The organism is Azospira sp. MPR-E4, assembly GCF_058809645.1.
Genome location: NZ_JBXAST010000008.1, coordinates 1 through 54,044 on the forward strand (window position 1 = coordinate 1; position 54,044 = coordinate 54,044).

Below are 54,044 nucleotides of genomic sequence, written 5' to 3' on the forward strand. Positions count from 1 at the left end.
TCTGCGCTTCGCTATCCGCGAAGGCGGCCGTACCGTCGGCGCCGGTGTGGTTGCCAAGATCATCGAGTAATTTTTACATTCGGGGCGGGCTTTCACCCGCCCCATCGCTCTTTGGGAAATATCATGCAAAACCAGAAAATCCGTATCCGTCTGAAGGCCTTTGACTACCGCCTGATCGACCAATCCGCTCAGGAAATCGTTGAAACCGCCAAGCGTACCGGTGCTGTGGTTCGTGGCCCCGTGCCCCTGCCCACCCGCATCCAGCGTTACGACGTGCTGCGTTCCCCGCACGTGAACAAGACTTCCCGCGATCAGTTCGAGATCCGGACCCATCTGCGCCTGATGGACATCATCGATCCGACCGACAAGACTGTTGATGCTCTGATGAAGCTCGACCTGCCGGCTGGTGTTGACGTCGAAATCAAGTTGCAATAAGCGACTGGTTGCGTATATAATCCACCGCTTTTCCGCGGGCGACTCCGTTTGGTGTCGCCCATTTTGACTTACTTGTCGGCCAATCGCAGCCGGCATTTGGAGAATAACCATGAGTCTAGGCCTTGTTGGGCGCAAGGTCGGCATGACGCGCGTGTTCACTGATGACGGTGCTACCGTCCCGGTGACTGTGCTGGACGTGTCGAACAACCGTGTGTCCCAGATCAAAACGCCTGAAACCGACGGCTATGCCGCCGTTCAGGTGACTTTCGGCAAGCGTCGTGCCTCCCGCGTCAACAAGTCTCTGGCTGGTCATCTGGCCAAGGCTGGTGTTGAAGCTGGGCACGTGCTCAAAGAATTCCCCGTGACCGCTGAGCAGCTCGCTGGCCTGAAGGCTGGCGATCAGATCGCTGTCACAATCTTCGCTGTTGGCCAGAAGGTCGATATCACCGGCACCTCCCAGGGTAAGGGTTTTGCCGGCGCTATCAAGCGTCACAACTTCAGCTCCAACCGCGCCAGCCACGGTAACTCCGTGTCTCACAATGCTCCTGGCTCCATCGGTATGGCGCAGGATCCGGGTCGCGTGTTCCCGGGTAAGCGCATGGCCGGTCACCTGGGTGCTGTGAAGAGCACTGTGCAGTGCCTGGAAGTGGTTCGGGTCGACGTCGAGCGCCAGCTGCTGCTGGTGAAAGGCGCTGTTCCCGGCTCCAAGGGCTCCGACGTCATTGTGCGTCCGGCAGTCAAGGCTTAAGGGGGCGTGATGGAACTGAAAGTTATCAACGAAAACGGTCAGGAAGCTGCCAAGCTGCAGGCTTCCGATGCCCTGTTCGGCCGCGAGTACAACGAAGCGCTGGTGCACCAGGTGGTTGTTGCCTATCAGGCCAATGCCCGTAGCGCCAACCGCAAGCAGAAGGATCGCTCCGAAGTCCGGCACACCACCACCAAGCCCTGGCGCCAGAAGGGTACCGGTCGCGCACGTTCCGGTAGCAATGGCAGCCCGCTGTGGCGCGGAGGCGGTCGCATTTTCCCGAATTCCCCTGAGGAGAACTTCTCCCAGAAGGTGAACAAGAAAATGTACCGCGCTGGTCTGGCTTCCATTCTTTCCCAGCTGGTCCGTGATGACCGTCTGGCCGTGGTGGAAAACCTCTCTGTCGAGGCGCCCAAGACCAAGCTGTTCGCCCAGAAGATCAAGGGCATGGGCTACGAGTCCGTGCTGGTGATTACCGATTCCCTGGATGAGAACGTCTTCCTGGCTTCCCGCAACCTGCCCAATGTGCTGGTTCTGGACGTTAGCGAAGCCGATCCCGTGTCCCTGGTGCGCTTCCCCAAGGTCCTCGTGACCAAGGGTGCTGTGGCCAAGTTTGAGGAGCTGCTGGGATGAGCCAAGAACGTCTGCTGCAGGTGCTGCTGGCGCCGCAAATCTCCGAAAAGGCGACTTTCATCGCCGACAAGAACGAGCAGGTGGTTTTCAAGGTTGCCTCCGACGCAACCAAGCCGGAAATCAAGGCTGCTGTTGAGCTGCTCTTCAAGGTGCAGGTCGAGTCCGTTCAGGTGGCCAACGTCAAGGGCAAGGAAAAGCGCTTCGGTCGTTTCATCGGCCGCCGCAAGAGCTGGAAGAAGGCTTACGTCAGCCTGAAGCCGGGCCAGGAAATCAATTTCGCGGCCGGGGAGTAAGAACATGGCATTGATCAAAGTTAAACCGACTTCCGCCGGCCGCCGTGCCGTCGTGAAGGTCGTCAACCCCGATCTGTACAAGGGTAAGCCGTTCGCCGGCCTGCTCGAGAAGCAGACCCGCGGTTCCGGTCGTAACAACAACGGTCGCATCACCGTTCGCCACAAGGGCGGCGGTCATAAGCAGCACTACCGTGTTGTCGACTTCAAGCGCAACAAGGACGGCATTCCGGCCAAGGTCGAGCGCCTCGAGTACGATCCCAATCGTTCCGCCAACGTGGCTCTGCTGTGCTACGCCGACGGTGAGCGCCGTTACATCATTGCCCCCAAGGGCATGGTGGTCGGCCAGCAAGTGATCTCCGGCTCCGAAGCTCCGATCAAGTCCGGCAACGCCCTGCCGATTCGCAACATTCCGGTGGGTAGCACCATTCACTGCGTGGAAATGCTGCCCGGCAAGGGTGCTCAGCTGGCTCGCGCCGCTGGTACTTCCGTGCAACTGCTGGCTCGTGAAGGCTCTTACGCTCAGCTGCGTCTGCGCTCCGGTGAAATCCGCCGTGTGCACGTCGAATGCCGTGCCACCATCGGTGAAGTCGGTAACGAAGAGCACTCCCTGCGTTCCATCGGTAAGGCCGGTGCCATGCGCTGGCGCGGTGTTCGTCCGACCGTTCGTGGCGTGGTCATGAACCCGGTTGATCACCCCCACGGTGGTGGTGAAGGCCGTACCGCAGCTGGTATGCATCCGGTTAGTCCTTGGGGTACCAAGACCAAGGGTTATCGTACCCGTCGTAACAAGCGCACGAACTCCATGATCGTGCAGCGTCGTCACAAGCGTTAAGGGGTAGAGATCTATGGGACGTTCTGTAAAAAAGGGCCCGTTCGTCGATGCCCACCTGCTGAAGAAAGTCGACGCCGCTCGTGCTGGCAACGACAAGCGGCCGATCAAGACCTGGTCTCGCCGCTCCACCGTGCTGCCGGATTTCGTCGGTCTGACCATTGCCGTGCATAACGGCAAGCAACATATTCCGGTGTATGTCACCGAAAACATGGTCGGCCACAAGCTCGGCGAATTCTCCCTGACCCGTACTTTCAAGGGTCATACCGCCGGCAAGAAGGCGAAGAAGTAAAGGAGTGCAAATGGAAACTCGTGCTATTTTGCGCGGCGTCCGCCTCTCCGCCCAGAAGGGTCGCCTCGTGGCTGACCTGGTTCGCGGTAAGCCGGTGGGCCAGGCGCTCAACATCCTGGGCTTTGCTCCCCAAAAGGGCGCAAAGATCGTTAAGAAGGTTCTGGAGTCTGCCATCGCCAACGCCGAGCATAATGACGGCGCCGATATCGACGAACTGAAGGTCAAGACCATTCACGTCGAGCAGGGTACGTCTCTGAAGCGCTTCACCGCTCGGGCGAAGGGTCGTGGCAATCGCATCATCAAGCAGACCTGCCACATTTTCGTGACCGTCGGGAACTGAGGAAGAGTTATGGGACAGAAGATTAATCCTACCGGGTTCCGCCTCAGCGTGAACCGTAACTGGGCTTCCCGCTGGTACGCGAACAGTCAGAACTTCGCCACCATGCTGAACGAAGACATCCGGGTCCGTGACTACCTCAAGAAGAAGCTGGCACATGCGTCCGTCGGCCGCGTTCTCATCGAGCGCCCCGCCAAGAACGCCCGCGTCACCATCTTCTCCGCCCGTCCGGGCGTGGTTATCGGCAAGAAGGGCGAAGAGATCGACAACCTGCGCGCCGAACTGCAGCGCATCATGGGTGTGCCGGTCCACGTCAGCATCGAAGAAATCCGCAAGCCGGAACTCGATGCCCAGCTGATCGGCGACTCCATCGCCCAGCAGCTGGAAAAGCGGATCATGTTCCGTCGTGCCATGAAGCGTGCCATGCAGAACGCCATGCGTCTGGGTGCCCAGGGCATCAAGATCATGAGCTCCGGCCGTCTGAACGGTGCTGAAATCGCCCGTACCGAATGGTACCGCGAAGGTCGTGTGCCCCTGCACACCCTGCGCGCCGACATCGACTACGCTACCTCCGAAGCCCGCACCACCTACGGCATCATCGGTATCAAGGTCTGGGTGTTCAAGGGTGAAATGTCCGCCAACGGCCAGCCCGCTGTCGTGGCTCCGGAAGCCGGTGCCGACGAGCAGCGCAAGCCCCGTCGCTCCGCCAAGCCTGGCGAAGGTGCCGACAAGCCCAAGACCACTCGTACTGTGAAGGCCAAGGCTGAAGGTGAGGCCAAGGCTGCGGAGGGCGACAAGGCCCCCGCCAAGCGCGTAAGAAAGGCAGGTAACAACGATGCTGCAGCCTAATCGCAGAAAATACCGCAAGGAGCAGAAGGGCCGTAACACCGGTCTGGCTACCCGCGGTGCCAAGGTTAGCTTTGGTGAATTCGGTCTCAAGGCCATCGCCCGCGGGCGTCTGACTTCCCGTCAGATCGAAGCTGCGCGTCGTGCCATGACCCGTCACATCAAGCGGGGCGGCCGTATCTGGATCCGCGTGTTCCCGGATAAGCCCATTTCCAAGAAGCCTGCCGAAGTCCGTATGGGTAACGGTAAGGGTAATCCGGAATACTACGTGGCTGAAATTCAGCCGGGTAAGGTTCTGTACGAGATGGACGGTGTGGATGAGGCTCTGGCTCGCGAGGCGTTCGCCCTTGCTGCTGCCAAGATCCCCTTCGCTGTCACCTTCGTGACCCGTCAGTTGGGGTAATCCATGAAAGCCAATGAGTTGAAAGCGAAGAGCGTCGAAGAGCTGAACACGGAGCTGGTTGAGCTCCTGAAGGCCCAGTTCAGCCTGCGCATGCAGGCTGCGACGCAGCAGCTGGCCAATACCAGCCAGCTGAACAAGGTGCGCAAGGATATTGCGCGTGTTCGTACCTTTATGCGTGAAAAGGCGGTACAGCAATGAGCGAGACCACCAGCATCAAGCGTACCCTGATCGGTCGCGTGGTCAGCGACAAGATGGAAAAGACCGTCACCGTCCTGATCGAACGTCGCGTGAAGCACCCGGTTTACGGCAAGATCGTGACCAAGTCCAAGAAATATCACGCGCACAACGAAAACAACGAAGCCAAGGCTGGCGACCTGGTGGAGATCGAGGAAACCCGTCCTCTGTCCCGCACCAAGGCCTGGCGCGTTACCAAGCTGCTGGAAAAGGCAACCATCATCTAATGATGGGCAAGCCCGAAAGGGCTTGCGCGTTTTCTCAGGAGCGTGTACTATCCCGCTTCTTCGAGGTGCCCGGTGTCAGCCGGGCTCCTTTGTTTTAGTTCCTCCCCCCTTCGGGGTCCAAGACTGCCTGCGATCCGTTGCGGGAAAAGTTGGAGTTAATAATGATTCAGATGCAGACGATTCTGGACGTCGCCGATAATACCGGTGCGCGTTCGGTGATGTGTATCAAGGTCCTGGGCGGCTCCAAGCGTCGCTATGCGGCCGTTGGTGACATCATCAAGGTGTCCATCAAGGACGCCGCTCCCCGTGGTCGCGTGAAAAAGGGTGATGTGTATAACGCCGTGGTGGTTCGTACCGCCAAGGGCGTGCGTCGTCCCGATGGCTCGCTGATCAAGTTCGACAACAACGCGGCGGTGCTCCTCAATGCCAAGCTGGAGCCCATTGGTACCCGTATCTTCGGGCCGGTTACGCGCGAATTGCGTACCGAGCGCTTCATGAAGATCGTGTCCCTGGCGCCCGAAGTGCTGTAAGGAGCGGTGATGGAAAAGATTCGCAAGGGTGACGAGGTTGTCGTCATCGCCGGCAAAGACAAGGGCAAGCGCGGTACCGTTGCTCGCCGTGTCGATGCCGAGCATGTGGTGGTCGAGGGTGTGAACCGTGCCAAGAAGCACGTCAAGCCCAATCCCATCAAGGGCGTGGTTGGTGGCATCGTCGACAAGGACATGCCCATTCACATCTCTAACGTCGCGCTGTTCAATGCTGCGACCCAGAAGGCTGACCGCGTTGGCTTCAAGATTCTTGAAGACGGCAAGAAAGTGCGCGTGTTCAAGTCCAATGGCGAAACCCTGGACGCTTAAGGAATAGTCATGGCGCGTTTTTTCGACTACTACAAAGCTAGCGTGGTGCCTGAGCTGACCAAGCAGTTCGGCTACAAGTCCGTTATGGAAGTGCCGCGCATCACCAAGATCACCCTGAACATGGGTGTCGGCGAAGCTGTTCAGGATAAGAAGATCCTGGAAAATGCCGTCGGCGACATGCAGAAGATCGCTGGTCAGAAGCCCGTTGTCACCAAGTCCCGCAAGTCCATCGCTGGCTTCAAGATTCGTGACGGCTACCCCATCGGTTGCATGGTCACCCTGCGTGGCCCCCGCATGTTCGAGTTCCTGGATCGCCTGATCACCGTTTCCCTGCCCCGCGTGCGTGACTTCCGCGGCGTGGCTGGCAAGGGCTTCGACGGCCGTGGCAACTACAACATGGGTGTGAAAGAGCAGATCATTTTCCCCGAAATCGAGTACGACAAGATCGATGCTCTGCGCGGGATGAATATCAGCATTACCACCACCGCGAAGAGCGACGAGGAAGCCAAGGCCCTCCTGTCTGCCTTCAAGTTCCCCTTCAAGAATTGAGGCGATAATGGCAAAACTGTCACTCATCAATCGCGAAGAGAAGCGTCGCGCGCTCGTGGAAAAGTACGCTGCCAAGCGTGCTGCCCTGCAGGCCGTTATCGACAATCAGAGCCTTTCTGACGCCGAGCGCTTCGAGGCTCGTCTGAAGCTGCAGGCACTGCCGCGCAATTCCAGCCCCGCCCGTCTGCGCAATCGTTGCCAAGTAACCGGTCGTCCGCGCGGTGTTTTCCGCAAGTTCGGCCTGTGCCGCAACAAGCTCCGTGAAGCCGCCTTCAAGGGCGAGATTCCCGGTATGACCAAGGCCAGCTGGTAAGCAGGAGGAATAAAGATGGCTATGAGCGATCCGATCGCGGACATGCTGACCCGCATCCGCAACGCCCAGCAGGCCGAGAAGGCATCCGTAACGATGCCCTGCTCCAAGCTGAAAGTGGCGATTGCCGACGTCCTTAAGGGCGAAGGTTATATTGATGATTTCGCCGTGCGCGAAATCGAAGGCAAGGCTTCTCTGGAGATTGCCCTGAAGTACTACGCCGGCCGCCCGGTTATTGAGCGCATCGAGCGCGTCTCCCGGCCTGGTCTGCGTGTTTACAAGGGCAGCCAGGATATTCCGCGTGTTATGAATGGCCTGGGCGTGGCAATTGTGTCCACCCCCAAGGGCGTCATGACCGACCGCAAGGCACGCACCCAGAACGTGGGTGGCGAAGTCCTCTGCATCGTTGCGTAAGGGGGAACCATGTCCCGTGTAGGTAAGAATCCGATTTCGCTGCCCAAGGGTGTGGAAGTTGCTCTGGGTGAAGAGATCTCCGTCAAGGGCCCCCTTGGCGTGCTGAAGCTGAAGGCCAACCCGGCTGTGGTCGTGAAGGTCGAGGGCGAGCAACTGGTTTGCTCCCCGGTGGAAGGCGTTGAAGGTGCTGGTGCTCTGTGGGGCACCATGCGTGCCAATCTGAACAATATGGTGACCGGTGTTACCAAGGGTTTTGAGCGCAAGCTGACGCTGGTCGGCGTGGGTTACCGTGCTCAGGCCCAGGGCGACACCCTGAACCTGACCCTCGGCTTTTCCCATCCGGTGGCCCACAAGATGCCTGCTGGCGTCAAGGTGGAGACTCCGAGCCAGACTGAAATCCTCATCAAGGGTGTGGACAAGCAGGCGGTGGGGCAGGTAGCGGCTGAAGTTCGCGCTTATCGTAAGCCTGAACCCTATAAGGGCAAGGGCGTGCGGTATGCCGACGAAGTGGTCGCGCTCAAGGAAACCAAGAAGAAGTAAGGTGGCGAAATGATTGACAAAAAACAGTCGCGCTTGCGTCGTGCCCGTAAAACCCGGGCCAAAATCGCCGAGCTGAAGGCCGTCCGTCTGTGCGTGTTCCGCACCAACAGCCACATCTATGCTCAAGTTATTTCTCCCTGCGGGTCCAAGGTTCTGGCTGCTGCCTCTTCCCTGGAACCTGAAGTGCGCAAGGATCTGCCGAATGGCGGCAATGTGAATGCTGCTGCCACCATCGGTAAGCTCATCGCCGAGCGCGCCAAGAAGGCGGGCATCGAGCAGGTCGCTTTCGACCGTGCCGGCTTCCAGTACCACGGTCGTGTCAAGGCCCTGGCTGAAGCCGCACGCGAAAACGGTCTGAAGTTCTGATCGGCCTGAAGGAAAGTTCGAGGTTAATTATGGCAAAACCGCAAACCAAGAAGCCCCAGCAGGCAGACGAGCGCGACGACGGTCTGCGCGAAAAAATGATCTCCATCAACCGCGTCACCAAGGTGGTGAAGGGCGGCCGGATTCTGGGCTTCGCCGCCCTGACCGTGGTGGGTGATGGCGACGGCGGCGTTGGCATGGGCAAGGGCAAGTCCCGCGAAGTGCCCGTTGCCGTGCAAAAGGCAATGGACGAAGCCCGTCGCAAGATGGAAAAAGTCAGCCTGAAGAACGGCACCCTGCAGCACGCCGTTGTTGGTAAGCATGGTTCCTCCACCGTTCTGATGATGCCCGCTGCCGACGGTACCGGCATCATCGCCGGCGGTGCCATGCGCGCCGTGTTCGAAGTGATGGGTGTGACCAACGTCGTGGCCAAGGCTCACGGCTCCACCAATCCTTACAACATCGTCCGTGCCACTCTGAACGGCCTGCTGGCGATGAACACTCCGGCGGAAATTGCTGCCAAGCGCGGCAAGTCCGTTGAAGACATCCTGGGGTAAGAAATGGCTGAGAAGACTATCAAGGTTACGCTCGTCAAGAGCCTGATCGGCACCAAGCAGGACCACCGCGCCACCGTGCGCGGCCTGGGCCTGCGCCGGCTGAACTCCTCTTCCGTGCTGCAGGATACGCCTGCTGTGCGCGGCATGATCAACAAGGTTTCGTACCTGCTGAAGTGCGAGGGCTAACATGCAACTGAATACCATCAAGCCCGCAGAAGGCGCCAAGCACGCCAAGAAGCGTGTCGGTCGCGGTATCGGCTCCGGCCTGGGCAAGACCTGTGGCCGTGGCCACAAGGGTCAGAAGTCCCGTTCCGGCGGCTTCCACAAGGTTGGTTTCGAAGGCGGTCAAATGCCTCTGCACCGCCGTCTGCCGAAGCGCGGTTTCGTCTCCCTGACGAATGCCCGCAACGTGGAAGTTCGTCTGTCCGAGATCCAGGGTCTGCCCGTCGACGAGATCGATCTGCTGGTACTGAAGCAGGCCGGTCTGGTGGCTGGCAATGCACTGTCCGCCAAGGTCATCCTGTCCGGTGAGATCAGCCGCAAGGTTGCGCTCAAGGGCGTGGGTGCCACCAAGGGTGCCAAGGCCGCCATCGAGGCTGCCGGCGGCTCCGTGGCTGAGTAATCGTTTCTAACGTAGCGCGAGGAAGTTCGGTTTTGGCGACCAATAACGTAGTCAGCAAAGGCGGCAAGTTCGGCGATCTGAAACGCCGTCTGTGGTTCCTGCTTGGTGCCCTGGTCGTTTATCGCATCGGCGCCCACATCCCGGTTCCCGGGATCGACGCCAATGTGCTGGCCGAACTCTTCCAAAGCCAGCAGGGCGGCATCCTGGGCATGTTCAACATGTTCTCCGGTGGCGCCCTGTCTCGCTTTACCATTTTCGCCCTTGGCATCATGCCCTACATCTCCGCCTCCATCATCATGCAGTTGATGGCGGTGGCCAGCCCTCAGCTCGAGGCGCTGAAGAAGGAAGGTGAAGCCGGGCGGCGCAAGATTACCCAATACACCCGCTATGGCACAGTGGCGCTCGCCCTGTTTCAGGGGTTGGGCATCGCAATTGCCCTTGAGGCACAGCCCGGGCTGGTCCTGGAGCCTGGCTTCCTGTTCCGCCTGACGACCGTGGCCACCCTGCTGACGGGCACCATGTTCCTGATGTGGCTGGGCGAACAGATTACCGAACGTGGTCTGGGCAACGGTATTTCCATCATCATCTTTGCCGGTATCGCTGCGGGTCTGCCCAACGCCATCGGCGGCCTGCTGGAGCTGGTTCGTACCGGTGCCATGCATCCGCTGACCGCAATCGTGATTTCGATTCTGGTGTTCTTCGTCACCGCCTTTGTGGTGTTCGTCGAGCGGGGCCAGCGCAAGATTCTGGTCAACTATGCCAAGCGCCAGGTTGGCAACAAGGTTTATGGCGGTCAGAGCTCCCATCTGCCGCTGAAGCTGAACATGGCTGGTGTCATTCCCCCCATCTTCGCTTCCTCGATCATTCTTTTCCCGGCGACCGTTGCCGGCTGGTTCGGTTCCGGCGAATCCATGCGCTGGCTGAAGGACTTTGCCGCCACCCTGTCGCCTGGCCAGCCGATCTACGTGATGCTCTACGCCGCCGCGATCGTCTTCTTCTGCTTCTTCTACACCGCCCTGGTTTTCAACTCCAAGGAAACCGCGGACAACCTGAAGAAGAGCGGGGCCTTCGTGCCCGGGATTCGTCCTGGCGAGCAGACTGCCCGCTACATTGACAAGATTCTCATGCGCCTGACCCTGGTTGGCGCCGGCTACATCACCCTAGTGTGTCTGCTGCCCGAGTTTCTGATTTTGAAGTGGAACGTGCCGTTCTATTTCGGTGGTACTTCCTTGCTGATTATCGTGGTCGTGACCATGGATTTCATGTCCCAGGTCCAGGCCTATGTCATGTCCCATCAATACGAAAGCCTGCTCAAGAAAGCTAACTTCAAGGGCGGTGGCTTCCCGGCAATGAAGTAGGCCGGCTCCAGACAGACCAGAGCTAGGATGGCGAAGGAAGATCTGATTGAAATGCAGGGGGAGGTGGTAGAAAACCTTCCCAATGCGACGTTCAGAGTGAAGCTGGAAAACGGCCACATGGTCCTCGGCTTCATATCCGGCAAGATGCGGATGCATTACATCCGTATCCTGCCAGGCGACAAGGTGACGGTGCAGTTGACGCCCTATGATTTATCCCGGGCCCGCATCGTTTTCCGCGCCAAATAAGGTTTCAAGAATCTCTACGCTAAGAAGTAATCGGGTTAATGGCTGGCTGCGCCAAGCGCCCTGAATCAAGGAGCTAAAAATGAAAGTGCTGGCATCGGTAAAAAAGATTTGCCGCAACTGCAAGATCATTCGTCGCAATGGCATTGTGCGCGTGATTTGCACTGATCCGCGCCATAAGCAGCGCCAGGGCTAATTGCAACCGGCGAAAGCTGGTGTTGCGTCGATATTCGGGTTGAATCGAAGTACGATTCATCGGTATAATTGTAGGTTTCGCTTTTCCGGGGTGACTTAATGGCCCGTATCGCTGGGGTAAATATTCCCAACCACAAACACGCTGAGATCGCGTTGACCGCGATTTTCGGCGTTGGTCGCACCCGCGCACAGAAGATCTGTGACGCAGCGGGTGTCGTTCGTTCGACCAAGGTGAAGGACCTGTCCGACGCCGAGATGGAACGCCTGCGTGATGAAGTTGGTAAGTTCACTGTCGAGGGTGACCTCCGCCGTGAAGTGACCATGAGCATCAAGCGTCTGATGGACCTTGGCTGCTATCGTGGCCTGCGTCACCGCAAGGGTCTGCCCGTGCGTGGTCAGCGTACCCGCACCAACGCGCGTACCCGCAAGGGCCCGCGCAAGGCTGTCCAAAAGGGCAAATAAGAGGATAGGAAATGGCTAAGACTGCTGCCAAAGTACGTAAAAAGGTCAAGAAGAACGTGGCCGAGGGCATTGCCCATATTCACGCCTCGTTCAACAACACCATCATCACCATCACCGACCGTCAAGGTAATGCCCTGTCTTGGGCAACCTCCGGTGGTGCTGGCTTCAAGGGCTCTCGCAAGTCCACTCCGTTTGCCGCTCAGGTGGCAGCCGAGGCTGCCGGCAAGGCTGCTCAAGAGTGTGGCGTGAAGAATCTGGAAGTGCGCATCAAGGGACCCGGCCCCGGCCGCGAATCCGCCGTGCGCGCCCTGAACGCCCTGGGTATGAAGATCACCGCAATCTCCGACGTGACGCCTGTGCCGCATAACGGCTGCCGTCCGCCGAAGAAGCGTCGCATTTAAGGAGTGACTCGTGGCTCGTAACCTCGATCCGAAATGCCGTCAGTGCCGCCGCGAAGGCGAAAAGCTCTTCCTCAAAGGCGAGAAGTGCTACACCGACAAGTGCTCTGTTGAGCGCCGTGCCTACGCCCCCGGTCAGCATGGTCAGAAGTCTGGCCAGCGCCTGTCCGACTACGGCGTGCATCTGCGTGAAAAGCAGAAGATCCGTCGCATCTACGGCGTGCTGGAAGGCCAATTCCGTAGCGTGTACAAAGAAGCCGACCGTCGTAAGGGCGTGACCGGCGAAAACCTGCTGCAGCTGCTGGAGTCCCGTCTGGATTCCGTGGCCTATCGCATGGGCTTCGGCGCTTCCCGCTCCGAATCCCGCCAGATCGTCCGTCACAACGGCGTGCTGGTGAATGGCAAGCGTGTGAACATCCCCTCCTACCAAGTTCGCCCCGGCGACGTGGTGGAGCTGACCGAGCGCTCCCGTGGTTCCCTGCGTGTGAAGGCTGCCCTGGCGGCTGCCGAATCCCGCGGCTTCCCCGAGTGGCTGGATGTGGACGCGAAGAATGGCAAGGGCACCTTCAAGGCTGCTCCGATCCGTTCCGAACTGCCTTCCACCATCAACGAAAGCCTGGTCATCGAACTTTATTCGAAGTAATGCCAGGCAGGCTGACTGAACAGGCAAAGGACAGCACATGCAAAGCACTGGACTTCTGAAACCGCGCATCATTGATGTGCAGAGCCTGTCGCCGGTACAGGCCCGGGTTGTGATGGAGCCGTTTGAACGCGGCTACGGTCACACCCTGGGCAATGCCCTGCGGCGTATTCTGCTTTCCTCGATGCCCGGCTACGCGCCGACCGACGTGAGCATCGACGGCGTCCTGCACGAGTACTCGACCATCGATGGCGTGCAGGAAGATGTCGTTGATATCCTTCTGAATCTGAAGGGTATCGTTTTCAAGCTCCACGGTCGCGACGAAGTCGTGCTGAAGCTCAGTAAGGATGGCGAGGGCATTGTCCGCGCCTCCGATATTGAGACCACCCACGACGTCGAGATCATCAACCCCGATCACGTGATCGCCCACATCTCCTCCGGCGGCAAGCTGTCCATGGAGATCAAGGTGGAAAAGGGCCGCGGCTATGTCCCCGGTACCATGCGCAATCTGGGTGATACCAAGAATATCGGCCAACTGGTGCTGGATGCTTCTTTCAGCCCGGTCCGTCGTGTCAGCTATCTGGTTGAAAGCGCTCGCGTCGAGCAGCGTACCGACCTGGACAAGCTGGTCATGGACATCGAGACCAACGGTGTTATCGAGCCCGAGGAAGCGATCCGCACTGCGGCCCGCATCCTGATGGAGCAACTGTCTGTGTTCGCCGACCTGGAAGGCACTGCCCCCATGGTCGAGGCCCAGAAGCCGGTGCAGGTGGATCCGATCCTGCTGCGCCCGGTGGATGACCTGGAACTGACGGTGCGCTCCGCCAACTGCCTCAAGGCCGAGAACATCTATTACATCGGTGATCTGATTCAGCGGACCGAGAACGAGCTGCTGAAGACCCCGAACCTGGGTCGCAAGTCGCTGAATGAAATCAAGGAAGTGTTGGCCGCCCGCGGCCTGACTCTGGGCATGAAGCTGGAAAACTGGCCGCCCGCGGGTCTGGAAAAAGTCTAACGCGGCCCGAACGAGAGAGGATTAGAAAATGCGTCACCGTAACGGTCTTCGCAAGCTGAACCGGACCAGCGCCCACCGTCTGGCCATGCTGCGCAACATGAGCAATTCCCTGCTCAAGCACGAAGTGATCAAGACCACCCTGCCCAAGGCCAAGGAACTGCGCCGCGTGGTGGAACCGATCATCACCCTGGGCAAGAAGCCCAGCCTGGCTAACCGCCGTCTGGCCTTCGACCGCCTGCGCGACCGCGATATGGTCGTCAAGGTCTTCGACGTGCTGGGTCCCCGGTTTGCCACCCGCAACGGCGGCTACCTGCGCATCCTGAAGTGCGGCTTCCGTCAGGGCGACAACGCCCCGATGGCTCTGGTCGAACTGCTGGATCGCCCGGAAGGCGAAGCTGTGGAAGTTGCCGAGGAAGCTGCAGCCTAAGGCTGAAGTCTCCCACGAAAAAAGCCAGGCGCTTGCCTGGCTTTTTTTTCGTCCTGCGTTTGCCGCAGGGCCGACACTTTTGCCTCCGTGTTGCGTCAGCAATCCAGGAGCAAAACGGAAATGTCGTCCTGGGCAGGGCTGCCGGCCAGGTGCTCGGCCAATGCCTGTTGCAGGGCGGTTAGCCGTTGTTCGGGGGGCACGCCCCGCAGGATTTCGCGCAAGCCGGCGTGGCCAAGTTGGGCACCGTTCTTCCCCTCTGCTTCCTTAAAGCCGTCGGAATAGAGCATCAGCTGATGCCCTGGTGTGCACGGGAAGGTATCAATGCTTGCCTCAAACTCATCTGTGCCGAGGATGCCGAATGGCAGGTGGCGGGAGGCGAAGGTCCGGACGACTTCCCCGTCGCCGTCCAACAACAACGATTCCGGCATGCCTCCACACCAGGCCTGGCCGGTGCCGGTGGCTGGATCAAGGAGAACCACGTTGGCCGCCACAAAGTGGCCGGTGGGCAGGGATGCCTTCAGGTGCCGGTTCATCTCCCCTACCATGCTTTCCAGGGGCAGGCCCCGATTCGCCATGCCATAGAAGACGGTGAGGAGGGGCAGGGTGCTGATGGCCGCCGTCAGGCCATGGCCCGTCGCATCTGCCAGCAGGGCTACCAGAGAACCATCCGGGGTGCGGGTGGCGGCAACCACGTCGCCGCTGAAGTTCTTGGCGGCGCTGAGCCAGTAGCGCACATGGCTATCCTGCAGTCCCGGGCGCAGCATCTGCTTGTCCAGCAGGCGGGCGGCCAACTGGTTTTCCTCTTCTGCTTGATCGTAGTACTGCTGCAGGGCCGCCGCATTCTCCATCAGCTTCATTTCGGCATTCTTGCGTTCGGTCACGTCCCGCAGCAGGCCGATGAAAATGCGCTGGGAACCGTCGCGGATTTCCGTGACCGCCAGCTCGGCGGGGAAGACAGTGCCGTCCTTGCGCAGGGCGGGGCGTTCGCGCCCGTAACCGAAGACATTGGGCGGACCGCCTTCCACGTAGGCCCGCATGTAGTCGTTGTGGCGCGAGTGATAGGGCTCGGGCATCAGCACATTGACGTTCTGGCCCCGCAGTTCCTCCGGGCGCCAGCCGAGAATCCGTTCGGTGGCCTGGTTGCAGGAGAGGATGCGGCCGTGGACGTCGATGGTGACGATGGCATCGAGGACGTTGTCGGAAATGGCCTTCAACTGCCGATAGGACTCCCGCGCCTGGCGTTGCAGGTCCAGGGCCTTGTGCATGGAGCGGATGCGGGCATCGAGCAGGGCAAAATCCAGGGGCTTGGCGAGGAAGTCGTCGCCGCCAGCCTCCAGGCCCGCCACCAGATTCTCGCGCCGGTCGAGGGCCGAGAGGAAAATGATGGGCACCCAGCGATCCAGCTTTTCTGCCCGGATACGCCGTGCCACCTCCATGCCGTCGAGGACAGGCATCATGATGTCGAGCAGCAGCAGGTCGGGCTGGTGGCGGTGGAACAGATCCAGGGCCTGCTGGCCGTCCTCGGCTGCGATCACCTGGTGTCCTTGGCGCCCCAGCAGGGCCAGCAGAATCTGGCGGATGCTGGGGGAGTCGTCGGCCACCAGAATGCGCAGGGGCGGGCTCTTGCGCGTCACGGGAGCGTCTCGCCGATGGTGGCCAGAACCACGTTGCCCTTGCCCTGGTACTGCAGGTCCTGGAAGCTGCCCAGGCGGGCCATGGCAATGCCGCGGCCGTTGGGGTCGAAGGCCCGGGCCGGATCGAAATCCAGGTAGCGGTTCCAGTCGAAACCCTCGCCCTGGTCGGTGATGCAGATGCGGATGGTGCTCCCGTCCCGTTCGAAAGTGACATCCACCCGCTTGCCTGCATTCTCGGGCAATTGCAGGCGGCGGCTGATTTCCTCCTGCCAGCGGTCACTGCGTTTCAGGGAGGATTTCTCCTCATAGGAAATGCCCAGGTTGCCGTGCTCGATGGCATTGACCAGCAACTCGGACAGTCCGAGGACGGCCCCTTCCGGTTCGGGACAGGCCTGGGCCAGGAAGACGGCCAGGCAGCCGACTTCGTCCAGGGTAGACAGGCTGAAACGGGCCGACTCCATCAGGCGCAGGGCATTGGTGTGCTCGCGCAGGCGCTGTTGCAGATCGCGGCGGGTGTTGCCGTCGGTGAGAGCGGCACGCACGATGGAGAGCAGGGAGTCCCTCTCATAGGGCTTGGTCAGGTAGTACAGGGCGCCGGCCAGCAGTCCTTCCCGCACCTGTTCTGGGGCGGAGGCGGCAGTCTGCATGATGACCGGAATGGGTTTGAGTTCCGGGTCGGCCTTGATGCGCTTGAGCAACTCGACGCCGTCGATGCCGGGCATCATGCGGTCGAGCAGCACCAGATCCACGTCCGGATGCTGCCTCAGCATGGCCCAGGCCACCTCGCCGTTCTCCGCCATGCTCAGGCGGTAGCCCTGACCGTCGAAATACTCGGACAGGATTTCCAGGTTGAGGGGCTCGTCGTCCACTATCAGCAGGTGATGGGTCATGCTCTATCCTCGATGGAGGGGCTGGCTTCCGGGGTCGGCAGGGTCACGGCGAGGCAGGTGCCGGGGCCGTCGTTGCCTCTGGCCACAATGGTACCGCGATGGGCCAGGGCGATTTCGCGACATATTGCCAGCCCGAGGCCGGTGCCGCCGGCGCCGGTCTTGGTTTTGCTGCTCTGGGCGAACTTGTCGAAGACCAGTTCCCGTTCGTCCACCGGAATGCCGACCCCTTCGTCGCGTACCGTCATCTCCACGGCGCTGCGACTGCCCCGGTCGCCGCTGCGGCGGCCCGAAGAGAGCGTGGTGGGGGCAAAGCCCACCTGGATGACGCCGCCAACGGGGGAGAACTTGATGGCGTTGGAGAGCAGGTTGCGGATCAGCTGGCCGAAGCGCAGGGGGTCGCAGTAAACCTCTGCCGGCCCCCGTTCGTCGAGCACCAGATGCAGGCTCTTCTCCTGCAGCAGGGACTCCATTTCGCCGGCGGCCTCCCGGATAAGGGGGCGCAGATTCACCGGCCTCGGCTCGAAAGACATCTTGCCCGCCTCCAGCTTGGACAGGTCGAGCAGGTCGTTCACCAGGGCCAGAAGCCGCTCCCCGCTTTCCCGGATGCGCTGGAAATAGTGGTTGAGCTTTTCCGCCCCCGGAATGCTGCCGGCCCGACTCAGGCCCAGGCCGGCAAAGCTGAGGATGGCGTGCATCGGGGTGCGCAGTTCATGGGACATGTTGGCGAGGAACTCGGACTTGGTGTGGTTGGCATACTCCGCCGCCTCCTTGGCCACCAGCAGGTCGGCGCTGCGCTCGCTGACCAGCTCCTGCAGATGGTCCCGGTGTCGGCGCAACTCGGCCTCCGCCGTCTTCAGGGCGGTAATGTCCACGGCCACGCCGAGGAAGCCGGTGACGTTGTGGGCTTCATCGTAGACGGCCGTCACCACCAGGCTCACCGTCAGGTGGCTGCCGTCCTGGCGTACATAGGTCCACTCGCGCCGCTCCGCTCCGGTGAGGCGGGCCCGGGTGACGAAGACCTCGAAGCCCTGGATCTTCCAGCCGAACTCCCGGCTCAGTTCGGCAGCCCTGGCCTCCACCTCCTCCGGCAGGTGCAGGATGGCGGGGGTGGCCTGGCCGACCATGGCCGCAGCGTTGTAGCCGAGCATTTTCTCCGCCCCCCGGTTGAAGACCGTGATCAGACCTTCGGTGTCGGTGGTGATGATGGAGACTTCGGTGGCCGAGTCGAACACCGACTTCATGCGGGCGTTGGCCTGCAGCAGGGCCTGCTGGGTGCGGCGCACCTCGGAGACGTTGCGCACCACCATCAGGTAGCCGCCTTCGCCGATGGCCGTGATGCGGGCCTCGTACTCGCCGATTTCGCCGTCGTGGCGGGGCAGCTGGTACTCCATGATCTGCAGCCGCACGCCGGCATCGATCCGGTCGCAGCACTGCTCCAGCTGCATTACCAGGGAGGCCGGCAGGATGTCCCGGGGATGGCGGCCGAGGAAGCTGTGGGGCGGCACGAACAGCTCGCCTTCGTTGGGGGCGTGGTAGTGGCGGAAGCAGCGGTCCCGGTCCAGCTCGAACATGAGGTCGGGCAGGGCGGCGAAGACGCCGGTGAGGCGGCTGTTGGCCTCTGCCCATTCGTGGCTGAGGCGGCGGGCCAGCTGTTCGGCAAAGCTGCGCCGGCTGCCCAGACGCAGGGTCAGGAGGGCCAGCAGCATGCTGATGGCGGTGCCGGAAAAAAGCAGGATGCGGGAACTGGGCAGCTCGGGGCCCTGCTCCGGCGGGTCCTGGCTTTCCAGGTGCAGCTGCCAGGAACGGCCGCCGAAGTAGAAGCTGCGCTCCTCGGACAGGGGATTGCTGGGGCCGCTGCCGCTGGCACCGTAGAGGTGCTTGGTCTGGCTGCTGCCGCCACTGTCGTCGCTGATGCGGATATTGAGTTGGGCGCTGCCGCTGAGGCTGAGGCTGTCGACGAATTCATCCACCCGGAACAGGGTGAAGACATAGCCCTGCAGTGCCTGCCGCCGCTGCTCCTGGATGGTCGGCACGCCGTTGGTGCTGTACAGGGGGGCGACCATGAGCAGGCTGGGGGAAGCATGTTCCGGGTCCGCCATCAGGCGGATGGGGCCGGACATGGCCACTACGCCCATGTCCCGGGCGGCCTGCAGTACCTCCCGGCGGGTCGGCTCGGAGGCTACGTCGAAGCCGAAGGCGCTGCGCAGGGGCGCCTCCGGCGCCATGAAGGCTACCGGGTAGTATTCATCCCGGGGTCCGGGGGGGCGCACCGAGAAACCGGTGACGCCTTCCCGCTCCCGCATGCGCTGGGTGAAGGCCGGCAAGTCGGCTGCCGCCACCCGGGGCAGGTAGCCCAGCACCAGCATGCCCGGCACCTTGCGCGACAGTTCCAGCTGTTCGCTGAACTGGTGCCAGGCCTGGCGGGAGGGATTGGGAGTGGCGTGGAGGAAGCCGGAGCCGCCGCGCAGCACCTGGGCGTAGTCGTTGAGCCGTTCCTCCATCGCCGCGGAGACCCGGGAGGCTTCCCGGGAGAAGGCGGCGCTGGCCTGCTGCTGTTCCATGTGGCGCAGCTGCTGCCAGCTGAACAGGGTCATGGCCATGGGCACCACCAGCACCACCAGGGCGGTGAGCCGCGGCGGCAGGGGCTGGCGCCGCAGCCGGCGGCGGGCGCGGGAGGGCAGGCTGGGGTGGGCGGATCTGGACATGGTCAGGCGGCCGCCGTCATCGCCGCCGGTGCCGGCACGGTACGGTGCATCAGGCCGGCTCCAGGCTGGGGGTGTCGTCTGCCAGGGCGTCGCCCAGTTCTTCCTGCTGCTGCAGGGCCCACATCTGGGCGTAGGCGCCGCCGGCGGCCAGCAGCTCGGCATGGCGGCCCCGTTCGACGATGCGGCCGGCCTCCAGCACCAGGATTTCGTCCGCCTCCATCACGGTGGACAGGCGGTGGGCGATGATGAGGGTGGTGCGGCCCCGGGCCGCCAGCTCCAGCTGGGCCTGGATGGCCTTCTCGGTCTTGGAGTCCAGGGCCGAGGTGGCCTCGTCGAAAATGAGGATGGGCGGGTTCTTCAGCAGGGCCCGGGCGATGGCCACCCGCTGCTTCTCACCGCCGGAAAGCTTGAGGCCCCGTTCGCCCACCCGGCTTTCCCACTTCTCCGGCAGGGATTCGACGAAGGCTTCCAGCTGGGCGGCCCGGGCGGCGGCAATGGCTTCCTCCCGGGTGGCGCCGGGGCGGCCGTACTGGATGTTGTAGATGAGGGTGTCGTTGAACAGCACCGTGTCCTGGGGAACGATGCCGATGGCGCTGCGCAGGCTGTCCTGGGTCATCTGGCGCAGGTCCAGGCCGTTGATGCGGATGGCGCCGCCGCTGACGTCGTAGAAGCGGTAGAGCAGGCGCGACAGGGTGGACTTGCCGGCGCCGGAGTGGCCCACCACCGCCAGGGTGTGGCCCGAGGGAATGGTGAAGGAGAGGTCGTGCAGGATCGGGCGGGCCGCATCGTAGGCGAAATCCACCGCCTCGAAGCGCACCTCCGCTGGGCCCGGGGGCAGGGCGATGGCGTCCGGCGCGTCGGCCACTTCCCGGTTTTCGCCCAGCAGCTTGAACATGCGCTCGATGTCGGTGAGAGCCTGGCGGATTTCCCGGTACACCACGCCGAGGAAGTTGAGGGGCATGTACAGCTGGATGAGGAAGGCATTGACCAGCACCAGGTCGCCGATGGTCATGGTGCCGGCCACCACGCCGGCGGTGGCGCGCCACATCATCAGGGTGACGCCGGCGGCGATGATGGCCTGCTGCCCCAGATTGAGGAAGGAGAGGGTGACCTGGCTGCGGGTGGCGGCATCCTCCCACTGCTGCATCTGGCTGTCGTAGCGCCTGGCCTCGTAATCCTCGTTGTTGAAGTACTTCACCGTCTCGTAGTTGAGCAGGCTGTCGATGGCCCGGGAGTTGGCGGCCGAATCCATTTCATTGACGGCGCGGCGGATGCCGATGCGCCAGTTGCTCACCTGCACGGTAAATACGATGTAGGCCACCAGGGAGGCGGCGGTGATGGCGGCGAAGACCCAGTCGTAGTGGGTCAGCAGGATGCCCAGCACCAGGCCCAGCTCCACCAGGGTGGGCAGGATGGAATAGAGGGTGTAGCTGATCAGGCTGGAGATGGAGCGGGAGCCCCGTTCGATGTCCCGGGAGACGCCGCCGGTCTGGCGGTCCAGGTGGAAACGCAGGGACAGGGAGTGCAGGTGGCGGAACACCTCCAGGGCGATGCGCCGCACCGCCCGCTGGGTGACCCGGGCGAAGAGCATTTCCCGCAGCTCGGTGAACAGGGCGGTGCCGAAGCGCAGGCCGCCGTAGAGCAGGAGCAGCAGCACCGGCAGGGCCAGGGCCGTCTCCTGGGGCGACAGGCTGTCGATCATCTGCTTGAACACCAGGGGCACGGCGACGCTGGCCAGCTTGGCGCTGACCAGGGCGATCAGGGCGGCGGAAACCCGCCACTTGTACTGCCACAGGTAGGGAAACAGGGTGCGGATGGTGGGCCAGGCATGGACTTCGCCGGCGGGGCGGGGCAGGTGGGCAGAGGATGAGCGGCGCATGGCCCAATTCTAGCAGGGGGCCGCCGCCGGGCCCCGGCACTTGTGCGGGATTTCCTGACAGCGGGACGGGCGGGGGTGTGGTAACGCAATGGCGCCGGCCCGGGAGGCAGAAGGGGCGGGCCTGCTGGACTGCCGTGCCTGGAAAGTGGCGTCCCTATTGGCTTCTGGGCGAGTGCCAGCGGCAGTGTAAAGACGTCTTGAAAAAACTTTACCGAATCTATTGCGCTTCATTTTTTTTAAACATATGATTCAAACACTCGTTTGAATTTAGCTCGCCCCAACATGACCCAAGCTGCCCAGTCCCTGCCGCCCGCCGATGCCAAGAACAGCGCCGATACCCGGGAGCGCATTCTTGACGCCGCCGAGCACCTGTTCACCGAGAACGGGTTCGAAGGGACCTCCATGCGCATGATCACCGGTGCCGCCGGGGTCAATCTGGCCGCGGTGAATTACCACTTCGGCTCCAAGGAACAGCTGATCCAGGAAGTGTTCCGCCGCCGTCTCACCTGGCTCAACCAGGAGCGCCTGCGCATCCTCGACGAGCTGGAGGCCGAAGCCGCCGGCAAGCCCCTCAAGCCGTCCCTGATCGTCGATGCCTTCTTCGGCACCCTGATCCGCATGGCCGAGCACGAGGCCCTGGGCGGGCGCACCTTCCTGCGCCTGATCGGCCGCACCATGACTGAACCCTCCGGTTTCATCCGCGCCTTCTTTGCCGAGGAATACGCCGGGGTGGTGGACCGTTACAAGCAGGCCCTGTTCAAGGCCCTGCCGGATGTGCCCAAGGCGGAAATCGTCTGGCGCTTCCATTTCATGCTCGGCGCCACGTCCTACGCCATCGCCGGTACGGACGCCCTGCGCATCGTCACCGACTGGGGCATCGAGCCCCAGGAGGCGGACGAGGGGCTGGACAAGCTGCTGCCTCGGCTCATGTCCTTCCTCCTCGGCGGCCTGCGTGCCCAGTTGCCCCAGTTCGAAAGCTGAAGTTGCAAACCTTGTAGTAACCACGGAATAACAACTCGAAGAGCCGACACAGATTGGCCGCGAGACCATAAAAGGAGACAGCATCCATGAGCATCATCCCTCTGTTGAGTGTGGCAACACTCTTGACGTTAGCCGTGCTGATCAGTGTCCGTCCTCTGCGTCGGGCCCTGATCAGCCGGCCTCTTTTCTCCATTTACAAGCGCATCCTGCCCCAGATGTCCGACACGGAGCGGGAGGCGCTGGAAGCCGGCAGCGTCTGGTGGGAAGGCGAGCTGTTCCGCGGCAAGCCCGACTGGCAGAAGCTGATGGCCTATCCCCAGCCCAAGCTGACGGCCGAAGAACAGGCCTTCATGGACAACGAGGTCGATCAGGCCTGCGCCATGACCGACGACTGGAAGGTCTCCCACGAGCTGTATGACCTGCCGCCCGATGTGTGGCAGTACATCAAGGACAAGGGCTTCCTCGGCATGATCATCCCGAAGAAGTACGGCGGCCTGGAATTCTCCGCCTACGCCCATTCCCAGGTGGTGACCAAGCTGTCCACCCGTTCCTCCGCCCTGGCCGTGTCCGTCATGGTGCCCAACTCCCTCGGCCCGGCCGAGCTGCTGCTGCACTACGGCACCGACGAGCAGAAGAACCACTACCTGCCCCGCCTGGCCAAGGGCATCGACGTACCCGCCTTCGCCCTCACCAGCCCCTGGGCCGGTTCCGATGCAGCCTCCATCCCCGACTACGGCGTGGTCTGCAAGGGCATGTGGCAGGGCCAGGAAGTGCTGGGCATGAAGGTCACCTGGGACAAGCGCTACATCACCCTGGGCCCGGTGTGCACCGTGCTCGGCCTGGCCTTCCGTCTCTACGATCCCCAGGGCCTGCTGGGCGACAAGAAGGATATCGGCATCACCTGCGCCCTGGTCCCCAACGACCACCCCGGCGTGGAAATCGGCACCCGCCACTTCCCCCTGAACGCCGCCTTCCACAACGGTCCGACCCGGGGCAAGGAAGTGTTCATGCCCCTGGAGTTCATCATCGGCGGCCCGGCCATGGCCGGCCAGGGCTGGCGCATGCTGATGGAGTGCCTGGCTGCCGGCCGCTCCATCTCCCTGCCGTCCTCCAACACCGGCATGGCCAAACTCACCGCCCGTGCCGTCGGTGCCTACGCCCGGGTCCGCAGCCAGTTTAAGATGGCCGTGGGCAAGTTCGAAGGCGTGGAAGAGGCCCTCACCCGCATCGGCGCCTACACCTACATGATGGACGCCGCCCGGGTCATGACCGCCGGCGCCGTCGATCTGGGCGAGAAGCCCTCCGTGGTCTCCGCCATCGCCAAGTACCACGTCACCGAACGGGCCCGCAAGGTGGTCAATGACGGCATGGACGTGATCGGCGGCAAGGGCATCTGCCTCGGCCCCTCCAACTTCCTCGGCCGCGCCTACCAGCAGATTCCCATCGGCATCACCGTGGAAGGCGCCAACATCCTCACCCGCAGCCTGATCATCTTCGGCCAGGGCGCCATCCGCTGCCATCCCTTCGTGCTGGCCGAAATGCAGGCCGCCCAGAAGAACGACCTGGTCGGCTTCGACAAGGCCCTGTTCGGCCACATGGGCTTCTCCATCGGCAACGGCGTGCGCGCCCTGCTGCTGGGCCTGACCGGTGCCCGCTTCGCCGGCGTCGGTGCCGACGTGGCGCCGGAGACCCGCCGCTACTACCAGCAGCTGACCCGCTTCTCCTCTGCCTTCGCCTTCCTTTCCGACGTCTCCATGCTGGTCCTGGGCGGCGGTCTGAAGCGCAAGGAAAAGATCTCCGCCCGTCTCGGCGACATCCTGGCCCAGATGTACCTGATCTCCGCCACCTTGAAGCGCTACGAGGCGGAAGGCCGGCAGCAGGCCGATGCGGCCCTCATGCACTGGTCGGTGCAGGATTCCCTGGTGCAGGCCCAGGAAGCCTTTGACGGCGTCCTCGCCAACTACCCGAGCCCGCTGGTGGGCTGGTTCCTGAAGAAGGTCATCTTCCCCTTCGGCCGTCCCCATGTGGTGCCGTCCGACGACATCGGCCATCAGGTGGCCAAGGCCCTGATCTCTCCCAGCGCCACCCGGGAGCGCCTCACCGCCGGCTGCTTCGTCGCCAAGACGGAAGCGGATGCCGTGGGCGCCATCGAGCTGGCCCTGACCGCCACCCTGGAAGCCGAGCCCATCGAGGCCAAGATCCGGGAAGCGGAAAAGAGTGGCAAGTTCGACGGCAACCCCCTCGCCAACGTGCGCGATGTGGCCCTGGCCGCCTACGAGGCCGGCGTCCTGTCTGCCGCCGAGTACGCAGTGATCAAGCGGCGCAACGAGCTGCGGGACATCGTCATCCGTGTGGACGACTTTGCCCCCGACTTCGGTGTGGCCACGGCCCTCAACAAGCCGGAAGTGCGCAAGGCGGCCTGAACGCCCTGCCAGCAGGACCCACGATCCCGGGGCGCCCCTTGAGGGTGACTCCGGGACGATTACAAGCAGAAACGTAAAAGACAAAACCAAAGGAGAAAGACATGGCCCAGCAGCAAGCATTTGAGCCGGTCTACGTGGTGGATGGGGCACGCACCCCGTTCCTCAAGGCGAAGAACGGGCCTGGCCCGTTCTCGGCCGCCGATCTTGCCGTGCAGGCCGGGCGGGCCCTTCTGGCCCGCCAGCCCTTCGCCCCGGAGGATCTGGACGAGGTGGTGCTGGGCTGTGCCAGCCCCAGCCCGGACGAGGTGAATATCGGCCGGGTAGCGGCCCTGCGCCTGGGCTGCGGCAACAAGGTGACGGGCTGGACGGTGATGCGCAACTGCGCCTCCGGCATGCAGGCCCTGGATTCGGCCATGGCCAACATCCAGTCCGGCCGTTCCGAACTGGTCCTGGCCGGCGGCGTGGACGCCCTGTCCCGGGCGCCCCTGCTCTACAACGACGCCATGGTGCTGTGGTTCGCCGGCATGATGCAGATGAAGACCCTGGGCCAGAAGGCCGGGCACTTCCTCAAGCTGCGCCCCAGCGTGCTGCTCAATCCGGTGATCGGCCTGATGAAGGGCCTGACCGACCCGGTGGTGGGCCTCTTGATGGGCCAGACGGCGGAAAACCTGGCCTGGCGCTTCGGCATCAGCCGGGAAGAGATGGATGCCTTTTCCGTGCGCTCCCACCAGCGGGTCATGGCCGGCCGGGCCAAGCAGGCCTTCGGCGAGATCGTGCCCCTGGTGGGCAACGACGGCACCGTCTATGCCGAGGACGATGGCGTGCGGGCCGATGCCAGCATGGATGGGATGAAGAAGCTCAAGCCCTTCTTCGACAAGAAATACGGCCGGGTCACTCCGGCCAACAGTTCCCAGATCACCGACGGCGGCGCCTGGCTGCTGCTGGCTTCCGAAAGTGCCGTCAAGCGCTGGAAGCTCGAGCCCCTGGGCCGCATCGTGGACGCCCAGTGGGCCGGCCTCGATCCTTCCCAGATGGGCCTGGGCCCGGTACATGCGGTGACTCCCATCCTGCAGCGCCACGGCCTGGGCCTCAACGATGTGGACCTGATGGAAATCAACGAGGCCTTCGCTGCCCAGGTGCTGGGCTGCCTCAAGGCCTGGGAAGACGATGCCTACTGCCGCGAGGAACTGGGCCTGCCCGGTGCCCTGGGCAGCCTGGACCAGGACAAGCTCAACGTGGATGGCGGCGCCGTGGCCCAGGGCCATCCGGTGGGCGCCTCCGGCGCCCGCATCGTGCTGCACCTGCTGCATGCCCTGAAAGCCCGGGGCGGCAAGCGGGGCGTCGCCAGCATCTGCATCGGCGGCGGCCAGGGCGGTGCCATGCTGGTGGAAACCTGCTGAGGCCGCCATGCGCATCGGCATCATTGTCGATTCCTGCTGCGACCTGCCCCGGCAGTTCCTCGACGAGCACGAGATCGTGGTCCTGCCCATCTCCCTGCGCATCGGCGGCGCGGTGATCCAGGACCGGCGCGACCCGGACGAGACCCATCGCTTCTACGCCACCCATGTGGACCGGCGCAGCGAGGATTTTGCCGAGTCCTTCCCCTACAGCCCGGCCCAGATCGAGCAGGTGTTCCTGGACAAGATGGTGATCGACTACGACTACGTCTTCGTCCTCACCATCACCAGCGAGCGCAGCCCCATCTACGACCATGCCATGCAGGCCTCGCGCACCGTCCTCACCAAGTACAAGGACCCGCGCCGGGAAATCGGCAAGCCGGGCCGCTTCGGCCTGTGCGTGCTCTCCAGCCGCAACCTGTTCACCGGCCAGGCCGTGCTGGCGGCGGAAGCGGTGCGCCTGATCCGTCTCGGCGGCACGCCCAGCGAGATCGGCACCCGCCTGCGCCAGCTGGTGGACCACATCCACACCTACCTGGTGCCGGCGGACCTCTTCCACATCTACAAGCGGGCCGCCAAGAAGGGCGACAGCAGCATCAACTGGGGCACCTACAAGCTCGGCCAGATGCTGGACATGAAGCCCATCCTGCACTGCAACCGGGACGTCACCCGCTCCATCGCCAAGGTGCGCGGCTTCGAGGCCGGCGTGCAGCGCCTCTTCGCCAATGCGGCGCGGCAGGTGCGGGCCGGCCTGGAGTCGCCCCACGTCTGTATCAGCTACGGCGGCGATCCGGCTACCGTGCCCGGCCTGCCCGGCTATGCCGACCTGGCGGCGGCGGTGCAGGAGAAGGGCGCCGAGATCCTGATTTCCATGATGAGCAACACCGCCGCGGTCAACGTGGGCACAGGGGCGGTGTCCCTGGCCTTTGCCGCCGGTAGCCATACCTTTCACTGAAGGTAGACCATGAACATGCATACCCAAACCTCCCTGACCCAACAGCACTGGCACCTCACCCGGGAGGCCGACGGCCTCGCCTGGCTGTCCCTGGACAAGGCCGGGGAGAGTGCCAACTCCCTGTCCAAGGCTGTCATGGCCGAACTCTCCGGCGTGCTGGACGAGCTCGACCGCCAGCCGCCCAAGGCCCTCATCATCCGCTCCGCCAAGAGCGCCGGCTTCATTGCCGGGGCCGACATTTCCGAATTCGACCAGCTGGATTCGCCGGAGGCCGCCAAGGCCATGGTGGCCCGGGGCTGGGAGCTGTTCAACCGCCTCGCCGCCGTACCCTATCCGACCCTGGCCCTGGTGCGGGGCCACTGCCTGGGCGGCGGCCTGGAACTGGCCCTGGCCTGCCGTACCCTGCTGGTGGTGGACGAGCCGGGCACCAAGCTGGGCCTGCCCGAAGTCATGCTCGGCATCTTCCCCGGCTGGGGCGGCATGCTGCGCCTGCCCCGGCGGGTCGGTCCCGCCGTGGCCCTGGACCTGATGCTGGCCGGCAAGACCGTGGATGCGAAAAAGGCCAAGCGCCTGGGCCTGGCCGACGAGTGCGTGCCGCCCCGGGTGATGGAATCCGCTGCCCGCCAGCTGGCCCTCAACCCGCCGTCCCGCAAGCCCCTGCCGCTGCTGCAGCGCCTCTTCCTGGGCCCCCTGCGCGGCGTGGTGGCGGGCCAGGCGCGCAAGCAGGTGGCCAAGCGGGCCCGTCCCGAACACTATCCGGCGCCCTACGCCATCATCGACCTGTGGGCCAAGTACGACGGCAACGCCCTGGCGGCGCCGGAGATCACCGATCGCATCGTCCGTTCCGCCACCGCCCGCAACCTGGTGCGGGTATTCCACCTGCAGGAGCGGCTGAAGGCTTTCGGCAAGGATTCCGCTTTCGTCGCCAAGCGGGTGCACGTGGTGGGTGCCGGCGTCATGGGGGGCGACATCGCCGCCTGGTGCGCCGGCCGCGGCCTCACCGTGACCCTGCAGGACCAGAACGTGGAGCGCATCGCTCCGGCCATCAAGCGGGCCCACGCCGGCTTTGCCCGGCGCATCAGGGACAAGCTGCAGCTGCGCGCCGTCATGGACCGGCTCATTCCCGACCCGGAAGGCCACGGCGCCGCCCATGCCGACGTGGTCATCGAGGCCATCTTCGAGAACCTGGAAGCCAAGCACAGCCTGCTCAAGGGCCTGGAGGCCCGGATGAAGCCCGATGCCGTGCTGGCCACCAACACCTCCAGCCTGAAGCTGGAGGACATCCGTACCGTCCTGCAGCGGCCGGAACGCCTGGTGGGCATCCACTTCTTCAACCCGGTGGCGAAGATGCCCCTGGTGGAGGTGGTGACGGCCGCGGGCGGCGATGCGGAAGTGACGCGCCAGGCCTGCGCCTTCGTGCGCGGCATCGACAAGCTGCCCCTGCCGGTGCAGAGCGCCCCTGGTTTCCTGGTCAATGCCGTGCTCGGCCCCTACCTGCTGGAAGCCATGCGCTGCGTGGACGAGGGCATCGCTCCGGAGACGGTGGATGAAGCGGCCCTGGCCTTCGGCATGCCCATGGGCCCCATCGAACTGGCCGACACCGTCGGCCTGGACATTGCCATGGCGGCCGGCAAGGCCCTGGCCGGCAATGGTACGGAGCCGCCCAAGTGCCTGGTGCAGCGCTTCGAGCGCGGCGATCTGGGGCGCAAGAGCGGCAAGGGTTTCTACGCCTATCCGGCCGGCAAGATCCAGAAGGGGGCGGCGGGCGCAGTGCCGGCCGGTCTGGCCGAACGGCTGGTGCAGCCCCTGCTGCAGCGGACGCAACAATTGGTCGATTCAGGTGTCGTAGCGGATGCCGAGCTGGCGGACGCCGGCGTAATATTCGGCACCGGTTTCGCCCCCTTCACGGGCGGACCCCTCAACTACGCTAGGAGCCGACATGCCTGAAATCCCCGTCCAACTGCCCGAAAAGCAACCCACCCTGCGCCTGATGACCATGCCGTCGGACATGAATCCGAACGGCGACATCTTCGGCGGCTGGGTCATGTCCCAGGTGGACATTGCCGGCGGCGTCGCCGCCATGCGTCGGGCCCGCGGACGGGTGACCACGGTCGCCGTCAATGCCTTCCAGTTCAAGCAGCCCATTTCCATCGGCGATGTCGTCAGCTTCTATACCGACATCGTCAAGGTCGGCCGCACCTCCATCACCCTCAGTGTGGAAGTCTATGCCGAGCGCAATTATTTCAAGCCCATCACCGTCAAGGTGACGGAGGCCACCCTGACCTACGTGGCCATCGATGTCAGCGGCAACAAGCGGGAAGTGCCGCCCGAGGGCTGAGAGCAGGTGTTTTACCCGGGAGGTTCGCCTCCCAAACCACAATCATAAATAGGAGACAAAACGATGTTGAAGACTTCCATGAAGTTGTTGCCGTTGTTGGTCCTGGGGGCAGTTTCCGGTACCGCTTCCGCCGCCGGCTTCCAGTTGCTGGAACAGAACGCTAGCGGTATGGGAAATGCTTATGCAGGTTCGGCTGCATCCGCAGAAAACGCGTCCGTTCAGTATTTTAATGCTGCGGCTTTAACTGAATTGGCGGGTAAGCAGATTTCGACTGGTGTTAATTACATCGAGCTGGATTCTAAGTTTCACAACAGAGCGTCTGTTGCGCCGGCTGGGTGGGCTGCTAATGCGGTCATGGATGGGGCACAAGGCGGGGATGCCGCTTTTGTGCCTAATTTCTATTTTTCTATGCCGCTGACCAAAGATTTGTATCTTGGGGTTGGTGCCAACGCTCCTTTTGGTATGCGCACTGACTGGGCCAAGGAGTGGGTCGGTCAAGGCTTCGGCACAATGACTGACGTCAAGGCTATGAATTTCAATTTGAATTTGGCCTATCGCCTCAATGATCAATTGTCTGTTGGTGGAGGGGTAAATTATCAGAAATTTGATGCCCAAATCGGCAACCAAGTGAATATCGGTGTAGGGCCTGCTGCGGTTGGTAGCTATTTAGTGGCGGGTAATGACTGGTCCTGGGGCTACAACCTGGGGCTTCTTTACAAACCCAGCATCAACACTCAGATTGGCGTCTCTTATCGTTCTGCAGTAAAGCATCAGCTGGAAGGTAACTACAGCATTTCTGGCGCTCCTGGGGTTGTTGCTGCAATTGTTGGCGCTGGTGGATTTAAGGCGGCGAATGGTGCTGCTAAGGTAAATATCAAGCTACCGGACACATGGGTTTTCAGTGTGGCTCATCAGCTTAACAATCAGTGGGAACTGCTTGGGGACGTTAGCCGGACTGGGTGGTCAAGTATTCCGGAGCTGAGAATTGTCTCTGCAAATGGGTCTCCTGATCAGGTCTCTGATTATCGATGGAGGGATACGTGGCGTGTGGCAGGTGGCGCAAACTACCAAATTAACGATGCTTGGAAGCTTCGCTTGGGGCTTGCATTTGACCAATCACCTGTAAGGGAAGGCTTGCGCACTCCCCGTTTGCCAGATCAGGATCGTATTTGGTATTCCATTGGCGCACAGTACAAAATCAATGCCAAAAATAAGCTGGATGTCGGTTATAGCTATGTGAAAGCAAAAACGGCTGATGCCAATGAGGTTGGAAGTGCGGCCAAGGGAACGATTAATGGCGAGTACAAGAGCTTTGTTCAGATGATTGGTGTTCAGTATTCGGTGAGCTTCTGATATTTGCTGTTCGTTTGGTTGAAGAAAAATGCTCCGCGATGCGGAGCATTTTTTTTGTGGGCAAATATTGACGGCATGAGGCGAATGCCTATAATTCAAACGTTCGTTTGAATTATAGGCGAGGCCGATGCCGATCTTTCCCGTTCCCCTGTCAGCGCCGCAGCCGGTAGGCGCCCGGCGTGCTGCCCGTCCATTTGCGGAAGGCGCGGTGGAAGGTGGTCGGGTCGTCGAAACCCACCGCGGTGCCGATCACGGCGATGGGCATGTCGGTCTGGGTCAGGCGCTGGATGGCCACGTCCCGGCGCAGTTCATCCTTGATGGCCTGGAAGGTGGTGCCTTCCGTCGCCAGGTGGCGGGTCAGGCTGCGCACCGACGTGTGCAGGCTGCGCGCCACCGTTTCGATGGAAAGGGAGCGTTCCAGCTGTTTTTCCAGGGTCTCCCGCACCTTCTGGCTGACCAGGCGCTCGGCAAAGGAAACGAAGAGCCAGCCGCCCGGCGCCTTGCTGAGGAAGGTGCCGAGGGAGTTCTTGTCCTGCCGGATCGGTGTGGCCAGGGCGCTGGCCTCGAAGTACAGGGCCGACTGCCCCTGGTCGAAATGCACCGGCCCCGGATAGAGAAAAACGTACTCCGAGGCATGGCGCGGTCGCGGATAGGCGCAGTCCACCCGGGCCAGGGTCATCTTGTGGCCGGTCAGCCAGGAGGCGACGCCGTGGATCAGCTTGAGCATGATCTCCTGGCCGAAGGTGTTTGCGGGCGCCGCCGGCGTCTGGGGGATGAGGGCGATGCGCACCAGGCCGCCCTGGCGCGAGAGGTCGATGGCGAAGTCGTCCAGCAGCAGATGGAAGAAGCGGGTGAAGCGGAACAGGGCAGTTTGCAGGTTGGCCGATTCGAGCAGGCTCAGGCAGAGGAACTTGAAGGCGCCGGCCCGCACCGGGCGGGAGAACATGCCGGGCAGTTCGTCGTCCAGCTCCCGCGCCAGCAGGCGGTAGAGGGTGGCGAACTGCTCCGTGGTGACGCGGGCGGTATCGGCTGTCAGCAAGGCCGGCGCGATGCCGGCCTGTTCCACCAGGGCCGTACGTCGAGGGGGCTCGATGGCGGTGCCGGCCAGCAGGTGGTGCACGAAGCTGATGGGGACGGTGCTCGATGACGGGGCGGCCATGGCCTGGGATTTCTTGTGCGCTGCGGCATGAGGAATGGCCGATTATGCAAGTAAATAGGCGCAACCGGCAATCCGACGGAGCGGCGATTGTTCGTAGAATCGTCGCGGAAACAAAGACTCTGTCTTGTTTCAAGGAGTCCGCTGGGCATCGGGTCGTACCTGCCGGAAAGACACTCTTTCGGCGCGATAGGTCTATTGCCAGGGTCGCAAGCGCGGCCGCCGGCGGGCGATAAGCCAGAACAACGCCGGGAGACTTCCGCCATGTCCATGCAACCCATCCAGGTCACACCCTCCGCCTACACCTATCCCCTGCTGATCAAGCAGCTGCTGCATACTCCCCTGGCGACGGCGCCGCAGCAGGAAATCGTCTATGGGGACAGGGTGCGCCACACCTACCGGGACCTGGCCCTGCGCATCAACCGCCAGGGCCATGTCCTGAGCCGCCTGGGGGTCCAGGGTGGCGACACGGTGGCGGTCATGGATTGGGACAGTCACCGCTACCTGGAGTGCTTCTTCGGCGTGCCCATGCTGGGCGCCGTGCTGCAGACGGTGAATGTGCGCCTGTCGCCGGACCAGATCCTGTACACCCTGAACCATGCCCAGGCCAGCGTGCTGCTGGTGAACCGGGAATTCCTGCCGGTCCTGGCGCAAATCCGCGGCGAGCTGGCCACGGTGAAACGCTTCGTTCTGCTGGACGACGAAGGCGGCGACCTGCCGGAAGGCTTTGCCGGCGAGTACGAAGCCCTGCTGGCCGACTGCCCGGACCACTACGACTTTCCCGATTTCGACGAAAACAGCCGGGCCACCACCTTCTACACCACCGGCACCACCGGCCTGCCCAAGGGCGTCTATTTCAGCCACCGTCAGCTGGTGCTGCACACCCTGGCCGTCTGCTCTGCCCTGGCCCTGGCGCCGCAACAGGGGGGATTCCACCGGGACGACATTTACATGCCCCTGACCCCCATGTTCCATGTGCACGCCTGGGGCATGCCCTACATCGCCACCCTGGCGGGGGTGAAGCAGGTCTATCCGGGGCGCTACCAGCCCGAGGCCATCCTCAAGCTGATCGAGAAGGAGCAGGTCACCTTCTCCCACTGTGTTCCAACCATCCTGCACATGCTGCTGCTGACGCCCTACGGCAAGCAGGTGGACCTTTCCCGGTGGAAGGTCATCATCGGCGGCTCCGCCCTCACCACGGGTCTGGCCAAGGCGGCCCTGGATCGGGGCATCGATGTGTTCACCGGCTACGGCATGTCCGAGACCTGTCCCATCCTGACCCTGGCCCAGATGGAAGATCCGGCGCTGCTGGCCGATGCCGATGCCAACGTGGCGGTACGGGTCAAGACCGGCCGGCCCGTGCCCCTGGTGGCCCTGCGCACCGTGGATGCCCAGATGGGCGACTGCCCGCGGGACGGCAAGAGCGCCGGCGAGGTGGTGGTGCGCGCCCCCTGGCTGACCCAGGGCTACCTCTACAACCCGGAGGCCTCCGAGCATCTGTGGGACGGTGGCTGGCTGCACACCCAGGACATCGGCCACATCGACCCCCAGGGCTACCTGCAGGTCACCGACCGCATCAAGGACGTGATCAAGACCGGCGGCGAGTGGGTCTCCTCCCTCGAGCTGGAGGACCTCATCGGCCGCCACCCGGGGGTCAGCGAAGTGGCCGTCATCGGCGTGCCCGACGAGAAGTGGGGCGAACGCCCCCTGGCCCTGGTGGTGCTCAAGCCCGAATTCGCCGACCAGGTGTCGGCCGCAGATATCCAAGCCCATGTGAAGGTCTTTGCCGACCAGGGCCATATTTCCAAGTACGGTGTACCGGAAAACGTCAGATTCCTCGAGAGTCTGGCTCGAACCAGCGTTGGCAAGCTGAACAAGCGCGCCATGCGGGAACAACTAGTGAAGTGAAGGAGACAAGAAGACCATGAGTGAGAACAGCAAACTGATCGTCCGCCGGGCTGCCGTGCTCGGCGCCGGCGTGATGGGGGCCCAGATCGCCGCCCATCTCGCCAACGCCGATGTGCCGGTGGTGCTTTTCGACCTGGCGGCCAAGGAGGGCGACCCCAACGGCATCGTCAAGAAGGCCCTGGACGGCTTGAAGAAGCTGGACCCGGCCCCCCTGGCAAGCAAGGAGCGCCTGGCCCACATCGATGCCGCGAACTACGAGCAGCACCTGGCCCTGCTGGGCGAGTGCGACCTGGTGATCGAGGCCATCGCCGAGAAGATGGAGTGGAAGGAGGACCTCTACCGCAAGATCGCGCCCCACCTGAAGGCCGGCGCCATCGTCGCCTCCAACACCTCGGGCCTGTCCATCAACAAGCTGTCCTCCACCGTGCCGGCGGAGAAGCGGGCCAACTTCTGCGGCATCCACTTCTTCAATCCGCCGCGCTACATGCCCCTGGTGGAAATCATCGCCACCACCGACTCCGATCCGGCCATGCTGGACCGCCTGGAAACCTGGCTGGTCTCCCGTCTCGGCAAGAGCGTGGTGCGGGCCAAGGACACCCCCAACTTCGTCGCCAACCGGGTAGGCGTCTTCTCCATCCTGGCGGTGATGCACCACACCCAGCGCCTGGAGATGGGCTTCGACGAGGTGGATGCCCTGACCGGCCCCAAGATCGGCCGTCCCAAGAGCGCCACCTACCGCACCGCCGACGTGGTGGGCCTGGACACCCTGGCCCACGTGGTCAAGACCATGCAGGACACCCTGCCCGGCGACCCCTGGCACAGCCACTTCCAGGCCCCGGCCTGGCTGGCCGCCCTGATCGAGAAGGGCGCCCTGGGCCAGAAGACCAAGTGCGGCATCTTCCGTAAGCAGGGCAAGGAAATCCAGGTGCTGGACCTGGCCAAGCAGGATTACCGTACCTCCGCCGGCGAGATTGCCCCGGAAGTGGCCGAGATCCTCAAGATCAAGAACCCGGCCGAAAAGTTCGCCGCCCTGCGCGCTTCTTCCCACAAGCAGGCCCAGTTCCTGTGGGCCATCTACCGGGACGTCTTCCACTACTGCGCCTTCCATCTGGAATCCATCGCCGACAACGCCCGGGATGTGGATTTCGCCATGCGCTGGGGCTTTGGCTGGGCCATGGGCCCCTTCGAGACCTGGCAGGCCGCCGGCTGGAAAGCCATTGCCGCCGCCGTGCAGGCCGACATCGATGCCGGCCTGGCCATGAGCACGGCGCCCCTGCCCGCCTGGGTCATGGCCCGGGACGGGGTGCATGAACCCGCCGGCTCCTGGTCCGCCGCCGAACAGGGCCTCAAGCCCCGGTCCGCCCTGCCGGTTTACGGTCGCCAGCTCTATCCCGAGACCGTGCTGGGCGAAGCCCCCGCCGCCAAGGGCGAGACCGTCTGGGAAAACGCCGGGGTACGCCTGTGGACCCATGCCCAGGACCCGAAGATCGCCATTCTCTCCATCACCTCCAAGATGCACGCCATCGGCGACGAGGTGCTGGACGGCGTGCTCGAAGCAGTCAGCCGGGCCGAGCGGGACTTCGACGGCCTGGTCATCTGGCACGAAGCCCCCTTCGCCGTCGGCGCCAACCTGCAGCAGGTGGGCGAAGCCTGCGCCAAGGGTGAGTTCGACAAGCTGGAGGCCACCGTGGCCAAGTTCCAGCGTGCCTCCATGGCCTTCAAGCACGCCCAGGTGCCCACCGTGGCGGCTGTGCAGGGCATGGCCCTGGGCGGCGGCTGCGAGTTCGTCATGCATGCGGCCCACCGGGTCATGGCCCTGGAAAGCTACGTCGGTCTGGTGGAAGCGGGCGTCGGCCTGATTCCCGCCGGCGGTGGCTGCAAGGAATTCGCCATCCGCGCCGCCCAGTTCGGTGCCCGCCAGGCCGGCGGCGAACTGTTCCCCTTCCTGCAGAACGTGTTCCAGACCATCGCCATGGCCAAGGTGGCCAAGAGCGCCCTGGAAGTGCAGGAAATGGGCTTCGCCAAGGAGTCGGACGACGTGGTCTTCAACGCCCACGAACTGCTGCACGTGGCCCTGGGCCGCGCCCGGGCCATGGCCCAGGCCGGTTACCGTCCGCCCCTGCGGGCCCGCAACATCCCGGTGGCCGGCCGTCCCGGCATCGCCACCCTGGAGATGATGCTGGTGAACATGAAGGAGGGCGGTTTCATTTCCGCCCACGATTACCGGGTGGCCCGCTCCGCCGCCATCGCCCTGTGCGGCGGCGACGTGGAGCAGGGCAGCCGGGTGGACGACGAATGGCTGCTCACCGTGGAACGCCGCGAATTCGTCGAACTGCTGAAGACCCCGGAAACCCAGGCCCGCATCAAGCACATGCTTGAGACCGGCAAGCCCCTGCGTAATTAAGGGGAAGGAGACAAACAATGACCAAACAAATCCAAGACGCCTACATCGTCGCCGCCACCCGTCTGCCGGTGGCCAAGCGCAACGGCATGTTCAAGACCACCCGTCCCGACGACATGCTGGCCCACGCCCTCAAGTCCGTCATGGCCCAGGTGCCCCAGCTGGACCCGGCCCTGGTGGAAGATGTGATCGTCGGCTGCGCCATGCCGGAAGCCGAGCAGGGCATGAACGTGGCCCGCATCGGCCTGCTCCTAGCCGGCCTGCCGGACACCGTGCCGGGCATCACCATCAACCGCTTCTGCTCCTCCGGCGTGCAGGCCGTGGCCGATGCCGCCGCCCGCATCCGCCTGGGCGAGGCCGACGTGATGCTGGCTGCCGGCACCGAGACCATGAGCCTGATGTCCCAGATGATGGGCAACAAGGTGTCCCTCAACCCGGCCATTTTCGAGAAGGACGAGAACGTGGCCATCGCCTACGGCATGGGCCTCACCGCCGAGAAGGTGGCCCAGAAGTGGGGCATCAGCCGCGACGACCAGGATGCCTTCGCCGTGGCCTCCCACCAGAAGGCCGTGGCCGCCATCGCCGCCGGCAAGTTCAAGGACGAGATCAGCCCCTACACCGTGCGTGCCCACCTGCCGGACTTGAAGAGCGGCACCGTGCGCATCGTCGAGAAGGTCTGCGACACCGACGAAGGCCCCCGTCCCGATTCCAGCCTGCAGGGCCTGGCCAAGCTGAAGCCCGTGTTCAACGCCCGGGGCAGCGTCACCGCCGGCAACTCCTCCCAGATGTCCGACGGCGCCGGCGCCGTGCTGCTGGTCTCCGAGAAGATCCTCAAGCAGTTCAACCTGCAGCCCCTGGCCCGTTTCGCCGGTTTCTCCGTGGCCGGCGTGCCGCCGGAGATCATGGGCATCGGCCCCATCGCCGCCATTCCCAAGGTCCTGGCCCAGGCCGGCATCAAGCAGGACGACCTGGACTGGATCGAGCTGAATGAGGCCTTCGCCGCCCAGGCCCTGGCGGTGACCCGGGAGCTGGGTCTGGACCCGGCCAAGATCAATCCCCAGGGCGGCGCCATCGCCCTCGGCCATCCCCTGGGCGCCACCGGCGCCATCCGCACCGCCACCCTGGTGCACGGCATGCGCCGGGAAAACAAGAAGTGGGGCATGGTCACCATGTGCATCGGCACCGGCATGGGTGCCGCGGGCCTGTTCGAGGCCCTGTAAGGCGCAGCGCGCCCCGGCCGGTGCCGTTCTCCTCCAGGGGCGGTGCCGGCCGGGGCATTTTTGCGTTTACCGACTTGTTGTAAGCTGCATCCCCGACAAAGGCCACGGGGCGGGCGCCGGCCGGCGCTGCACCCGTTGCGCCAAGCCATTCCCCAAGGAGATTCCCGACCATGCTGCCCAAATGGTGGAAAAAGCTGCCTCCCGCCTGGCGCCCGGCCATCCTGCGCTGGGGTTTCAACTGGTTTCCCGCCTGGCGCGCCACCGGCGGCCGGGTCATCCACGTTTCCGCCGACCTGAAGCGCATCGTGGTCAAGCTGCCCCTCAACCGGGGCACCCGCAACGCCGTCGGCACCATTTTCGGCGGCGCCCTGTTCGCCACCACCGACGGCCTCCATCCCACCCTGCTGGCCCTGCAGCTGGGCCACGACTACATCATCTGGGACAAGGCCGGCGCCATCCGCTACCGCAAGCCGGGCCGGGCGCCCCTTTTCGCCGAATTCCACATCGACGATGCGGAGACCGAACTGGTGCGCGAGATCGTCGCCCGGGACGGGGAGTGCGAACGCACCTACACGGTGGAACTGAAGGACCGTCACGGGGTGGTGCACACCATCGTCGAGCGCACCGTGTACATCGCCGACAAGGCCTTCTACCGCAACAAGGTGGCGGCCTAGGCGGGGCCTGGAGCGGCCGCGTTAAGAGCCCGCGCCGGCACGAGCCCTCTGGCATAATACGGCCCCATGACTGACAAGGCGCGGCATACCCCATGAATCTCGACACCTGGCTGGCGGCTGCCGGCATGGGCTGGCGTGAAGCCGTGGTGGGCATCATTGCCCTCCTGGGGCTGTACATCCTGTTCGTGCTGCTGCGCCTGAAGCGCCTGGCCCGCCGCCGCCAGGAGGCGGCCGCGCCGGCGCCCAAGGCGCCGAGCCTGGGCGAGGTCGGGGACGACGGCGACGACGAGGCCGGCGACGAGCATCCGGACCCGGTCTACAGCCGCCCCGAAAAGCCCGCCTTCGCCTGGAACGAACCGCCGGCCAAGGACTTTGCCGAAGAGCAGTACTACAAGGCGGTCCAGCTCGAACTGGGCCAGCTGCGGGAGGAAGTGGCGGTGCTGCGCCACGAGTTCGCCACCCTGCGCGAAGAGATGCGCGGCCAGGTCGGCCAGATCAAGGCTTCCCAGAACATGTCGCCCCTCTACAGCGACGCCATGCAGATGGCCATGCTGGGGCACGACGCCGAAACCATTGCCGAGCGTTGCGGCATCGCCCGGGCCGAGGCCGACCTGGTGGTCGCCCTGGCCCGCAACCAGGGCGATTGAGGCCGAGCGCCGCACACCGATAACCAGGGAAAGGGACCACCATGGCAGAAAAGAAACCGGCGACCAAGGCGACCGGCGCCAAGACGGCCGCCAAGCGCAAGGAAGTGCCCGCCGTCGATCCCCAGGACGAGATCAAGCAGCGCCTGGGGCGGCGCATGGCCTTCGCCGGCGTCATGATCGCCGTGCTGCTGGCCGCCCTGGCCCTGTTCGACCATCTCTCCAAGGCCCCGGAAGAAGAGGAAGTGGCCGTGGCGCCGGCGCCGGCACCGAAGGAAGTGGCCCAGCCGGTGAAGCCGGTGGAACCCGTGGCGCCGCCCGCCGAAGAAGCCAAGGCCGAGGAAAAGCTGGCCGAACCCGAACTGTCCGCCGCGCCGGTGACCAAGGGCCAGCCGGCCCCCGAACTGCCGCCGCCGCCCCAGGTGGCCGCCAAGCCGGCCCTGCAGACGACGCCCCATGCCGCCCAGCCCATCCGCGGCGCCACCTCCGGCCCGGTGAGCAACGGCCGCCAGCCGGCCCAGGGCCGTCAGGGCACCGTGGCCAGTGTCACGCCCGCGCCTGCCGTTGCGGCGCCGGCCGGCACCACGCCTGCCGCCCAGCCGGCCCCGGCGGCGGCACCGGCCAACGTGCAGCCGATGCCGGTACGGCCCCAGCCCCTGCCGCCCCGCCTGTTCTCCGGCTACGTGGTGCAGGCCGGCGTCTTCAGCAGCACCGAGCGGGCCGAGGAACTGCACGCCAAGCTGCAGCTGAACGGCATTCCCTCCAATATCGAATCCCGGGTGAACGTGGGGCCCTTCAAGTCCAAGGAAGAGGCCGACGCGGCCCGGGCCAAGCTCAAGGCCCTGGGCATCGACTCGGTGCTGGTGCCCCCCGCCGGCAACCGTCGCTAAGGGCGGGCGGCGGTCCCGGCGCCCACCTTGCCGGGCCGGCCGCTGCTGCCTGATACAAGTTGCAGCCGGCGCCCGTCGCGGTGCCGGCATTGCCTCAAGATTGAAAACGACCTGCCGGGAGAGGCAGGCGGGATGCGCCTCCTGGCCATGCCATGGCCGGGAGCGGCGTCCTTGCTGCCTTCCAGGCCGGATGCAGCAGCAGGCTTCGCCTCAGGTCTGATCCGGGCCGGCGTCGGGCGACTGCAGCAGCTTTTCCAGGCGGCGGGCGAAGACCGTCATTTCCTTGGCCGCCTGCACGTCCCCCCGTCCTTCTGCCACCGTAATGCCCTGCCGGTAGGCGGCCAGGGCCTCCGCCGGCCGGCCGCCCTCGGCCAGGGCCTTGCCCAGCAGCTTCCAGGCGGCCGAATACTTGGGGTCCTTGTCCACCGCTTCCCGGAAGCGGGCCGCGGCCTGCTCCCACTGTTCGGCCTTGAGCCACTCGTTGCCCAGGGAATAGCGCAGCAGGGCCCCGTCCCGGGGACCGTCCAGCAGCTTTTCCAGATTGGCGATGATCGCTGTCGTCATTTACCATTTCCTTTTTTCCAAGGCTTCATTCTAAAGGACAGCAAAATGGCCAAAACGATCATCGCCACCGACAAGGCTCCCGCCGCCATCGGCACCTACTCCCAGGCAGTGAAGGCTGGCGACACCGTTTACCTCTCCGGCCAGATCGGCCTGGACCCGGCTTCCATGCAGATGGTGGAAGGCATCGACGCCCAGATCGTGCGCGTCTTCGACAACCTCAAGGCCGTGGCCGAGGCCGCCGGCGGTTCCCTGGCCGACACCGTCAAACTCAATGTGTACCTCACCGATCTGGGCAATTTCGCCAAGGTGAACGAGGTCATGGCCCGTTACTTCAGCCAGCCCTATCCCGCCCGGGCCGCCGTCGGCGTTGCCTCCCTGCCCCGGGGCGCCCTGGTGGAAGCCGACGCCGTGCTGGTGCTCGGCTAAAGCGCAGAACCGTCTTGGCGGAAAAGAAGGCCGGGCCGGCCAAGGCCGCCAAGGCGCCAGCCAAGGGGGCCAGCGCCCTGCAGCAGAAGCTGGGCAAGCTGGGGCTGCACTCGCGCAACGATCTGCTGCTGCATTTTCCCCTGCGCTACGAGGACGAGACGGCGGTGGTGCCGGTCAATGAGGCGCCCTGGGACGAGCCGGTGCAGGTGGAGGTGCGGGTCACCGACGTCTCCATCCAGTTCCGCCCCCGGCGCCAGCTGGTGGCCCGCTGCGAGGACGACTCGGGGGAGCTGTGGCTGCGCTTCCTCAATTTCTACGGCAGTCAGGTCAAGCAGCTGGAAACGGCCCGGGACGAGGGCCGCAAGCTGCGGGTCTTCGGCGAGATCCGGGGCGGCTTCTTCGGCAGCGAAATGGTCCATCCCCGCTACAAGTCGGTGGAGGAGGGGAGTGCCCTGCCCCAGTCCCTGACGCCGGTCTATCCCACCACTGCCGGCCTGGCCCAGTCCGCCCTGCGCAAGCTTATCGGCAAGGCCCTGGCCGAGTCCGACCTGGCCGACACCCTGGACGAGACGCAGCTGCGGGCCCTGGCCCTGGAACCCTTCGCCGCCAGCGCCCGCCTGCTGCACGCGCCGCCCCCCGGGGTCGATGAATTCGCCCTGCAGAACCACCGCCATCCGGCCTGGCGTCGCATCAAGTTCGACGAACTGCTGGCCCAGCAACTGTCCCTGCGCCGGGCCTACCTGGCGCGGCGGGAAAAGGGGGCGCCGCGGCTGGATGCCCCCGGTGCCCTGGCGCGGCAGCTGCTGGGCCAGCTTTCCTTCCAGCTCACCGGGGCCCAGCAACGGGTGTGGCAGGAGATCGCCCGGGACCTGGCCGAGGCCCATCCCATGCAGCGCCTGCTGCAGGGGGACGTGGGCAGCGGCAAGACCATCGTCGCCGCCCTGGCGGCCTGCCAGGCCATCGAGTGCGGCTGGCAGGCGGCTTTCATGGCGCCCACGGAAATCCTCGCCGAGCAGCATTACAAGAAGCTCTCGGCCTGGCTGGAGCCCCTCGGCATTACCGTCGCCTGGCTTTCCGGTAGCCTCAAGTCGGCCAAGAAAAAAGCCGCCCAGCAGGAGGCCGCCGCCGGCGCCCAGCTGGTGGTGGGCACCCACGCCCTGATCCAGGCCGACGTGGATTTCCTGCGCCTGGGGCTGGCCATCGTGGACGAGCAGCACCGCTTCGGTGTGGCCCAGCGCCTGGAACTGCGCAAGAAGGGCAAGGCCGGCATCCCGCACCAGCTGATGATGTCCGCCACGCCCATCCCCCGCACCCTGGCCATGAGCTACTACGCCGACCTGGATGTCTCGGTGATCGACGAACTGCCGCCGGGGCGCACCCCCATCCGCACCAAGCTGGTTTCCGACGCCCGCCGCGACGAGGTGGTGGGGGCGGTGCGCCACGCCGTGGAGAGCGGGCGCCAGGCCTACTGGGTCTGTCCCCTGATCGAGGAAAGCGAGAAGCTGGACCTGCAGGCCGCCATCGACACCCACGCCATCCTGGCCGAGGAGCTGGAAGGTCTGTCGGTGGGACTGGTGCACGGCCGTCTCAAGCCCGACGAGAAGGCCGCCACCATGGCCGCCTTCGCAGCCGGGGAGATCCAGGTGCTGGTGGCCACCACGGTGATCGAGGTGGGGGTGGACGTGCCCAACGCCAGCCTCATGGTGATCGAGCATGCGGAGCGCTTCGGCCTGGCCCAGCTGCACCAGCTGCGGGGCCGGGTGGGCCGGGGCGCCCACGAGTCGGCCTGCGTCCTGCTCTACGCCACACCCCTGTCCCAGACCGGGCGGGCCCGCCTGAAAATCATCTACGAGAACACCGACGGTTTCGAAATCGCCCGTCAGGACCTGCAGCTGCGCGGCCCCGGCGAGTTCGTCGGCGCCCGCCAGAGCGGCGTGCCCCTGCTGCGCTACGCCGACCTGGAAATGGACGCCGACCTGGTGGAACTGGCGCGGGACCTGGCCGAACGCCTGCTGCGGGACGATCCGCCCCGGGCCGAGCGCCATCTGCGGCGCTGGCTGGGCAGCCGGGAAGAGCTGCTCAAGGCCTGACGGCGGCGTGCTGCGGCCCCGGGTACAATAGCGCCGCGGTGCCGCGCCAGCCGTTTCGTCCCGCTTTCCGCTTTCTCATTCTGCCTCGCGAGTCCTGCCATGAACCTGCCCAACCACCAATTGTCGATGACCGTGCTGATGACGCCGGACATGGCCAACTTCAGCGGCAAGGTCCACGGCGGCGCCGTCCTCAAGCTGCTCGATCAGGTGGCCTACGCCTGTGCCAGCCGCTATGCCGGCGCCTATGTGGTGACCCTCTCGGTGGACCAGGTGATGTTCCGCCAGCCCATCCACGTCGGCGAACTGGTGACCTTCCTGGCCAGCGTGAACCACACCGGCACCTCCTCCATGGAAGTGGGCATCAAGGTGGTGGCGGAGGAGATCCGCTCCCAGGTGGTGCGCCACGCCAACAGCTGTTTCTTCACCATGGTGGCGGTGGACGACCAGGGCAAGCCGACCCCGGTGCCGCCCCTGGAGCCCCGGACGCCGGACGAGCATCGCCGCTTCGAGGCCGCCTGCACCCGCCGCCAGCTGCGCCAGGAACTGGCCCGCCGCTTCGAGGCCACCCACGGCGCCCATGCCGGCCCCCTGGCCGACTGAGCCGCGCCGCCCCTTATTCTGCAATCCCTATGTCCAGCCAAACACCGCCCATGACCTTCGCCGATCTCGACCTCGTGCCGCCCCTGCTGGAAGCCCTCGACGTGCTCGGCTACCAGACCCCGACCCCGGTCCAGGAGAAAGCCATTCCCGCCGTCCTGGCCGGGGGCGACCTGATGGCCGCGGCCCAGACCGGCACCGGCAAGACCGCCAGCTTCGCCCTGCCCCTGTTGCAGCGGCTGGCCCACGATCCGGAGGCCACCGCCAGCAACAGCACCCGGGCCCTGATCCTGGTGCCGACCCGGGAGCTGGCCCAGCAGGTGTGCGACAGCTTCGTCGCCTACGGCCAGTTCCTGGTGCTGCGCAGCTACGCCGTCTATGGCGGGGTCAGCATCAATCCCCAGATGATGAAGCTGCGCAAGGGCGTGGACATCCTGGTGGCCACCCCGGGCCGCCTGCTGGACCTGCACCGGCAGAACGCGGTGCGTTTCGACCAGGTGCGCACCCTGGTGCTGGACGAGGCCGACCGCATGCTGGACCTGGGCTTCGCCCGGGAGCTGAATGCCCTCTTCGCCCTGCTGCCGAAGCAGCGCCAGACCCTGCTCTTTTCCGCCACCTTCTCCGACGCCATCCGCAGCATGGCCAACCAGCTGCTGAAAAAGCCCCTCTCCATCGAGACGGCCCGGCCCAACGCCACCGCCCGGGGCATCAAGCAGTGGGTGGTGCCGGTGGACAAGAAGCGCAAGAGCGCCCTGTTCTGCCATCTCTACAAGCACAAGAAGTGGGACCAGGTGCTGGTCTTCGTCAAGACGCGCAAGGGCGTCGATGAGCTGGTGGAGACCCTCACGGCCAAGGGCATCGCTGCCGAATCGATCCACGGCGACAAGCCCCAGCCGGCCCGCCTGCGCGCCCTGGAAAGCTTCAAGGCCGGCCAGGTGCGGGTGCTGGTGGCCACCGACGTGGCCTCCCGCGGCCTGGACATCGACGACCTGCCCCGGGTGGTCAACTTCGACCTGCCCATCGTCCCCGAAGACTACGTGCACCGCATCGGCCGCACCGCCCGGGCCGGCGCCAGCGGCGAGGCCGTGTCCCTGGTCTGCGCCGACGAGGTGAACCTGCTCGGCGCCATCGAGGTGCTGATCGGCCAGCCCCTTTCCCGCATCGAACAGCACGGCTTCGAGCCGGACCACCGGGTGCCAGAGACCGGCCCCGCCGGCCAGGTGATCAAGAAGCCGAAGAAGCCGAAAATGCCCAGGCACCTGGACTACGGCATCGGCAGCGGGCCCAGCCGGGCGAAGAAGGGGTCTGGAGGCGGTGGCGGACGGCGGGGAGGGCGTAGTCGCTGAGGGGTTGACTTTGTTGTGATCAAATAACTAAGATTGTGGTTATGAAATCTGACTACACCCAAACCCTGCCGAGTGAATGGCTGTCGATGTCGAAGGTTTTCACGGCCTTGGGTGACGAGCATCGGCAGCGCATCCTGCTCCTGTTCGATAAGGGGGAGCGGCTCAATGTGGGGCAGATCGCCGAGGTTTCCACCCTGACCCGTTCAACGGTTTCCCATCATCTCAAGCTGTTGCGGGAGTCCCGGGTGCTGGCATCGGAGAAAGTCGGCAAGGAAGTCTATTTCTGGATCAACCGGCCGTTCCTGGAAGAAGTGCTGGGCAATGTGCTGGACTACATCCGCGATGAAACCTGAATTGCGGTTTTTTTTGGCAAACATATCGATAATGTTAGTCTCGTCGATATGTTTATGGAATGGTATAGTTGCGCCCCGAGGGAGATAACAACATGTTGAGAACCGCCATCCGCTTCATTCTGCGCCTACTGGCAGGGGTGCTGTTCCGGGTCCGTCTGCAGGGGGATCTGGGGGCTGTCCGGGCTGACCGCTTGCTCATTGTGGCGAACCACGAGTCCTTTTTGGACGGCTTGCTGCTTGGCCTGTTCCTGCCGCTCGATCCGGTGTTCGTGGTGCATACCGGGGTAGCCCGCTCCTGGTACTTTCGCCTGGTGCTCTCCCTGACTGACTATCTGGCCGTGGATCCGGCCAGTCCCATGGCTATGAAAAAGGTCATCAAGTTGCTGGAGAGCGGCCGGCCGGTGGTGATTTTCCCGGAAGGGCGCATCACCAAGACGGGGAGCCTGATGAAGGTGTACGAAGGCCCGGCTTTCGTCGCCGCCAAGACGGGCGCGACGGTGTTGCCGGTGCGTCTGGACGGGGCCAGCCGTAGCTACTTCTCCCGGGTCTCCGGCAAGTATCCGAAGCGCTTCTTCCCCCGCATCAACCTCTCCATCCTGCCCGCCACCACCCTGCCCATGCCCGAAGCGCCGACAGCCAAGCTGCGCCGACGCAAGGCGGGGGAGGCCATGCGCCGCCTGATGCAGGAAATGCTCTTCGCCTCCCAGCCCAAGCAGACCCTCTTCGCCGCCCTCTGTGACGCCGTTTCCATCCACGGCCGGCGCCGGCGCCTGCTGGAGGACATGAAACAGGTGGAGTATTCCTACAACGACCTGCTGAAAATGACCCTGATGCTGGGTCGCCTCGGCGCCCGTCAGGGCGAGGAGGGCGAACGCATCGGCCTGTTGCTGCCCAATCTGGCGCCTACCCTGGGTTTGCTGCTGGGCCTCAGCGCCTTCCGCCGGGTGCCGGCCATGCTCAACTACAGCGCCGGCACCGAGGGCATGCAGGCCGCCTGTACCGCCGCCGCCATCCGTACTGTCATCACCTCCCGCCAGTTCCTGGAGGCCGGCAAGCTCACCGACAAGGTGACTGCCCTGCAGGACGTACGCCTGGTCTATCTGGAAGACCTCAAGGAACAGATCACCCTGGCCGACAAGCTGTGGCTGATGGCCTACTCCCTGTGGCTGCCACGCTGCGCCGCCCTGCCGGCCTCGCCGGAGGAAAGCGCGGTGGTGCTGTTCACCTCCGGCTCCGAAGGCAAGCCCAAGGGCGTGGTGCTGTCCCACCGGGCCATCCTCTCCAACATCGCCCAGGTGCGTGCGGTCATCGACTTCTCGGTGGAGGACAAGGTGCTCAACGCCCTGCCCATCTTCCACTCCTTCGGCCTCACCGCCGGCACCCTGCTGCCGGTGCTGGCCGGGGCCGACCTCTTCCTCTACCCCTCGCCCCTGCATTACCGCGTGATTCCGGAACTGGCCTACGACCGCAGCTGCACCGTGCTTTTTGGCACCAGCACCTTCCTCGGCAACTACGCCAAATTCGCCCACCCCTACGACTTCTACCGCCTGCGCTACGTGGTGGCCGGCGCCGAGAAACTCTCCGCCGCGGTGAAGGAGACCTGGTTCGAGAAATTCGGCATCCGCATCTTCGAGGGCTACGGCGCCACGGAAACCGCCCCCGTCTTGGCGGTGAATACCCCAATGGCCTTCCGTAGCGGCACGGTCGGCCAGCTCCTGCCGGGACTCAAGGCCAAGTTAATGCCGGTGCCGGGCATCGACAACGGCGGCATCCTCCATGTTGCCGGCCCGAACCTCATGTCCGGCTATTACCGCTACGACAATCCCGGCGTGATCGAGCCGCCCCAGTCCGAAGCCGGTCCCGGCTGGTATGAGACCGGGGATGTGGTGAATATCGACGAGGACGGATTCCTGCGCATCGTCGGTCGAGTCAAGCGCTTCGCCAAGGTGGCCGGGGAGATGGTGTCCCTGGAGGTGGTGGAAAAGCTGGCCGTGGCCGCCTCGCCCAGCGCCGCCCACGGCGCCTCCAGCCAGCCGGATGCGGCCAAGGGTGAAGCCCTGGTGCTGTTCACCACGGACCGGGAACTAACCCGGGAACGGTTGCTGGCCGCAGCCAAGGACAGCGGCACGCCGGAACTGGCGGTGCCGCGCAAGATCGTTATCATCGACGCCCTGCCCCTGTTGGGGACCGGCAAGACCGACTACGTCAGCCTGAAGAAAATGGCGGAGGCCGCATGAGCGGACAATTCAAACTGCTGCGGGAACGCCGTTTCCTGCCCTTCTTCGGCACCCAGTTCCTCGGTGCCTTCAACGACAACCTGTTCAAGAATGCCCTGGTGGTGCTGCTGACCTTTCAGGCGGCGAGCTGGACCTCCCTCGATCCGGGCATCCTGGCCAACCTGGCGGCGGGCATTTTCATCCTCCCGTTTTTCATTTTCTCAGCGACAGCCGGTCAATTGGCGGACAAGTACGACAAGGCTCTCCTGTCGCGACTGGTGAAACTGCTGGAAGTGGTCATCATGCTGCTGGCCGGGCTGGGCTTCGCCATGCACAGCTTGCCGGTGCTGCTGGGAGCCCTGTTCCTGCTGGGGTGTCATTCCACGCTGTTCGGGCCGGTGAAGTACGCCATCCTGCCCCAGCACCTGCATGAGGACGAACTGGTGGGGGGGAACGCCCTGGTGGAGGCGGGGACCTTCGTCGCCATCCTCATGGGTACCCTGGCCGGCGGCCTGCTCGCCGGTGCCGGCCATCCCCTGTGGGTGGCGCTGGCCGGGCTGCTGGTGGCGGTGGCCGGCTATCTGGCCAGCCGTGGTATTCCCACGGCACCGGCGCCGGAACCCGGTCTGCGCATCAATCCCAATCCCCTGACCGAAACCTGGCGCAACGTGGGTTTTGCCCGGGAGAACCGTACCGTCTTTCTCTCCATCCTCGGCATCTCCTGGTTCTGGCTCTACGGCGCCCTGTTCCTGGCCCAGTTCCCGGCCTTCGCCAAGAATGTGCTGGGGGGCGGCGAGTCGGCGGTAACTCTGCTGCTGGCCACCTTCACTGTTGGCATCGGCCTCGGCTCCCTGCTCTGTGAGCGGCTTTCGGCCAAGCAGGTGGAAATCGGCCTGGTGCCTTTCGGTTCCATCGGCCTGACCGTCTTCGGTTTGGACCTGGCCTTGGCCGCCCCGGGGGCGCTGCCGGCTGGCGCCCCCTTGGCCTTCCTCGACCTGCTGGCGGCCCCGGGCATGGTGCGGGTGCTGCTGGCCCTGTTCATGCTGGGTGTCTTCGGCGGCTTCTTCATCGTTCCCCTCTATGCCCTGGTGCAGCTGCGCAGCGCTCCCGGCCACCGGGCCCGCATCATCGCCGCCAACAACATCCTCAACGCCCTCTTCATGGTGGCCGGTGCCCTCGGGGCGGCGGCCCTGCTGGGGGCCGGCCTGTCCATTCCCCATCTGTTCCTGGTGGCGGCCCTGCTCAATGCGCTGGTGGCGGTGTACATCTACACCCTGGTACCGGAGTTTCTGCAGCGTTTCCTGGTGTGGCTGCTGGTGCATACCGTGTACCGGCTGCAGAAGGAGGGCCTGGAGCACATCCCCGATGACGGGCCGGCGGTGCTGGTGTGCAATCACGTCAGCTTCGTCGATGCCCTGGTGGTGATGGCTGCCTGCCACCGGCCGGTGCGCTTCGTCATGGACCATCGCATCTTTGCCATCCCGGTGCTGAATTTCATCTTCCGCGAAACCCGGGCCATTCCCATTGCCTCCAGCAAAGAGAATGAGACCATGAAGGAAGCGGCTTTCGCCGAAGTGGCGAAGGCCCTGGCGGCCGGCGAGGTGGTGGCCATCTTCCCGGAAGGGGCCATCAGCGGCGACGGCGAACTGGGGCCCTTCCGCCCCGGCATCGCCCGCATCCTGGCGGAAACTCCGGTGCCGGTGGTGCCCCTGGCCCTGCGCGGCCTGTGGGGCAGCTTCTTCTCCCGCCAGGGCGGCCGGGCCATGGCCGGCTGGCCCCTGCGCCGGGGGCTCTTTCCCCGTATCGCCCTGGTGGCCGGCGAGGCCGTGGCGGCGGCCGAGGCTACCCCCGACTTGCTGCGGGAGCGGGTGCAGGGCCTGCGGGGCGCACAACGTTAACCATTCCTTTTCGACTGCGGAGCGGCTGCCATGAAGCTGATTGGAGATTTGATTGTCGGGCTGTTGAAACTGATGGTCCTGGGGCTGGGCCTCTTCCTGATCCTAGGCGGTGGCTATTGTGTGCTGCTGCCCCTGGAGAGCCGCTCCGCCGATGCCCTGGGCTTTGCCGGCATCGGTGTGGTGATGGCCCTAGGGGGCGTGCTGCTGTGGTGGGCCATCATCCGTTCCTTCACCCGCAAGGCGCCGGCGGCCGCGCCTGAGGCCTTCCAAGGCGAGCCTGGCGGCGACCGCCCCGACATCGACCGCCCCTGGGAGCGTCGTTGATGCCCTTCGCCGAACCGGGCAGCCTCCATGCCCTGTTCGAATTCCTGGGGCTGGCCGTGGGGGTCCAGCTCTACCGCCACCTGCGCCGCCGTCAGGGCGGCAGCCTGTTGCAGGGGGCCGGCTTCGCCGTGGCCCTGGGCTGCGTCTTCGGCGCCGCCATCGGCAACAAGCTGGTGTTCTGGGCGGAGTTTCCCCATCTCCTGCCCATTTACTGGAACCGGCCGGAAGTCTGGCTGGCGGGCCAGTCCATGGTGGGTGGGCTGCTAGGCGGGCTGCTGGGGGTGGAGCTGGCCAAGCGCAGCGTGGGGCTCAGAGCGTCCACCGGCGACACCTTTGTCCTGCCTGTCCTGCTGGGGCTGATGATCGGCCGGGTGGGCTGTTTCCTGGCGGGCCTGGCCGACGGCACCTATGGCAATCCCACGGCCCTACCCTGGGGCGTGGATTTCGGTGACGGCATTGCCCGCCATCCCACCCAGCTTTATGAAATCGTTTTTGCCGCGCTGCTGGCCTGGGGGCTGCACTGGCTGGAGCCCCGTCTGTCGCCGGTGCGGGGGCTGCGCTTCAAGCTGATGCTGGCGACGTACCTGCTGTGGCGTCTGCTGGTGGACGGCCTGAAGCCGGTGCCCTTCGATTACGGCCTGGGCCTGTCGGGCATCCAGGTGGTCTGTGTCGTGGCCCTGCTGCTGTATGGGCCCTTGCTGGCGCGGGATTTCCTACGCCTTCGTAGAGGAGTATCTGTGTAATGCCACCCACTTTGAACGTCGTCCGCACCGAAGTCAGGCTGGGACGCGGTGCGTTGTTGGCCCTTGGCCTGCTGGCCATCATGGGGCTCGGTTGTGCCACGGTGACCTTGCAGCCTCCCGAGGACGCAAGGGCAAAGACGCTGTTTCTGCCGGCAGCGGAAAAGGGTGATGCGGTTGCCCAGTTCCGCATGGGCCAGAGTTACCGCTATGGCAGTTCCGGGGTGGCGGCCGATTGGTCCGAGTCCCGCCGCTGGTTCCTCCTGGCGGCGGAAAAAGGATACAAGGATGCCCAGTTTGCACTGGGGCAGATGTATCTGGCCGGCGGGCCCAACCTGTCTGCCGACGGAACCCAGGCGGTGCTGTGGTTGAGTCGGGGCGCCGAGCAAGGCAGTGCCAGCGACCGGCTGTGGCTGGCGCAACTGCTGGCGACGGGGCGTCCGCCGGTGCTGGCGCCCGATGCGGAAGCGGCCCGCCGCTGGTACGAGCGGGCAGCCTCGGAGAGCCTGACGGCCCGGCGGGAGCTGGGACGTTTCTGGGAAAAGGGCGAGGGGGGAGCCGTGGATAACGAAAAGGCCCTGACCTGGTTTCTGCTGGCCGACTCGGCCACCGATGCCGCCCGCGTTGGCGCCAGGTTGCGCCCGGCCCAGGTGGCACGGGCCCGCAAGGCTGCAGAGGAGTGGCGGCCATGAGGCGCCGGCTGCCTGTCTTCCTGCTGCTGTCCCTGACAGGGTGCGTCTCGGTGCGCCAACTGCCCTTGCCGAACAACGATGCAATCGGCGGTACCTATGAGCGCGCCAGGGCCGGGGACCGAGTGGCGGTGCGGCAACTGGCCGATGCGAATGCCCGCGGCAGCAACGGCCTGAAAGCCAACGACCTGGAGGCCCAGCGCCTGTACCTCCAGGCGACGGAAGCCGGCGACCCCGCCGCCATGGTGGCCCTCGCCCGGGAGAAGTTGGGGAAAAACAACGATGACGCCGAGTACTGGTTCGTCCGTGCCGCCCGGGCGGGGTCGCGCAGCGGCGTGGACGGGCTGCGCGGGCTCTTTGGCGACTCCCGCTATGGCCGGCAGAGCCTGCCGCTAGCCTTGAAATGGGCCTATGTCCTCAACAGCCGCTACTGGATTGACGCCCACGCGAAGAATCTGGGCCCGGAGCAGCAGGCCGAAGCCCGCCGTCAGGCCGACGACTGGCTGAGCCGTTACCCCCTTAAAACCTACTGAGTGACGCCATGAGCCGCAAGAACCGTCCCTACCATTTCTACGACACTACCGCCTCGGTATGCTCCACCTGCCTCTACCCGGTGGAGGCCAAGGTGCTGTTCAAGGACGACCAGGTTTTCCTGGAAAAGTGGTGTCCCAGCCACGGCAGCGAGCGGGTGCTGATTGCCGACGAGGTGGCCTGGTACAAGCTGGCCCGGGAGGTGTACGTGAAGGCGCCGGAAATGCCGGAGCGCTTCAACACCGCCATGACCTACGGCTGCCCCTACGACTGCGGCCTGTGTCCCGACCACATGCAGCATTCCTGCCTGACCCTGCTGGAGATCACCGAGGCCTGCAACCTGCGCTGCCCGGTGTGCTTCGCCGAGAGCGGGCCGGATTGCCAGCAGCATCGCTCCCTGGCCGAAATCGAGGCCATGCTCGATGCGGTGGTGGCCAATGAAGGGGAGGCGGACGTGGTGCAGCTTTCCGGCGGCGAGCCGACCCTGCATCCGGACTTCTTCGCCATTCTCGATGCAGCCCGGGCGCGGCCCATCCGCCATTTGATGGTGAACACCAACGGCATCCGTCTGGCCCGGGAACCGGCCTTTGTCGAGCGGCTCGCATCCTACAAGCCGGGCATCGAAATCTACCTGCAGTTCGATTCCCTGCATGACGCCACCCTGCGCCAGCTGCGCGGCGCCGATCTGGCCGGGCTGCACCGTCAGGTCCTGGCTGCCCTGGAGGCCCACGGCATTTCCACCACCCTGGTGATGACCGTGCGCCGGGGCGTCAATGAGGGGCAGATCGGCGAGGTGATCCAGCACGCCCTGGAGTGGCGCTGCGTGCGCGGCGTCACCCTGCAGCCGGAACAGGGGGCCGGGCGCAACGAAGGCAAGCCGGAAGGACCGGGGGTGAAGCGCCTCACGGTGAGCGAACTGCGTCGCCACATCGCCGAGCAGTCCGGGGTCTTCGCCAAGGAGGACATCGTGCCGGTGCCCTGCAACCCGGACACCCTGGCCATGGGCTACGCCCTGCGCCTGGGCGACACGGTGCAGCCCCTGACCCGCCACCTGGGGCCGGAAGCCCTGCTGGCCGGCCCCCGCAACACCATCGTCTTCGAGCGGGACCCGAACCTCAAGGAAGCGGTGTTCAAGCTCTTCTCCACCAATCTTTCGCCGGAAGGGCAGGCCAGCTGCCTCTCGGACCTGCTCTGCTGCCTGCCCAAGATCGAGGCGCCATCCCTCTCCTACGAGAACGTCTTCCGGGTGCTCATCGTCCAGTTCATGGATGCCGCCAACCTGGACCTGCGGGCGCTGAAGAAGTCCTGCGTGCATATCGCCCAACCCGACGGCCGCATCATTCCGTTCGAGTCCTACAACCTCTTCTATCGTGGTGCCGCACGTCAGGCCCATACCGCAGCCGTTCGTCGTGCCATTGCCGCATTCCACGAGCGCCGGCAGCCTCCCGTCCCAGGCTGATCCCGCTTCCGGTCTCTGGATTAATCCTGGGCAGGAGCGTTAGTAAATTATAATTTGGTGAAAATTAACCTTTCAGGGATGTGTCCAATGGGATTGAAAGCGCGTATCGCACGGGCCATGGGGGTGGTGTTTGCCATTTTTTTGCTGTCCACCGGTTTCGGCCTCTACGGTCTGCACCAGACCAAGGAGACCTTCATCCGCCACGTGGAGGTGGACATGGCCCTGGAACGGGCCATCGTCGGCATGTACGCCCAGGGGCTGCAGAGCGGCCAGGCCCTGCGTAATGTGGTGCTGGACCCGGGCAACAAGACCGGCCACGGCAACCTGAAGAAGGCCCTGGAAGAGTTCGACGGCTACTATCAGAACGCCCGCGCCCTGGTGCCGGCGGAGGCGCCGGTGGCCAAGGTGCTGCAGGAAGTGGCGGCCCTGGCGGCGGAGCGGCGCAGCCTCATCGACAAGGTGGTGGAGACGGCGGTGGGCGGCGCCGGCAGCGAGGCGGTGGCCCTCATCAACAGCAGCGAGACGCCCCTCTGGCGCAAGATCCGCGGCCATCTGCTGGACCAGATGAAAGCCATGAAGACCCAGCTGGACGAGAGCAAGGAAGCGGGCATCGCCGAGATCGAGCGTACCGAGCGGCTGGTGATCGGCCTGGCCCTGGCCAGTATCGTCATCGCCATCGTCCTCCTGGCCCGGGTGCTGCAGGTGGTGGGGCGCCAGCTGGGCGGCGATCCTTCCGAGGTGATGCAGGTGGCCGAGCAGGTGGCTGCCGGCAACCTCACCCTGCACATCGCCAATCCCCAGGAGGGCAGCGTGATGGCCGCCATGGCTTCCATGCAGACCCGCCTGGCCGCCATGGTGGCCCAGATCCGGCAGAACGCCGATTCCCTCCTGGCCTCCGCCGAGACCCTGGCGCGCAGCTCCGAGGAAGTGGTGGGGCGCACCTCGGAACAGACCGAGGCGGTGTCCGCCGTGGCCGCGGCCATGGAAGAGATGACCGTGGGCATTTCCCAGGTGCGTGACCATTCCGCCGAGGCCCGCTCCTACGCCCAGGAATCGGGGCGCATGGCGCACCAGGGCAACGAGGTGGTGGGCAATGTGGTGCAAGGCATGGGACGGGTGGCCTCCTCCGTCACCGAGTC

The 54,044-nt window shown here is 64.5% G+C and carries 62 protein-coding genes (1 of these 62 running past the window's edge); 56 read left to right on the plus strand and 6 right to left on the minus strand.

The features are described 5' to 3' along the window. The 30 genes from AC1RTA_RS04070 to rplQ form a co-directional block, all read left to right on the plus strand. On the plus strand, positions 1-70 hold a 70-nt coding region (locus AC1RTA_RS04070; protein ID WP_198525954.1), incomplete at its 5' end, for an EF-Tu C-terminal domain-related protein. 53 nt (positions 71-123) lie between these two features. Next, positions 124-435 carry a 30S ribosomal protein S10 gene (rpsJ, locus tag AC1RTA_RS04075; protein ID WP_014235480.1) on the plus strand — a complete coding sequence of 104 codons (312 nt, stop codon included), beginning with the start codon at positions 124-126 and terminating at the stop codon, positions 433-435. Between the two features lie 109 nt (positions 436-544). Beyond that, positions 545-1,183, plus strand: a complete 639-nt coding sequence (gene rplC, locus AC1RTA_RS04080) for a 50S ribosomal protein L3 (protein ID WP_014235479.1) — start codon at positions 545-547, stop codon at positions 1,181-1,183. Between the two features lie 9 nt (positions 1,184-1,192). Then, on the plus strand, positions 1,193-1,813 hold the full coding sequence (gene rplD, locus AC1RTA_RS04085) for a 50S ribosomal protein L4 (protein ID WP_014235478.1): 621 nt from the start codon (positions 1,193-1,195) through the stop codon (positions 1,811-1,813). After that, complete coding sequence (rplW, locus tag AC1RTA_RS04090; protein ID WP_014235477.1) at positions 1,810-2,106, plus strand: 50S ribosomal protein L23; 297 nt, start codon at positions 1,810-1,812, stop codon at positions 2,104-2,106. Before rplD ends, rplW begins: the two co-directional genes overlap by 4 nt. A 4-nt stretch (positions 2,107-2,110) precedes the next feature. Next, positions 2,111-2,938 (plus strand): 50S ribosomal protein L2, encoded by an 828-nt coding sequence (gene rplB / locus AC1RTA_RS04095; protein WP_014235476.1) that lies wholly within the window; start codon positions 2,111-2,113, stop codon positions 2,936-2,938. A gap of 13 nt (positions 2,939-2,951) precedes the next feature. Beyond that, positions 2,952-3,227 carry a 30S ribosomal protein S19 gene (gene rpsS / locus AC1RTA_RS04100; RefSeq protein WP_014235475.1) on the plus strand — a complete coding sequence of 92 codons (276 nt, stop codon included), beginning with the start codon at positions 2,952-2,954 and terminating at the stop codon, positions 3,225-3,227. 10 nt (positions 3,228-3,237) lie between these two features. Then, positions 3,238-3,567: a 50S ribosomal protein L22 gene (rplV, locus tag AC1RTA_RS04105; RefSeq protein ID WP_014235474.1), complete on the plus strand. Its 330-nt coding sequence runs from the start codon at positions 3,238-3,240 to the stop codon at positions 3,565-3,567. Between the two features lie 9 nt (positions 3,568-3,576). Next, entirely contained in the window at positions 3,577-4,413 is an 837-nt protein-coding gene (gene rpsC / locus AC1RTA_RS04110; RefSeq protein ID WP_130459234.1) for a 30S ribosomal protein S3, read from the plus strand. Continuing rightward, positions 4,400-4,813 (plus strand): 50S ribosomal protein L16, encoded by a 414-nt coding sequence (rplP, locus tag AC1RTA_RS04115; RefSeq protein ID WP_014235472.1) that lies wholly within the window; start codon positions 4,400-4,402, stop codon positions 4,811-4,813. The genes rpsC and rplP overlap by 14 nt, the downstream gene beginning before the upstream one ends. 3 nt (positions 4,814-4,816) lie before the next feature. Continuing rightward, positions 4,817-5,011 carry a 50S ribosomal protein L29 gene (rpmC, locus tag AC1RTA_RS04120; RefSeq protein ID WP_014235471.1) on the plus strand — a complete coding sequence of 65 codons (195 nt, stop codon included), beginning with the start codon at positions 4,817-4,819 and terminating at the stop codon, positions 5,009-5,011. After that, positions 5,008-5,274: a 30S ribosomal protein S17 gene (gene rpsQ, locus AC1RTA_RS04125; RefSeq protein ID WP_014235470.1), complete on the plus strand. Its 267-nt coding sequence runs from the start codon at positions 5,008-5,010 to the stop codon at positions 5,272-5,274. The genes rpmC and rpsQ overlap by 4 nt, the downstream gene beginning before the upstream one ends. 161 nt (positions 5,275-5,435) lie before the next feature. Continuing rightward, positions 5,436-5,804 carry a 50S ribosomal protein L14 gene (gene rplN, locus AC1RTA_RS04130; protein WP_014235469.1) on the plus strand — a complete coding sequence of 123 codons (369 nt, stop codon included), beginning with the start codon at positions 5,436-5,438 and terminating at the stop codon, positions 5,802-5,804. 9 nt (positions 5,805-5,813) lie between these two features. Beyond that, complete coding sequence (gene rplX / locus AC1RTA_RS04135) at positions 5,814-6,131, plus strand: 50S ribosomal protein L24 (RefSeq protein WP_014235468.1); 318 nt, start codon at positions 5,814-5,816, stop codon at positions 6,129-6,131. A gap of 9 nt (positions 6,132-6,140) precedes the next feature. Continuing rightward, positions 6,141-6,680 carry a 50S ribosomal protein L5 gene (rplE, locus tag AC1RTA_RS04140; protein ID WP_014235467.1) on the plus strand — a complete coding sequence of 180 codons (540 nt, stop codon included), beginning with the start codon at positions 6,141-6,143 and terminating at the stop codon, positions 6,678-6,680. Between the two features lie 7 nt (positions 6,681-6,687). Then, on the plus strand, positions 6,688-6,993 hold the full coding sequence (rpsN, locus tag AC1RTA_RS04145; RefSeq protein ID WP_014235466.1) for a 30S ribosomal protein S14: 306 nt from the start codon (positions 6,688-6,690) through the stop codon (positions 6,991-6,993). 15 nt (positions 6,994-7,008) lie between these two features. Further along, positions 7,009-7,404 (plus strand): 30S ribosomal protein S8, encoded by a 396-nt coding sequence (rpsH, locus tag AC1RTA_RS04150; RefSeq protein ID WP_014235465.1) that lies wholly within the window; start codon positions 7,009-7,011, stop codon positions 7,402-7,404. 9 nt (positions 7,405-7,413) lie between these two features. Then, the gene (rplF, locus tag AC1RTA_RS04155) at positions 7,414-7,944 is read left to right on the plus strand and encodes a 50S ribosomal protein L6 (protein WP_014235464.1); all 531 of its coding nucleotides are present in this window, start codon (positions 7,414-7,416) and stop codon (positions 7,942-7,944) included. 12 nt (positions 7,945-7,956) lie between these two features. Next, positions 7,957-8,310, plus strand: coding sequence for a 50S ribosomal protein L18 (rplR, locus tag AC1RTA_RS04160; RefSeq protein ID WP_130459319.1), 354 nt, complete (start codon positions 7,957-7,959; stop codon positions 8,308-8,310). A gap of 29 nt (positions 8,311-8,339) precedes the next feature. Beyond that, a complete protein-coding gene (rpsE, locus tag AC1RTA_RS04165; protein WP_014235462.1) occupies positions 8,340-8,864 on the plus strand; it encodes a 30S ribosomal protein S5 in 525 nt (174 codons plus the stop codon). Between the two features lie 3 nt (positions 8,865-8,867). Then, positions 8,868-9,050, plus strand: coding sequence for a 50S ribosomal protein L30 (gene rpmD, locus AC1RTA_RS04170; RefSeq protein WP_014235461.1), 183 nt, complete (start codon positions 8,868-8,870; stop codon positions 9,048-9,050). 1 nt (position 9,051) lies between these two features. After that, positions 9,052-9,486: a 50S ribosomal protein L15 gene (gene rplO, locus AC1RTA_RS04175; protein ID WP_014235460.1), complete on the plus strand. Its 435-nt coding sequence runs from the start codon at positions 9,052-9,054 to the stop codon at positions 9,484-9,486. 32 nt (positions 9,487-9,518) lie between these two features. After that, a complete protein-coding gene (gene secY, locus AC1RTA_RS04180; protein WP_014235459.1) occupies positions 9,519-10,844 on the plus strand; it encodes a preprotein translocase subunit SecY in 1,326 nt (441 codons plus the stop codon). A gap of 27 nt (positions 10,845-10,871) precedes the next feature. Next, positions 10,872-11,090, plus strand: coding sequence for a translation initiation factor IF-1 (gene infA / locus AC1RTA_RS04185; RefSeq protein WP_014235458.1), 219 nt, complete (start codon positions 10,872-10,874; stop codon positions 11,088-11,090). Between the two features lie 79 nt (positions 11,091-11,169). Further along, positions 11,170-11,283 (plus strand): 50S ribosomal protein L36, encoded by a 114-nt coding sequence (rpmJ, locus tag AC1RTA_RS04190; protein ID WP_014235457.1) that lies wholly within the window; start codon positions 11,170-11,172, stop codon positions 11,281-11,283. A 98-nt stretch (positions 11,284-11,381) separates the two neighbouring features. Beyond that, entirely contained in the window at positions 11,382-11,744 is a 363-nt protein-coding gene (gene rpsM / locus AC1RTA_RS04195) for a 30S ribosomal protein S13 (protein ID WP_014235456.1), read from the plus strand. An 11-nt stretch (positions 11,745-11,755) separates the two neighbouring features. Then, complete coding sequence (gene rpsK / locus AC1RTA_RS04200; RefSeq protein ID WP_014235455.1) at positions 11,756-12,145, plus strand: 30S ribosomal protein S11; 390 nt, start codon at positions 11,756-11,758, stop codon at positions 12,143-12,145. 10 nt (positions 12,146-12,155) lie between these two features. Continuing rightward, positions 12,156-12,785, plus strand: coding sequence for a 30S ribosomal protein S4 (gene rpsD, locus AC1RTA_RS04205; RefSeq protein WP_014235454.1), 630 nt, complete (start codon positions 12,156-12,158; stop codon positions 12,783-12,785). A gap of 37 nt (positions 12,786-12,822) precedes the next feature. Further along, a complete protein-coding gene (locus AC1RTA_RS04210) occupies positions 12,823-13,797 on the plus strand; it encodes a DNA-directed RNA polymerase subunit alpha (RefSeq protein WP_014235453.1) in 975 nt (324 codons plus the stop codon). Between the two features lie 28 nt (positions 13,798-13,825). Then, positions 13,826-14,224: a 50S ribosomal protein L17 gene (gene rplQ / locus AC1RTA_RS04215; RefSeq protein ID WP_014235452.1), complete on the plus strand. Its 399-nt coding sequence runs from the start codon at positions 13,826-13,828 to the stop codon at positions 14,222-14,224. A gap of 95 nt (positions 14,225-14,319) precedes the next feature. Here rplQ and AC1RTA_RS04220 read toward each other — a convergent pair whose 3' ends face one another. The 4 genes from AC1RTA_RS04220 to AC1RTA_RS04235 are packed head-to-tail and all read right to left on the minus strand — an operon-like array spanning position 14,320 to position 21,332. Then, on the minus strand, positions 14,320-15,858 hold the full coding sequence (locus AC1RTA_RS04220; protein ID WP_492784023.1) for a SpoIIE family protein phosphatase: 1,539 nt from the start codon (positions 15,856-15,858) through the stop codon (positions 14,320-14,322). Beyond that, on the minus strand, positions 15,855-16,748 hold the full coding sequence (locus AC1RTA_RS04225; RefSeq protein ID WP_416243720.1) for an ATP-binding response regulator: 894 nt from the start codon (positions 16,746-16,748) through the stop codon (positions 15,855-15,857). Before AC1RTA_RS04225 ends, AC1RTA_RS04220 begins: the two co-directional genes overlap by 4 nt. Next, a complete protein-coding gene (locus tag AC1RTA_RS04230; RefSeq protein ID WP_492784024.1) occupies positions 16,745-19,453 on the minus strand; it encodes a CHASE domain-containing sensor histidine kinase in 2,709 nt (902 codons plus the stop codon). The genes AC1RTA_RS04225 and AC1RTA_RS04230 overlap by 4 nt, the downstream gene beginning before the upstream one ends. Positions 19,454-19,502: 49 nt before the next feature. Further along, positions 19,503-21,332, minus strand: coding sequence for an ABCB family ABC transporter ATP-binding protein/permease (locus AC1RTA_RS04235; protein ID WP_492784025.1), 1,830 nt, complete (start codon positions 21,330-21,332; stop codon positions 19,503-19,505). A 282-nt stretch (positions 21,333-21,614) separates the two neighbouring features. Here AC1RTA_RS04235 and AC1RTA_RS04240 point away from each other — a divergent pair, with 282 nt between their 5' ends. The 7 genes from AC1RTA_RS04240 to AC1RTA_RS04270 all read left to right on the plus strand — a co-directional run bounded on the left by AC1RTA_RS04240 (position 21,615) and on the right by AC1RTA_RS04270 (position 30,779). After that, the gene (locus AC1RTA_RS04240) at positions 21,615-22,313 is read left to right on the plus strand and encodes a TetR/AcrR family transcriptional regulator (RefSeq protein ID WP_130459229.1); all 699 of its coding nucleotides are present in this window, start codon (positions 21,615-21,617) and stop codon (positions 22,311-22,313) included. Between the two features lie 86 nt (positions 22,314-22,399). Continuing rightward, positions 22,400-24,736 carry an acyl-CoA dehydrogenase gene (locus tag AC1RTA_RS04245; RefSeq protein ID WP_492784026.1) on the plus strand — a complete coding sequence of 779 codons (2,337 nt, stop codon included), beginning with the start codon at positions 22,400-22,402 and terminating at the stop codon, positions 24,734-24,736. A 101-nt stretch (positions 24,737-24,837) separates the two neighbouring features. Next, entirely contained in the window at positions 24,838-26,136 is a 1,299-nt protein-coding gene (locus AC1RTA_RS04250) for an acetyl-CoA C-acetyltransferase (RefSeq protein WP_130459227.1), read from the plus strand. Between the two features lie 7 nt (positions 26,137-26,143). Continuing rightward, a complete protein-coding gene (locus tag AC1RTA_RS04255) occupies positions 26,144-27,088 on the plus strand; it encodes a DegV family protein (protein WP_014235444.1) in 945 nt (314 codons plus the stop codon). 15 nt (positions 27,089-27,103) lie between these two features. After that, entirely contained in the window at positions 27,104-29,035 is a 1,932-nt protein-coding gene (locus AC1RTA_RS04260; protein ID WP_492784065.1) for a 3-hydroxyacyl-CoA dehydrogenase NAD-binding domain-containing protein, read from the plus strand. Beyond that, on the plus strand, positions 29,028-29,426 hold the full coding sequence (locus AC1RTA_RS04265; RefSeq protein WP_014235442.1) for an acyl-CoA thioesterase: 399 nt from the start codon (positions 29,028-29,030) through the stop codon (positions 29,424-29,426). The genes AC1RTA_RS04260 and AC1RTA_RS04265 overlap by 8 nt, the downstream gene beginning before the upstream one ends. A gap of 63 nt (positions 29,427-29,489) precedes the next feature. Continuing rightward, a complete protein-coding gene (locus AC1RTA_RS04270; protein WP_492784027.1) occupies positions 29,490-30,779 on the plus strand; it encodes an OmpP1/FadL family transporter in 1,290 nt (429 codons plus the stop codon). 151 nt (positions 30,780-30,930) lie between these two features. On the opposite strand, the gene AC1RTA_RS04275 is transcribed toward AC1RTA_RS04270, so the two are convergent. Beyond that, positions 30,931-31,938: an AraC family transcriptional regulator gene (locus AC1RTA_RS04275; protein ID WP_492784028.1), complete on the minus strand. Its 1,008-nt coding sequence runs from the start codon at positions 31,936-31,938 to the stop codon at positions 30,931-30,933. Positions 31,939-32,199: 261 nt separating this feature from the next. Between AC1RTA_RS04275 and AC1RTA_RS04280 the strand changes: the two genes are divergently transcribed. The 6 genes from AC1RTA_RS04280 (at position 32,200) to AC1RTA_RS04305 (ending at position 39,672) form a co-directional block, all read left to right on the plus strand. Continuing rightward, a complete protein-coding gene (locus AC1RTA_RS04280; protein ID WP_492784029.1) occupies positions 32,200-33,843 on the plus strand; it encodes a fatty acid--CoA ligase in 1,644 nt (547 codons plus the stop codon). Positions 33,844-33,859: 16 nt separating this feature from the next. Continuing rightward, positions 33,860-36,247, plus strand: coding sequence for a 3-hydroxyacyl-CoA dehydrogenase/enoyl-CoA hydratase family protein (locus AC1RTA_RS04285; RefSeq protein WP_492784030.1), 2,388 nt, complete (start codon positions 33,860-33,862; stop codon positions 36,245-36,247). A 17-nt stretch (positions 36,248-36,264) separates the two neighbouring features. Continuing rightward, positions 36,265-37,464 carry an acetyl-CoA C-acyltransferase gene (locus tag AC1RTA_RS04290; protein ID WP_130459221.1) on the plus strand — a complete coding sequence of 400 codons (1,200 nt, stop codon included), beginning with the start codon at positions 36,265-36,267 and terminating at the stop codon, positions 37,462-37,464. 170 nt (positions 37,465-37,634) lie between these two features. After that, the gene (locus AC1RTA_RS04295) at positions 37,635-38,138 is read left to right on the plus strand and encodes a DUF4442 domain-containing protein (protein ID WP_014235436.1); all 504 of its coding nucleotides are present in this window, start codon (positions 37,635-37,637) and stop codon (positions 38,136-38,138) included. Positions 38,139-38,230: 92 nt separating this feature from the next. Next, the gene (locus AC1RTA_RS04300; protein ID WP_014235435.1) at positions 38,231-38,785 is read left to right on the plus strand and encodes a DUF2802 domain-containing protein; all 555 of its coding nucleotides are present in this window, start codon (positions 38,231-38,233) and stop codon (positions 38,783-38,785) included. Positions 38,786-38,826: 41 nt separating this feature from the next. Beyond that, the gene (locus AC1RTA_RS04305; protein ID WP_492784031.1) at positions 38,827-39,672 is read left to right on the plus strand and encodes an SPOR domain-containing protein; all 846 of its coding nucleotides are present in this window, start codon (positions 38,827-38,829) and stop codon (positions 39,670-39,672) included. 210 nt (positions 39,673-39,882) lie between these two features. On the opposite strand, the gene AC1RTA_RS04310 is transcribed toward AC1RTA_RS04305, so the two are convergent. Continuing rightward, positions 39,883-40,236: a tetratricopeptide repeat protein gene (locus AC1RTA_RS04310; RefSeq protein WP_014235433.1), complete on the minus strand. Its 354-nt coding sequence runs from the start codon at positions 40,234-40,236 to the stop codon at positions 39,883-39,885. A 45-nt stretch (positions 40,237-40,281) separates the two neighbouring features. Between AC1RTA_RS04310 and AC1RTA_RS04315 the strand changes: the two genes are divergently transcribed. From AC1RTA_RS04315 to AC1RTA_RS04375, 13 genes are all read left to right on the plus strand, one after another. Then, positions 40,282-40,662, plus strand: a complete 381-nt coding sequence (locus tag AC1RTA_RS04315; RefSeq protein ID WP_014235432.1) for a RidA family protein — start codon at positions 40,282-40,284, stop codon at positions 40,660-40,662. 14 nt (positions 40,663-40,676) lie between these two features. Beyond that, positions 40,677-42,752, plus strand: a complete 2,076-nt coding sequence (recG, locus tag AC1RTA_RS04320) for an ATP-dependent DNA helicase RecG (RefSeq protein WP_492784032.1) — start codon at positions 40,677-40,679, stop codon at positions 42,750-42,752. 99 nt (positions 42,753-42,851) lie between these two features. Next, positions 42,852-43,352 carry an acyl-CoA thioesterase gene (locus AC1RTA_RS04325; protein WP_205230445.1) on the plus strand — a complete coding sequence of 167 codons (501 nt, stop codon included), beginning with the start codon at positions 42,852-42,854 and terminating at the stop codon, positions 43,350-43,352. A 29-nt stretch (positions 43,353-43,381) separates the two neighbouring features. Next, complete coding sequence (locus tag AC1RTA_RS04330) at positions 43,382-44,695, plus strand: DEAD/DEAH box helicase (RefSeq protein WP_492784033.1); 1,314 nt, start codon at positions 43,382-43,384, stop codon at positions 44,693-44,695. A gap of 86 nt (positions 44,696-44,781) precedes the next feature. Then, positions 44,782-45,048, plus strand: a complete 267-nt coding sequence (locus AC1RTA_RS04335; RefSeq protein WP_492784034.1) for an ArsR/SmtB family transcription factor — start codon at positions 44,782-44,784, stop codon at positions 45,046-45,048. 92 nt (positions 45,049-45,140) lie between these two features. Beyond that, positions 45,141-47,285: a bifunctional acyl-ACP--phospholipid O-acyltransferase/long-chain-fatty-acid--ACP ligase gene (gene aas, locus AC1RTA_RS04340; protein ID WP_492784035.1), complete on the plus strand. Its 2,145-nt coding sequence runs from the start codon at positions 45,141-45,143 to the stop codon at positions 47,283-47,285. Continuing rightward, positions 47,282-49,162: an MFS transporter gene (locus AC1RTA_RS04345; RefSeq protein WP_492784036.1), complete on the plus strand. Its 1,881-nt coding sequence runs from the start codon at positions 47,282-47,284 to the stop codon at positions 49,160-49,162. Before aas ends, AC1RTA_RS04345 begins: the two co-directional genes overlap by 4 nt. 30 nt (positions 49,163-49,192) lie before the next feature. After that, on the plus strand, positions 49,193-49,486 hold the full coding sequence (locus AC1RTA_RS04350) for a hypothetical protein (RefSeq protein WP_492784037.1): 294 nt from the start codon (positions 49,193-49,195) through the stop codon (positions 49,484-49,486). Beyond that, a complete protein-coding gene (locus AC1RTA_RS04355) occupies positions 49,486-50,229 on the plus strand; it encodes a prolipoprotein diacylglyceryl transferase (RefSeq protein ID WP_492784038.1) in 744 nt (247 codons plus the stop codon). Before AC1RTA_RS04350 ends, AC1RTA_RS04355 begins: the two co-directional genes overlap by 1 nt. Next, positions 50,229-50,918 carry a tetratricopeptide repeat protein gene (locus AC1RTA_RS04360; protein ID WP_492784039.1) on the plus strand — a complete coding sequence of 230 codons (690 nt, stop codon included), beginning with the start codon at positions 50,229-50,231 and terminating at the stop codon, positions 50,916-50,918. Before AC1RTA_RS04355 ends, AC1RTA_RS04360 begins: the two co-directional genes overlap by 1 nt. Beyond that, positions 50,915-51,448, plus strand: a complete 534-nt coding sequence (locus AC1RTA_RS04365) for an SEL1-like repeat protein (protein WP_492784040.1) — start codon at positions 50,915-50,917, stop codon at positions 51,446-51,448. The genes AC1RTA_RS04360 and AC1RTA_RS04365 overlap by 4 nt, the downstream gene beginning before the upstream one ends. Positions 51,449-51,456: 8 nt before the next feature. Beyond that, on the plus strand, positions 51,457-52,905 hold the full coding sequence (locus AC1RTA_RS04370) for a radical SAM protein (RefSeq protein WP_492784041.1): 1,449 nt from the start codon (positions 51,457-51,459) through the stop codon (positions 52,903-52,905). Between the two features lie 126 nt (positions 52,906-53,031). After that, positions 53,032-54,044, plus strand: the 5' portion of a protein-coding gene (locus tag AC1RTA_RS04375) for a methyl-accepting chemotaxis protein (protein ID WP_492784042.1). Its footprint extends 556 nt past the window's final position; the window shows 1,013 of its 1,569 coding nt (coding positions 1-1,013); it begins with the start codon at positions 53,032-53,034; the stop codon falls past the right edge of the window.

What these genes read in the sequence shown, in the direction of transcription:
- rpsJ (WP_014235480.1), top strand. Translation starts at nt 124, where the DNA reads ATGCAAAACCAGAAAATCCGTATCCGTCTGAAGGCCTTTGACTACCGC.
- rplC (WP_014235479.1), top strand. Translation starts at nt 545, where the DNA reads ATGAGTCTAGGCCTTGTTGGGCGCAAGGTCGGCATGACGCGCGTGTTC.
- rplD (WP_014235478.1), top strand. Translation starts at nt 1,193, where the DNA reads ATGGAACTGAAAGTTATCAACGAAAACGGTCAGGAAGCTGCCAAGCTG.
- rplW (WP_014235477.1), top strand. Translation starts at nt 1,810, where the DNA reads ATGAGCCAAGAACGTCTGCTGCAGGTGCTGCTGGCGCCGCAAATCTCC.
- rplB (WP_014235476.1), top strand. Translation starts at nt 2,111, where the DNA reads ATGGCATTGATCAAAGTTAAACCGACTTCCGCCGGCCGCCGTGCCGTC.
- rpsS (WP_014235475.1), top strand. Translation starts at nt 2,952, where the DNA reads ATGGGACGTTCTGTAAAAAAGGGCCCGTTCGTCGATGCCCACCTGCTG.
- rplV (WP_014235474.1), top strand. Translation starts at nt 3,238, where the DNA reads ATGGAAACTCGTGCTATTTTGCGCGGCGTCCGCCTCTCCGCCCAGAAG.
- rpsC (WP_130459234.1), top strand. Translation starts at nt 3,577, where the DNA reads ATGGGACAGAAGATTAATCCTACCGGGTTCCGCCTCAGCGTGAACCGT.
- rplP (WP_014235472.1), top strand. Translation starts at nt 4,400, where the DNA reads ATGCTGCAGCCTAATCGCAGAAAATACCGCAAGGAGCAGAAGGGCCGT.
- rpmC (WP_014235471.1), top strand. Translation starts at nt 4,817, where the DNA reads ATGAAAGCCAATGAGTTGAAAGCGAAGAGCGTCGAAGAGCTGAACACG.
- rpsQ (WP_014235470.1), top strand. Translation starts at nt 5,008, where the DNA reads ATGAGCGAGACCACCAGCATCAAGCGTACCCTGATCGGTCGCGTGGTC.
- rplN (WP_014235469.1), top strand. Translation starts at nt 5,436, where the DNA reads ATGATTCAGATGCAGACGATTCTGGACGTCGCCGATAATACCGGTGCG.
- rplX (WP_014235468.1), top strand. Translation starts at nt 5,814, where the DNA reads ATGGAAAAGATTCGCAAGGGTGACGAGGTTGTCGTCATCGCCGGCAAA.
- rplE (WP_014235467.1), top strand. Translation starts at nt 6,141, where the DNA reads ATGGCGCGTTTTTTCGACTACTACAAAGCTAGCGTGGTGCCTGAGCTG.
- rpsN (WP_014235466.1), top strand. Translation starts at nt 6,688, where the DNA reads ATGGCAAAACTGTCACTCATCAATCGCGAAGAGAAGCGTCGCGCGCTC.
- rpsH (WP_014235465.1), top strand. Translation starts at nt 7,009, where the DNA reads ATGGCTATGAGCGATCCGATCGCGGACATGCTGACCCGCATCCGCAAC.
- rplF (WP_014235464.1), top strand. Translation starts at nt 7,414, where the DNA reads ATGTCCCGTGTAGGTAAGAATCCGATTTCGCTGCCCAAGGGTGTGGAA.
- rpsE (WP_014235462.1), top strand. Translation starts at nt 8,340, where the DNA reads ATGGCAAAACCGCAAACCAAGAAGCCCCAGCAGGCAGACGAGCGCGAC.
- rpmD (WP_014235461.1), top strand. Translation starts at nt 8,868, where the DNA reads ATGGCTGAGAAGACTATCAAGGTTACGCTCGTCAAGAGCCTGATCGGC.
- rplO (WP_014235460.1), top strand. Translation starts at nt 9,052, where the DNA reads ATGCAACTGAATACCATCAAGCCCGCAGAAGGCGCCAAGCACGCCAAG.
- infA (WP_014235458.1), top strand. Translation starts at nt 10,872, where the DNA reads ATGGCGAAGGAAGATCTGATTGAAATGCAGGGGGAGGTGGTAGAAAAC.
- rpmJ (WP_014235457.1), top strand. Translation starts at nt 11,170, where the DNA reads ATGAAAGTGCTGGCATCGGTAAAAAAGATTTGCCGCAACTGCAAGATC.
- rpsM (WP_014235456.1), top strand. Translation starts at nt 11,382, where the DNA reads ATGGCCCGTATCGCTGGGGTAAATATTCCCAACCACAAACACGCTGAG.
- rpsK (WP_014235455.1), top strand. Translation starts at nt 11,756, where the DNA reads ATGGCTAAGACTGCTGCCAAAGTACGTAAAAAGGTCAAGAAGAACGTG.
- AC1RTA_RS04210 (WP_014235453.1), top strand. Translation starts at nt 12,823, where the DNA reads ATGCAAAGCACTGGACTTCTGAAACCGCGCATCATTGATGTGCAGAGC.
- rplQ (WP_014235452.1), top strand. Translation starts at nt 13,826, where the DNA reads ATGCGTCACCGTAACGGTCTTCGCAAGCTGAACCGGACCAGCGCCCAC.
- AC1RTA_RS04225 (WP_416243720.1), bottom strand. Translation starts at nt 16,748, where the DNA reads ATGACCCATCACCTGCTGATAGTGGACGACGAGCCCCTCAACCTGGAA.
- AC1RTA_RS04230 (WP_492784024.1), bottom strand. Translation starts at nt 19,453, where the DNA reads ATGTCCAGATCCGCCCACCCCAGCCTGCCCTCCCGCGCCCGCCGCCGG.
- AC1RTA_RS04235 (WP_492784025.1), bottom strand. Translation starts at nt 21,332, where the DNA reads ATGCGCCGCTCATCCTCTGCCCACCTGCCCCGCCCCGCCGGCGAAGTC.
- AC1RTA_RS04240 (WP_130459229.1), top strand. Translation starts at nt 21,615, where the DNA reads ATGACCCAAGCTGCCCAGTCCCTGCCGCCCGCCGATGCCAAGAACAGC.
- AC1RTA_RS04245 (WP_492784026.1), top strand. Translation starts at nt 22,400, where the DNA reads ATGAGCATCATCCCTCTGTTGAGTGTGGCAACACTCTTGACGTTAGCC.
- AC1RTA_RS04250 (WP_130459227.1), top strand. Translation starts at nt 24,838, where the DNA reads ATGGCCCAGCAGCAAGCATTTGAGCCGGTCTACGTGGTGGATGGGGCA.
- AC1RTA_RS04255 (WP_014235444.1), top strand. Translation starts at nt 26,144, where the DNA reads ATGCGCATCGGCATCATTGTCGATTCCTGCTGCGACCTGCCCCGGCAG.
- AC1RTA_RS04260 (WP_492784065.1), top strand. Translation starts at nt 27,104, where the DNA reads ATGCATACCCAAACCTCCCTGACCCAACAGCACTGGCACCTCACCCGG.
- AC1RTA_RS04265 (WP_014235442.1), top strand. Translation starts at nt 29,028, where the DNA reads ATGCCTGAAATCCCCGTCCAACTGCCCGAAAAGCAACCCACCCTGCGC.
- AC1RTA_RS04270 (WP_492784027.1), top strand. Translation starts at nt 29,490, where the DNA reads ATGTTGAAGACTTCCATGAAGTTGTTGCCGTTGTTGGTCCTGGGGGCA.
- AC1RTA_RS04275 (WP_492784028.1), bottom strand. Translation starts at nt 31,938, where the DNA reads ATGGCCGCCCCGTCATCGAGCACCGTCCCCATCAGCTTCGTGCACCAC.
- AC1RTA_RS04280 (WP_492784029.1), top strand. Translation starts at nt 32,200, where the DNA reads ATGTCCATGCAACCCATCCAGGTCACACCCTCCGCCTACACCTATCCC.
- AC1RTA_RS04285 (WP_492784030.1), top strand. Translation starts at nt 33,860, where the DNA reads ATGAGTGAGAACAGCAAACTGATCGTCCGCCGGGCTGCCGTGCTCGGC.
- AC1RTA_RS04290 (WP_130459221.1), top strand. Translation starts at nt 36,265, where the DNA reads ATGACCAAACAAATCCAAGACGCCTACATCGTCGCCGCCACCCGTCTG.
- AC1RTA_RS04295 (WP_014235436.1), top strand. Translation starts at nt 37,635, where the DNA reads ATGCTGCCCAAATGGTGGAAAAAGCTGCCTCCCGCCTGGCGCCCGGCC.
- AC1RTA_RS04300 (WP_014235435.1), top strand. Translation starts at nt 38,231, where the DNA reads ATGAATCTCGACACCTGGCTGGCGGCTGCCGGCATGGGCTGGCGTGAA.
- AC1RTA_RS04305 (WP_492784031.1), top strand. Translation starts at nt 38,827, where the DNA reads ATGGCAGAAAAGAAACCGGCGACCAAGGCGACCGGCGCCAAGACGGCC.
- AC1RTA_RS04310 (WP_014235433.1), bottom strand. Translation starts at nt 40,236, where the DNA reads ATGACGACAGCGATCATCGCCAATCTGGAAAAGCTGCTGGACGGTCCC.
- AC1RTA_RS04315 (WP_014235432.1), top strand. Translation starts at nt 40,282, where the DNA reads ATGGCCAAAACGATCATCGCCACCGACAAGGCTCCCGCCGCCATCGGC.
- AC1RTA_RS04325 (WP_205230445.1), top strand. Translation starts at nt 42,852, where the DNA reads ATGAACCTGCCCAACCACCAATTGTCGATGACCGTGCTGATGACGCCG.
- AC1RTA_RS04330 (WP_492784033.1), top strand. Translation starts at nt 43,382, where the DNA reads ATGTCCAGCCAAACACCGCCCATGACCTTCGCCGATCTCGACCTCGTG.
- AC1RTA_RS04335 (WP_492784034.1), top strand. Translation starts at nt 44,782, where the DNA reads ATGTCGAAGGTTTTCACGGCCTTGGGTGACGAGCATCGGCAGCGCATC.
- aas (WP_492784035.1), top strand. Translation starts at nt 45,141, where the DNA reads ATGTTGAGAACCGCCATCCGCTTCATTCTGCGCCTACTGGCAGGGGTG.
- AC1RTA_RS04345 (WP_492784036.1), top strand. Translation starts at nt 47,282, where the DNA reads ATGAGCGGACAATTCAAACTGCTGCGGGAACGCCGTTTCCTGCCCTTC.
- AC1RTA_RS04350 (WP_492784037.1), top strand. Translation starts at nt 49,193, where the DNA reads ATGAAGCTGATTGGAGATTTGATTGTCGGGCTGTTGAAACTGATGGTC.
- AC1RTA_RS04355 (WP_492784038.1), top strand. Translation starts at nt 49,486, where the DNA reads ATGCCCTTCGCCGAACCGGGCAGCCTCCATGCCCTGTTCGAATTCCTG.
- AC1RTA_RS04360 (WP_492784039.1), top strand. Translation starts at nt 50,229, where the DNA reads ATGCCACCCACTTTGAACGTCGTCCGCACCGAAGTCAGGCTGGGACGC.
- AC1RTA_RS04365 (WP_492784040.1), top strand. Translation starts at nt 50,915, where the DNA reads ATGAGGCGCCGGCTGCCTGTCTTCCTGCTGCTGTCCCTGACAGGGTGC.
- AC1RTA_RS04370 (WP_492784041.1), top strand. Translation starts at nt 51,457, where the DNA reads ATGAGCCGCAAGAACCGTCCCTACCATTTCTACGACACTACCGCCTCG.